The 51845-nt window shown below is 40.6% G+C and carries 50 protein-coding genes, 2 tRNA genes and 2 pseudogenes; 45 read left to right on the forward strand and 9 right to left on the reverse strand.

What is annotated here, in order from left to right; all coding sequences use genetic code 11:
• Nucleotides 1–322 precede the first annotated feature (322 nt).
• Nucleotides 323–622 (reverse strand): DUF1827 family protein, encoded by a 300-nt coding sequence (locus HT729_RS02535; RefSeq protein ID WP_172931629.1) that lies wholly within the window; start codon nt 620–622, stop codon nt 323–325.
• 67 nt (nt 623–689) lie between these two features.
• Between HT729_RS02535 and HT729_RS11735 the strand changes: the two genes are divergently transcribed.
• On the forward strand, nt 690–836 hold the full coding sequence (locus HT729_RS11735) for a hypothetical protein (RefSeq protein WP_023938216.1): 147 nt from the start codon (nt 690–692) through the stop codon (nt 834–836).
• Here HT729_RS11735 and HT729_RS02545 read toward each other — a convergent pair.
• The 3 genes from HT729_RS02545 to HT729_RS02555 form a co-directional block, all read right to left on the reverse strand.
• Nucleotides 833–1285, reverse strand: a complete 453-nt coding sequence (locus HT729_RS02545) for an NUDIX hydrolase (RefSeq protein ID WP_050971398.1) — start codon at nt 1283–1285, stop codon at nt 833–835. The two genes, HT729_RS11735 and HT729_RS02545, sit on opposite strands and share 4 nt — an antisense overlap.
• A 128-nt stretch (nt 1286–1413) precedes the next feature.
• Nucleotides 1414–3672, reverse strand: a complete 2259-nt coding sequence (locus HT729_RS02550; RefSeq protein WP_138706518.1) for an ATP-dependent Clp protease ATP-binding subunit — start codon at nt 3670–3672, stop codon at nt 1414–1416.
• Nucleotides 3673–3901: 229 nt separating this feature from the next.
• Nucleotides 3902–4132 carry a DUF1797 family protein gene (locus HT729_RS02555; RefSeq protein ID WP_000443574.1) on the reverse strand — a complete coding sequence of 77 codons (231 nt, stop codon included), beginning with the start codon at nt 4130–4132 and terminating at the stop codon, nt 3902–3904.
• A gap of 190 nt (nt 4133–4322) precedes the next feature.
• On the opposite strand from HT729_RS02555, the gene HT729_RS02560 reads away from it, so the two are divergent.
• The 10 genes and pseudogenes from HT729_RS02560 to HT729_RS11895 all read left to right on the forward strand — a co-directional run bounded on the left by HT729_RS02560 (nt 4323) and on the right by HT729_RS11895 (nt 14702).
• A complete protein-coding gene (locus tag HT729_RS02560; RefSeq protein ID WP_172931630.1) occupies nt 4323–5006 on the forward strand; it encodes an amino acid ABC transporter permease in 684 nt (227 codons plus the stop codon).
• Entirely contained in the window at nt 5006–5740 is a 735-nt protein-coding gene (locus HT729_RS02565; protein ID WP_138701228.1) for an amino acid ABC transporter ATP-binding protein, read from the forward strand. The genes HT729_RS02560 and HT729_RS02565 overlap by 1 nt, the downstream gene beginning before the upstream one ends.
• Nucleotides 5741–5893: 153 nt before the next feature.
• On the forward strand, nt 5894–6751 hold the full coding sequence (locus HT729_RS02570; RefSeq protein WP_023932807.1) for a bifunctional methylenetetrahydrofolate dehydrogenase/methenyltetrahydrofolate cyclohydrolase: 858 nt from the start codon (nt 5894–5896) through the stop codon (nt 6749–6751).
• Nucleotides 6752–6891: 140 nt separating this feature from the next.
• Nucleotides 6892–7763: pseudogene (locus tag HT729_RS02575) on the forward strand (NAD(P)H-hydrate dehydratase).
• A 281-nt stretch (nt 7764–8044) separates the two neighbouring features.
• A complete protein-coding gene (gene rpiA, locus HT729_RS02580) occupies nt 8045–8728 on the forward strand; it encodes a ribose-5-phosphate isomerase RpiA (RefSeq protein WP_000429303.1) in 684 nt (227 codons plus the stop codon).
• A gap of 13 nt (nt 8729–8741) precedes the next feature.
• Nucleotides 8742–9953, forward strand: coding sequence for a phosphopentomutase (locus HT729_RS02585; protein WP_172931631.1), 1212 nt, complete (start codon nt 8742–8744; stop codon nt 9951–9953).
• Nucleotide 9954: 1 nt separating this feature from the next.
• Nucleotides 9955–10515 carry a DUF1697 domain-containing protein gene (locus HT729_RS02590; protein ID WP_172931632.1) on the forward strand — a complete coding sequence of 187 codons (561 nt, stop codon included), beginning with the start codon at nt 9955–9957 and terminating at the stop codon, nt 10513–10515.
• Entirely contained in the window at nt 10512–11321 is an 810-nt protein-coding gene (locus tag HT729_RS02595; RefSeq protein ID WP_172931633.1) for a purine-nucleoside phosphorylase, read from the forward strand. Before HT729_RS02590 ends, HT729_RS02595 begins: the two co-directional genes overlap by 4 nt.
• Before the next feature lie 193 nt (nt 11322–11514).
• A complete protein-coding gene (locus tag HT729_RS12345) occupies nt 11515–14250 on the forward strand; it encodes a thiol-activated cytolysin C-terminal domain-containing protein (RefSeq protein WP_172931634.1) in 2736 nt (911 codons plus the stop codon).
• Nucleotides 14251–14357: 107 nt separating this feature from the next.
• A complete protein-coding gene (locus HT729_RS11895) occupies nt 14358–14702 on the forward strand; it encodes a hypothetical protein (RefSeq protein WP_240164413.1) in 345 nt (114 codons plus the stop codon).
• Between the two features lie 218 nt (nt 14703–14920).
• Here the strand turns inward: HT729_RS11895 and HT729_RS02610 are convergent, their stop codons facing one another.
• On the reverse strand, nt 14921–15166 hold the full coding sequence (locus HT729_RS02610; RefSeq protein ID WP_023932813.1) for a hypothetical protein: 246 nt from the start codon (nt 15164–15166) through the stop codon (nt 14921–14923).
• A 271-nt stretch (nt 15167–15437) separates the two neighbouring features.
• Between HT729_RS02610 and deoD the strand changes: the two genes are divergently transcribed.
• The gene (gene deoD / locus HT729_RS02615; protein ID WP_031243322.1) at nt 15438–16148 is read left to right on the forward strand and encodes a purine-nucleoside phosphorylase; all 711 of its coding nucleotides are present in this window, start codon (nt 15438–15440) and stop codon (nt 16146–16148) included.
• Between the two features lie 94 nt (nt 16149–16242).
• Here the strand turns inward: deoD and HT729_RS02620 are convergent, their stop codons facing one another.
• From HT729_RS02620 to coaA, 3 genes are all read right to left on the reverse strand, one after another.
• The gene (locus HT729_RS02620; RefSeq protein ID WP_023932817.1) at nt 16243–16755 is read right to left on the reverse strand and encodes a DNA topology modulation protein; all 513 of its coding nucleotides are present in this window, start codon (nt 16753–16755) and stop codon (nt 16243–16245) included.
• A 52-nt stretch (nt 16756–16807) separates the two neighbouring features.
• Nucleotides 16808–17044 (reverse strand): 30S ribosomal protein S20, encoded by a 237-nt coding sequence (gene rpsT, locus HT729_RS02625; protein ID WP_001274000.1) that lies wholly within the window; start codon nt 17042–17044, stop codon nt 16808–16810.
• Between the two features lie 67 nt (nt 17045–17111).
• Nucleotides 17112–18032, reverse strand: coding sequence for a type I pantothenate kinase (gene coaA, locus HT729_RS02630; RefSeq protein WP_050089593.1), 921 nt, complete (start codon nt 18030–18032; stop codon nt 17112–17114).
• A gap of 199 nt (nt 18033–18231) precedes the next feature.
• Between coaA and HT729_RS02635 the strand changes: the two genes are divergently transcribed.
• The 9 genes from HT729_RS02635 (at nt 18232) to HT729_RS02675 (ending at nt 26601) form a co-directional block, all read left to right on the forward strand.
• Entirely contained in the window at nt 18232–18636 is a 405-nt protein-coding gene (locus HT729_RS02635) for a hypothetical protein (protein ID WP_023932819.1), read from the forward strand.
• A 208-nt stretch (nt 18637–18844) separates the two neighbouring features.
• Entirely contained in the window at nt 18845–19435 is a 591-nt protein-coding gene (locus HT729_RS02640; protein WP_078137998.1) for a class I SAM-dependent methyltransferase, read from the forward strand.
• Nucleotides 19432–20709 (forward strand): pyrimidine-nucleoside phosphorylase, encoded by a 1278-nt coding sequence (locus HT729_RS02645; RefSeq protein ID WP_172931635.1) that lies wholly within the window; start codon nt 19432–19434, stop codon nt 20707–20709. The genes HT729_RS02640 and HT729_RS02645 overlap by 4 nt, the downstream gene beginning before the upstream one ends.
• Nucleotides 20710–20728: 19 nt before the next feature.
• The gene (gene deoC / locus HT729_RS02650) at nt 20729–21391 is read left to right on the forward strand and encodes a deoxyribose-phosphate aldolase (protein ID WP_050089587.1); all 663 of its coding nucleotides are present in this window, start codon (nt 20729–20731) and stop codon (nt 21389–21391) included.
• The gene (locus HT729_RS02655) at nt 21378–21767 is read left to right on the forward strand and encodes a cytidine deaminase (protein WP_000246089.1); all 390 of its coding nucleotides are present in this window, start codon (nt 21378–21380) and stop codon (nt 21765–21767) included. Before deoC ends, HT729_RS02655 begins: the two co-directional genes overlap by 14 nt.
• An 89-nt stretch (nt 21768–21856) precedes the next feature.
• On the forward strand, nt 21857–22912 hold the full coding sequence (locus HT729_RS02660) for a BMP family protein (RefSeq protein WP_023932825.1): 1056 nt from the start codon (nt 21857–21859) through the stop codon (nt 22910–22912).
• Nucleotides 22913–23055: 143 nt separating this feature from the next.
• On the forward strand, nt 23056–24591 hold the full coding sequence (locus tag HT729_RS02665; protein ID WP_000929841.1) for an ABC transporter ATP-binding protein: 1536 nt from the start codon (nt 23056–23058) through the stop codon (nt 24589–24591).
• A complete protein-coding gene (locus HT729_RS02670; RefSeq protein ID WP_172931636.1) occupies nt 24584–25642 on the forward strand; it encodes an ABC transporter permease in 1059 nt (352 codons plus the stop codon). The genes HT729_RS02665 and HT729_RS02670 overlap by 8 nt, the downstream gene beginning before the upstream one ends.
• 2 nt (nt 25643–25644) lie before the next feature.
• Nucleotides 25645–26601, forward strand: coding sequence for an ABC transporter permease (locus HT729_RS02675; protein ID WP_023940960.1), 957 nt, complete (start codon nt 25645–25647; stop codon nt 26599–26601).
• A gap of 33 nt (nt 26602–26634) precedes the next feature.
• Here the strand turns inward: HT729_RS02675 and plsY are convergent, their stop codons facing one another.
• Complete coding sequence (gene plsY, locus HT729_RS02680; RefSeq protein ID WP_023940961.1) at nt 26635–27276, reverse strand: glycerol-3-phosphate 1-O-acyltransferase PlsY; 642 nt, start codon at nt 27274–27276, stop codon at nt 26635–26637.
• A 135-nt stretch (nt 27277–27411) separates the two neighbouring features.
• Here plsY and parE point away from each other — a divergent pair, with 135 nt between their 5' ends.
• The 24 genes and pseudogenes from parE to sufB all read left to right on the forward strand — a co-directional run bounded on the left by parE (nt 27412) and on the right by sufB (nt 51635).
• Entirely contained in the window at nt 27412–29355 is a 1944-nt protein-coding gene (parE, locus tag HT729_RS02685; protein ID WP_172926269.1) for a DNA topoisomerase IV subunit B, read from the forward strand.
• Nucleotides 29356–29378: 23 nt separating this feature from the next.
• Nucleotides 29379–30380 carry a DNA cytosine methyltransferase gene (locus HT729_RS02690; RefSeq protein WP_050207868.1) on the forward strand — a complete coding sequence of 334 codons (1002 nt, stop codon included), beginning with the start codon at nt 29379–29381 and terminating at the stop codon, nt 30378–30380.
• The gene (locus HT729_RS02695; protein ID WP_112443538.1) at nt 30377–31195 is read left to right on the forward strand and encodes an Eco47II family restriction endonuclease; all 819 of its coding nucleotides are present in this window, start codon (nt 30377–30379) and stop codon (nt 31193–31195) included. Before HT729_RS02690 ends, HT729_RS02695 begins: the two co-directional genes overlap by 4 nt.
• A gap of 34 nt (nt 31196–31229) precedes the next feature.
• On the forward strand, nt 31230–31832 hold the full coding sequence (locus HT729_RS02700; RefSeq protein ID WP_172926268.1) for a Fic family protein: 603 nt from the start codon (nt 31230–31232) through the stop codon (nt 31830–31832).
• Nucleotides 31833–31895: 63 nt separating this feature from the next.
• Nucleotides 31896–32723, forward strand: a pseudogene (locus tag HT729_RS02705) (aminoglycoside 6-adenylyltransferase).
• A gap of 29 nt (nt 32724–32752) precedes the next feature.
• Nucleotides 32753–33313, forward strand: coding sequence for a GTP pyrophosphokinase (locus HT729_RS02710; protein ID WP_138702957.1), 561 nt, complete (start codon nt 32753–32755; stop codon nt 33311–33313).
• Nucleotides 33314–33791: 478 nt separating this feature from the next.
• Nucleotides 33792–36263 carry a DNA topoisomerase IV subunit A gene (gene parC, locus HT729_RS02715; protein ID WP_172926267.1) on the forward strand — a complete coding sequence of 824 codons (2472 nt, stop codon included), beginning with the start codon at nt 33792–33794 and terminating at the stop codon, nt 36261–36263.
• A 134-nt stretch (nt 36264–36397) separates the two neighbouring features.
• On the forward strand, nt 36398–37420 hold the full coding sequence (locus tag HT729_RS02720) for a branched-chain amino acid aminotransferase (protein ID WP_172931637.1): 1023 nt from the start codon (nt 36398–36400) through the stop codon (nt 37418–37420).
• A gap of 40 nt (nt 37421–37460) precedes the next feature.
• On the forward strand, nt 37461–39410 hold the full coding sequence (locus HT729_RS02725; protein ID WP_345890460.1) for a peptide ABC transporter substrate-binding protein: 1950 nt from the start codon (nt 37461–37463) through the stop codon (nt 39408–39410).
• Nucleotides 39411–39474: 64 nt separating this feature from the next.
• Nucleotides 39475–40164 (forward strand): DUF969 domain-containing protein, encoded by a 690-nt coding sequence (locus HT729_RS02730; RefSeq protein WP_050207862.1) that lies wholly within the window; start codon nt 39475–39477, stop codon nt 40162–40164.
• On the forward strand, nt 40161–41084 hold the full coding sequence (locus tag HT729_RS02735; protein WP_023936687.1) for a DUF979 domain-containing protein: 924 nt from the start codon (nt 40161–40163) through the stop codon (nt 41082–41084). The genes HT729_RS02730 and HT729_RS02735 overlap by 4 nt, the downstream gene beginning before the upstream one ends.
• A 14-nt stretch (nt 41085–41098) precedes the next feature.
• Nucleotides 41099–41743: a pyroglutamyl-peptidase I gene (pcp, locus tag HT729_RS02740; RefSeq protein ID WP_000699369.1), complete on the forward strand. Its 645-nt coding sequence runs from the start codon at nt 41099–41101 to the stop codon at nt 41741–41743.
• A 167-nt stretch (nt 41744–41910) separates the two neighbouring features.
• Nucleotides 41911–42141 carry a DUF2969 domain-containing protein gene (locus tag HT729_RS02745; RefSeq protein WP_000037111.1) on the forward strand — a complete coding sequence of 77 codons (231 nt, stop codon included), beginning with the start codon at nt 41911–41913 and terminating at the stop codon, nt 42139–42141.
• 49 nt (nt 42142–42190) lie between these two features.
• Nucleotides 42191–42271, forward strand: a tRNA-Tyr gene (locus HT729_RS02750).
• 9 nt (nt 42272–42280) lie between these two features.
• Nucleotides 42281–42352, forward strand: a tRNA-Gln gene (locus HT729_RS02755).
• 161 nt (nt 42353–42513) lie between these two features.
• Nucleotides 42514–43716: a 30S ribosomal protein S1 gene (gene rpsA / locus HT729_RS02760; protein WP_001001629.1), complete on the forward strand. Its 1203-nt coding sequence runs from the start codon at nt 42514–42516 to the stop codon at nt 43714–43716.
• Nucleotides 43717–43801: 85 nt separating this feature from the next.
• On the forward strand, nt 43802–44299 hold the full coding sequence (locus tag HT729_RS02765) for a GAF domain-containing protein (protein WP_050207860.1): 498 nt from the start codon (nt 43802–43804) through the stop codon (nt 44297–44299).
• Nucleotides 44299–45954: a DNA polymerase III subunit gamma/tau gene (dnaX, locus tag HT729_RS02770; RefSeq protein WP_050207859.1), complete on the forward strand. Its 1656-nt coding sequence runs from the start codon at nt 44299–44301 to the stop codon at nt 45952–45954. Before HT729_RS02765 ends, dnaX begins: the two co-directional genes overlap by 1 nt.
• A 27-nt stretch (nt 45955–45981) precedes the next feature.
• A complete protein-coding gene (locus HT729_RS02775; RefSeq protein ID WP_001041547.1) occupies nt 45982–46176 on the forward strand; it encodes a DUF3272 domain-containing protein in 195 nt (64 codons plus the stop codon).
• Between the two features lie 264 nt (nt 46177–46440).
• Nucleotides 46441–47211 (forward strand): Fe-S cluster assembly ATPase SufC, encoded by a 771-nt coding sequence (sufC, locus tag HT729_RS02780; RefSeq protein WP_000114489.1) that lies wholly within the window; start codon nt 46441–46443, stop codon nt 47209–47211.
• A 27-nt stretch (nt 47212–47238) separates the two neighbouring features.
• A complete protein-coding gene (gene sufD, locus HT729_RS02785) occupies nt 47239–48501 on the forward strand; it encodes a Fe-S cluster assembly protein SufD (RefSeq protein WP_050219083.1) in 1263 nt (420 codons plus the stop codon).
• A 10-nt stretch (nt 48502–48511) separates the two neighbouring features.
• Entirely contained in the window at nt 48512–49738 is a 1227-nt protein-coding gene (locus HT729_RS02790) for a cysteine desulfurase (protein ID WP_119943157.1), read from the forward strand.
• Nucleotides 49725–50165, forward strand: a complete 441-nt coding sequence (gene sufU / locus HT729_RS02795; RefSeq protein WP_119943159.1) for a Fe-S cluster assembly sulfur transfer protein SufU — start codon at nt 49725–49727, stop codon at nt 50163–50165. The genes HT729_RS02790 and sufU overlap by 14 nt, the downstream gene beginning before the upstream one ends.
• 57 nt (nt 50166–50222) lie before the next feature.
• Entirely contained in the window at nt 50223–51635 is a 1413-nt protein-coding gene (gene sufB, locus HT729_RS02800; protein ID WP_000797052.1) for a Fe-S cluster assembly protein SufB, read from the forward strand.
• Nucleotides 51636–51845: the final 210 nt, after the last annotated feature.

Here is a 51845-nt window from a genome sequence, read left to right on the forward strand (position 1 = left end):
GATTTGAATCCTATTGAGTAAGCTTGGGCTATCTTGAAAAAGAAAGGAACAGATTTATTAAGGGAAGTCCCAACTATTTTTGAATGTTTGGAATGCTTTTTAAAACTAAATGACTATAAAATGAAATAAGAATAGGACAAATCGATCAGGACAGTCAAATCGATTTCTAACAATGTTTTAGAAGTAGAGGTGTACTATTATAGTTTCAATCTACTATATAAAAACGCATAATAGCGAGTGTACAGTGTACCTCAATACTATGCGTTTTATTGTGGGAAGACTTATTGGACTTTCGCTCAAGTAGAGTTTTTACTCAATTTCCTCACTGGATTGGGATTGAAATTCCAATCAATTTCTCTGAGTAGAGTGTCTTGATATTGGCTTCATCAATAGAGTCCTTATCAATTTTACGTTTCAAGAAAAATTCTTGAATGGTTTCGATTTCAGGCTCACGAATAGCACGGTGTTTGTTTGAGATGAGGATTTCATAGTGAAGCGGCGCTTGGGTAAAAATAACATCTGTATTCCCTGCAGAATAAACCTCAACAAGGGTTGCATCGGTACTTTCTAGCTGATTTTTTACAAGTTGCGAGTGTGAGTTTGTCGTATTGATAAGCTTCATAATATTTCCTCCGATTTTCTAATTCTATTATAGCACTTTTTGAATAAAGTCGCTTGATTTATACTCAATGAAAATCAAAGAGCGAACTAGGAAGCTAGCCGCAGGTTGCTCAAAACACAGTTTTGAGGTTGTAGATAAGACTGACGAAGTCAGTGACCATATCTACGGTCAGGCGACGCTGACGTGGTTTGAAGAGATTTTCGAAGAGTATTAGTCAATCTTATGCTGTTTTTTCCAAGATTGGATGGCCCATTTATGGCTACCACGTTTAAGATTTTGGATAGCCTCGTCAATAGGGAACCAGGCAATATGATTAAAGTCTTCTAGTGGATTTTGCACTTCTTTGAAAGAAGTCGCTTCATAGAGGTGGGCAGGATTGTAGTAGTAGGTATCACGATGACGAGAGTAGAAGTATTCATCAGCCTGTCCATAATAGGTACCAATTTCAGCTGTGAAACCAAGCTCTTCAATCAATTCACGCTTTAGGGCTTCCTGATGATTTTCACCTGCTTCAATTTCGCCACCTGGTAGGAACCAAGCGCCATTAGGTGCTTGAACAAGAACAATTTGTTTTTGTTTAGCGTCAGGGATAACTGCATACACTCCATAGCGTGCAACATAGTCTGTATTTGCTTTTTTTTCTCCGAAAGTTGGGTTTGCCATTGCATTTTCCTCATTATCTAGTATCTTTATTATTATCATAATGGACAAAGGCAGAGCTGTCAAGAACTTATAGTTATTTTAGTAAAAAGAGCAGAAAATTTTCATTTTCTACTCCTTTTCTATAGGATTTATACTTCTTTTTCATAAGTTTTTACTTCAACTTTTTTGGCAGACTTAATTTGAATGTTTCCCTTGCTAGTCAGAACTGCTTTGAGGTCTTTTTCGCTTGGATTTTCAAGGTAGTAGTCAGTGATTGCGTCCTCAATATAGTCTTGAATAGTCCGACGAAGTGGGCGTGCTCCCATTTTTGGATCATAACCTAGGTCAACCAGCTTTTCCTTGACCTTGTCAGTTACATCCAAATGAATGTTGTTGCTAGAGAGGCGCTTGTTAACATCTGCTAGCATGAGCTCGACAATCTGAAGGAGATTATCCTTGCTGAGAGCCTTAAATTCGATAATGCCATCAAAACGGTTCATAAACTCTGGGCTAAAGAAGTTGCCGAGTTCACCGAGAACAGAGTTGGTACGTCCTTCTCTAGTAGCCCCAAATCCAACGTTGGCTTCAGACTTACCTGTACCTGCATTTGAGGTCATGATAATGATGGCATCCTTGAAGCTAACGGTCCGTCCTTGCCCATCTGTCAAACGACCATCGTCCAAGACTTGTAGAAACATGTGCATAACATCTGGGTGAGCTTTTTCCACTTCATCGAGAAGGATGAGAGAATATGGATTGCGGCGAACTTTTTCAGTTAATTGACCAGCCTCATCATAGCCAACATAACCTGGAGGAGCGCCGACCAACTTAGCCACACTGTGTTTTTCCATGTATTCACTCATATCAAAGCGAATCATACTATCAGCAGAACCAAAGAGTTCGATAGCTAATTGTTTGGAAAGTTCTGTCTTACCGACCCCAGTTGGTCCGACAAAGAGGAAGCTTCCAATTGGACGGTTAGGCGTACCAAGACCGACACGATTACGGCGAATAGCCTTAGCAATCTTATCGACTGCATCATCTTGGCCAATAATATGAGACTTGAGATCTTCGGCTAGATGGATGAGTTGAGATTGTTCTTTCTCTTTTAAATCACCAACAGGGATGTTGGTTTTCTGCTCAATAATATGCTCAATGGTTTTTTCACTGATGATTGGAGTATCCTGGTCTGTGACCTTTTTCTTTTGCATTTCCTTATATTTGGCAATCTGGTCACGGAAGTAGGCGGCTTTTTCAAAATCTTCTTCTCGTGTAGCTTGAGACTTGAGATTTTCAGCCTCAATCAAGCGCTGATCAATGACTTTAGGGTCTACAAAATTCAAGGTCAAATTCATCTTAGAACCAGCTTCATCTAGGAGGTCAATGGCCTTGTCAGGTAAGAAGCGATCTTGGATGTAACGATTGGAAAGAGTTGCAGCTGCTTCAATTGCAGCATCGGTATATTGAACGTGGTGGTAGTCTTCGTATTTCTTTTGAATCCCTTTGAGGATAGTGATTGTTTCTTCCACCGTTGGTTCATCAACCTTGACAGGCTGCATACGACGCTCGAGGGCAGCATCCTTTTCAATGATACGGTATTCATTGAGGGTAGTAGCGCCGACCAGTTGCAGTTCCCCACGAGCAAGGGCTGGCTTGAGGATATTTCCTGCGTCCATATTACCATCACTCGCAGAACCAGCACCGACAATTTCATGGATTTCATCGATAAAGAGGATGATGTCCTCACGTTTGCGAATTTCTTCCATGAGTTTTTGCATGCGTTCTTCAAATTGTCCACGGATCCCCGTTCCTTGCACCAAGCTAACCACATCCAGACGGATGACTTGTTTACCTTGGAGTTTATGTGGAACATCGCCATCAACGATTTTCTGAGCTAGACCTTCGACAACGGCCGTTTTTCCGACACCCGGTTCACCGATAAGAACAGGATTATTCTTGGTTCTACGATTGAGAATCTCGATGACACGGATAATCTCATTGTCGCGCCCAATAACGGGGTCAATGTCTCCACGACGGGCAATCTCAGTTACGTTGATACCAAATTCTTCCAGCAGGCCTTTTTCTTGGCTTGCTGGTGGAGTTTGAGCAGAACCACGATTTTGGGAACCATAACCGCCGTTTCCACCGTAACCTCCACCTGATTGGGTTGGGGGAATAGGAGGAGTATTGCTAGAAGGTCTGAAATTGTTTAGGTCATTGAAAAAATCACCAAAGGGATCGAAGTCACGATTGTTCAGATCCGTCATACCTTTGAAGAGGCTATTGTTAGGATCTGTTTTGATAATCTTGTAGCAGTTTTGACAGAGGTCAATTTGTTTTTGTTTTCCATTGAGATTGGTGTAAAGATGAATTGTTGAGTCGTTGATTTTACAGTTTTGACAAAGCATACATCTACCTCATTTCTTTCTTTATCCTGATCTGTTTAAAGGTCAAAAATAGTCAAATTCCTATACTCTCATTATAACAGGATTGGGGTGTAAAGCAAGTAAAAAGATTGCAGCTTTGAAAAGTTGTTACAATGAAAATTTTTGTGAATTTGGACTATAAAAAAATCCTATTTGTGAGACAAAAAGGATTTTGGTTAGACATGCAGGGACAATCCCAGCTTGTTTTAGATTAGTAGAGAAGTTCGTAAATCTCCATTGCAATTAAGTCAATGCTATCAAACGTATACGTTTCGCGAGCTTCTACGTCACGAAGGGTAAAGATTGAGCCGTTTTCTTCGTCGTGGCTGTACGCAACTTCTGCAACAACAACTCCTTCACGTTCAAAATTACGTTTTAAATTTCCGCCATCGTTTGCCATTGCTTCAAGGCGGTTGATGATTCTAACCAAATGTGATTCCATTTTGATTCTCCTTCATTTCTTATCGTTACTATTTTACCATAAAGGAGGCCAACTTGACTAGAAAAAAACTAAGATTTCTCGCTAATTCTGCTAGTTTAAAGATTTTTAAATAAATTGGATAAAAGATTTGAATTTTAATTCAATATACGTTATAATCATACAGTATTCTATTTTAGAAAGCAGTGTGACTATGAATTTTTCTTTTTTACCTAAGTATTTACCTTATTTTAACTATGGGGCTGTTGTGACGGTTCTTATTTCTATCTGTGTTGTCATTTTGGGAACCATTTTGGGGGTTGTCTTGGCTTTTGGGCAACGTTCAAAGTTTAAACCGCTTGTTTGGCTGGCCAACTTGTACGTTTGGATTTTCCGTGGGACACCGATGATGGTTCAGATTATGATTACCTTTGCTCTTATGCACATCAATGCTCCGACTATTCAGGTTGGGATTTTGGGTGTTGATCTTTCTCGTCTGATTCCAGGGATTTTGATTATTTCTATGAACAGTGGTGCTTATGTTTCTGAGACTGTTCGTGCTGGGATTAATGCGGTTCCTAAGGGGCAGTTAGAGGCGGCCTATTCTTTAGGGATTCGTCCTAAAAATGCGATGCGTTATGTGATTTTGCCACAAGCAGTCAAAAATATCTTGCCAGCATTGGGGAACGAATTTATCACCATTATCAAGGACAGCTCCCTCTTATCAGCTATTGGGGTCATGGAGTTGTGGAATGGGGCTACAACAGTTTCTACAACAACCTATCTACCTTTAACACCACTTTTATTTGCAGCATTTTACTACTTGATTATGACCTCTATTCTGACAGTAGCCTTGAAAGCTTTTGAAAAACATATGGGACAAGGAGATAAGAAATAATGACAGAAATCTTGATAAAAATTGAAAATTTACATAAATCTTTTGGAAAGAATGAAGTATTGAAGGGCATCAACCTCGAGATTAAAAGAGGAGAAGTTGTCGTTATCATCGGTCCTTCGGGGAGCGGGAAATCTACCTTGCTTCGCTCTATGAATTTGTTGGAGGAAGCAACCAAGGGGAAGGTTATCTTTGAGGGAGTCGATATTACGGACAAGAAGAATGACCTCTTTGCCATGCGTGAGAAGATGGGCATGGTTTTCCAACAATTTAATCTCTTTCCTAATATGACTGTGATGGAAAATATTACCTTGTCACCTATCAAGACCAAAGGTGAAAGCAAGGCAGTTGCTGAGAAGAGAGCTCAAGAGCTGTTGGAAAAAGTTGGTTTGCCGGATAAGGCAGACGCTTATCCACAGAGTTTGTCAGGTGGGCAGCAGCAACGGATTGCTATCGCGCGTGGGTTGGCTATGGAACCAGATGTTTTACTCTTTGACGAGCCAACTTCAGCCTTGGATCCTGAAATGGTGGGTGAGGTATTGGCTGTTATGCAAGATCTAGCCAAGTCAGGAATGACCATGGTTATCGTAACACATGAGATGGGATTTGCCCGTGAGGTGGCAGATCATGTCATCTTTATGGCAGACGGTGTGGTTGTTGAAGACGGAATACCTGAACAGATTTTTGAACAAACCCAAGAACAACGGACTAAAGACTTCTTGAGTAAGGTTTTATAATCTATTTTAAAATTTCAAGACAAGATTAGTGAAAAGCTCAACCAGAGCTTTTTCTTATAGTTTGAAACTATAGGATAGCCTAGGAAATAAGTGTTAGGGGGTGCAGGCAGTTTTTGCTATAATGGAAGATATTTGAAAGAAAAGAGAAGTGATATGACACAGATCATTGATGGGAAAGCTTTAGCGGTCAAATTGCAGGGGCAATTGGCTGAAAAGACTGCAAAATTAAAGGAAGAAACAGGTCTAGTACCTGGTTTGGTAGTGATTTTGGTTGGGGATAATCCAGCCAGCCAAGTCTACGTTCGCAACAAGGAGAGGTCAGCTCTTGCGGCTGGTTTCCGTAGCGAAGTAGTGCGAGTTCCAGAGACCATTACTCAAGAGGAATTGTTAGACCTGATTGCTAAATACAATCAGGATCCAGCTTGGCATGGGATTTTGGTTCAGTTGCCATTACCAAAACATATCGATGAAGAGGCGGTTCTATTGTCTATTGATCCAGAAAAGGATGTGGATGGGTTCCATCCCTTAAACATGGGGCGTCTCTGGTCTGGTCATCCAGTCATGATTCCATCAACACCTGCAGGGATTATGGAAATGTTCCATGAATATGGGATTGATTTGGAAGGTAAAAATGCGGTCGTCATCGGTCGTTCAAACATTGTTGGAAAACCCATGGCCCAGCTTCTTTTGTCCAAGAATGCAACAGTAACCTTGACCCATTCACGCACCCATAATCTTGCCAAGGTGGCTGCTAAAGCAGATATTCTGGTGGTCGCAATCGGTCGTGCTAAGTTTGTGACTGCTGACTTTGTCAAACCAGGTGCGGTTGTCATTGATGTCGGTATGAACCGCGATGAAAATGGGAAGCTCTGTGGAGATGTTGACTATGAGGCAGTTGCCCCACTTGCTAGCCACATCACACCAGTTCCTGGAGGTGTAGGCCCTATGACCATTACCATGCTAATGGAGCAAACTTATCAGGCAGCACTTCGGACATTGGATAGAAAATAAGAGAAAAATCGCTGAAGAGAGTGTATTTTCTATAGCTATATCTGAAATGGCAGAAATGAGTATTAAATTTTAGATATAAGATTACAAAAGGAGGTCTGCGCCTCCTTTTTGTTGTATAATAAAAGCGAGAGGAAAAAAGGATGAAAGTGATTGATCAAACTTTACTAGAAAAAGTTATTATTGAACGTTCTCGTACAAGTCATAAAGGAGACTACGGTCGTCTACTGCTGCTTGGTGGTACTTATCCTTATGGAGGTGCCATCATCATGGCTGCTTTGGCAGCTGTAAAAAGCGGTGCAGGATTGGTGACCGTTGGAACAGATAGAGAAAATATTCCAGCTCTGCATAGCCATTTACCTGAGGCTATGGCCTTTTCTCTTCAAGACAAGCAATTGTTAAAAGAGCAGTTGGAGAAGGCAGAAGTTGTCTTGCTGGGGCCTGGTTTAGGAGACGATGCTTTTGGAGAAGATCTAGTCAAACAGGTCTTTGCTAGCTTAAAACAGAATCAGATTTTGATTGTAGATGGTGGTGCCCTGACCATTCTTGCTAGGACAAGTTTGTCGTTTCCGTCTAACCAGCTTATCCTAACTCCCCACCAAAAAGAATGGGAAAAGCTGTCTGGTATTGCTATTGAAAAGCAAAAGGAAGATGCAACAGCTAGTGCCCTGACTTCATTTCCTCAAGGAACAATTTTGGTGGAGAAAGGTCCGGCTACTCGTATTTGGCAAGCTAGCCAATCTGATTATTACCAGTTACAGGTTGGTGGTCCCTATCAGGCGACTGGGGAATGGGAGATACTATCGCTGGAATGATTGCAGGATTTGCAGGCCAATTCCGACAGGCCAGTCTCTACGAATGTGTGACGGTAGCGACCCATCTTCATTCAGCTATTGCCCAAGAACTAGCTCAAGAACAGTATGTGGTTTTGCCAACGGAGATTAGTAATTGTATTCCTAAAGTAATGAAAATTATTTGTCAACAAGAGAGGGTAAGCAAAGATAAACTTGTTTAAAATAGATAGATAAACCCACTTCCTTCTCTTAATTTATGATTCTTGAAATGCGCCTGCTTTAATGCTAAACTAGACGTATCAAAGTTAAGGTCTTGTTTTTGGAACTGGAAAGAGATGAACAAAGCAAATACATAAAAGATAAATTCATTTTTATTCGTTTTATAAAAATAAAATGCATGTTTTCAAAGAAAGAATGATAAAAAATGTAAATTTGATCTTTTTACTTGAATAAAAAGCGATTTCATAGTAGAATAAGAACTGAGAATGATGGAGGTAAATCGGTGGAAAATCTGAAGAAAATGGCAGGTATCAAGGCTGCTGAGTTCGTGAGCGATGGAATGGTCGTTGGACTTGGAACAGGCTCGACTGCCTATTATTTTGTAGAAGAAATCGGTCGTCGTATCAAGGAAGAAGGATTGCAGATTACAGCTGTAACAACTTCTAGTGTGACCACTAAACAGGCAGAAGGCCTTAATATCCCGCTCAAGTCTATTGACCAAGTAGACTTTGTCGATGTGACGGTTGATGGCGCGGATGAAGTGGATAGTCAGTTTAACGGAATCAAAGGCGGTGGTGGTGCCCTTCTCATGGAAAAGGTGGTCGCAACACCATCAAAAGAATACATTTGGGTGGTGGATGAAAGCAAGCTGGTCGAAAAACTAGGTGCTTTTAAATTGCCAGTAGAAGTGGTTCAGTATGGCGCAGAACAGGTCTTTCGTCGTTTTGAGCGAGCTGGCTACAAACCAAGTTTCCGTGAAAAAGACGGCCAACGTTTTGTGACGGATATGCAGAATTTTATCATTGACCTCGCCTTGGATGTCATTGAAAATCCAATTGCTTTTGGACAAGAATTGGACCATGTCGTTGGTGTTGTGGAGCATGGTTTATTCAACCAAATGGTGGATAAGGTAATCGTTGCTGGACGAGATGGAGTTCAGATTTCAACTTCAAAAAAAGGAAAATAGAAGGGGGCATAAGATGTCTAAATTTAATCGTATTCATTTGGTGGTACTGGATTCTGTAGGAATCGGTGCAGCACCAGATGCTAATAACTTTGTCAATGCAGGGGTTCCAGATGGAGCTTCTGACACACTGGGACACATTTCAAAAACAGTTGGTTTGAATGTCCCAAACATGGCTAAAATAGGTCTTGGAAATATTCCTCGTGAAACTCCTCTTAAGACTGTACCGGCGGAAAGCAATCCAACAGGTTATGCAACAAAATTGGAAGAAGTATCTCTTGGTAAGGATACCATGACTGGACACTGGGAAATCATGGGCCTTAACATTACAGAACCTTTCGATACTTTCTGGAATGGATTCCCAGAAGAAATCTTGACAAAAATCGAAGAATTCTCAGGACGCAAGGTCATTCGTGAAGCCAACAAACCTTACTCAGGTACAGCTGTTATCGATGATTTTGGACCACGTCAGATGGAAACTGGAGAGTTGATTATCTATACTTCAGCTGACCCTGTTTTGCAAATTGCTGCCCACGAAGACATTATTCCTTTGGACGAATTGTGTCGTATCTGTGAATACGCTCGTTCGATCACCCTTGAGCGCCCTGCCCTTCTAGGTCGTATCATTGCTCGCCCTTATGTAGGTGAACCAGGTAACTTCACTCGTACAGCCAACCGTCGTGACTTAGCCGTTTCTCCATTTGCACCAACTGTTTTGGATAAATTGAATGAAGCAGGTATCGATACTTACGCTGTTGGTAAAATCAACGATATCTTTAACGGTGCTGGTATCAACCATGACATGGGCCACAACAAGTCAAACAGCCATGGAATTGATACACTATTGAAGACCATGGGCCTTGCTGAGTTTGAAAAAGGATTCTCCTTCACAAACTTAGTTGACTTTGATGCTCTTTACGGCCACCGTCGTAATGCTCACGGTTATCGTGATTGCTTGCACGAGTTTGATGAACGCTTGCCTGAAATTATCGCAGCCATGAGGGAGAACGACCTTCTCTTGATTACTGCTGACCATGGAAATGACCCAACTTATGCAGGAACAGACCATACTCGTGAATATATTCCACTTTTAGCTTACAGCCCTAGCTTTAAGGGAAATGGTGTCATTCCAGTTGGACATTTTGCAGATATCTCAGCGACTATTGCCGATAACTTTGGTGTTGAAACTGCCATGATTGGGGAAAGTTTCTTAGATAAATTGGTGTAAGATGACGCGCTATGCTTTACTGGTTAGGGGCATTAATGTCGGTGGGAAGAATAAGGTTGTCATGGCGCAACTTCGTCAAGAACTGACAGAGTTGGGACTGGGAAAGGTTGAAACCTACATCAACAGTGGCAATATTTTCTTTACTTCGACAGATCCCAAAGCCCAATTGGTTGAAAAGTTAGAGTCTTTCTTTGAAATCCATTATCCATTTATTCAGAGCTTTTCCTTGCTGAGTCATGAAGACTATGAAGCGGAACTTGAAAATCTACCTAAATGGTGGAGTAAAGATTTGGCACGAAAGGATGTCCTCTTTTACACGGAGGGCTTGGATGTGGCTCAAGTCATCAAGAAAGTGAACAGTTTGGAACTGGAAGATGAAGTCGTTCATTTTGGAAAACTTGGTATTTTCTGGGGGAAATTCTCAGAGGAATCCTACTATGCAACTGCCTATCATAAGTACTTGCTCAAGATGCCTTTCTACCGCCACATTACTATTCGTAATGCTAAAACCTTTGACAAAATTGGTCAAATGTTAAAAAATAATAAAGGAGACACACAATGACATTTTTAAACAAAATCCATGAAACTGCTACTTTCCTGAAAGAAAAGGGAATTTCAGCCCCTGAGTTCGGTCTAATCCTTGGGTCAGGACTTGGAGAATTGGCAGAAGAAATCGAAAATCCAGTTGTAGTAGACTATGCTGAGATTCCAAACTGGGGCCGTTCAACAGTAGTTGGTCACGCTGGTAAATTAGTATATGGGGAACTTGCAGGTCGTAAGGTTTTGGCTCTTCAAGGACGTTTCCATTTCTACGAAGGAAACCCTCTGGAAGTCGTGACTTTCCCAGTACGTGTCATGAAAGTTCTTGGATGTGAAGGTGTTATTGTAACCAATGCTGCTGGTGGTATTGGATATGGGCCTGGTACTTTGATGGCTATCTCAGACCATATCAACATGACAGGTCAAAACCCATTGATGGGTGAAAACTTGGATGACTTTGGTCCTCGTTTCCCAGATATGTCTAAGGCCTACACACCAGAATACCGTGCTACTGCACATGAAGTGGCTAAAAAACTTGGTATCAAGCTTGATGAAGGTGTCTATATCGGCGTTACTGGTCCGACTTATGAAACCCCAGCAGAAATTCGTGCCTATAAGACATTGGGAGCAGATGCAGTTGGTATGTCGACTGTTCCTGAAGTTATTGTTGCAGCCCACTCAGGCTTGAAAGTTCTAGGAATTTCATGTATTACTAACCATGCTGCTGGCTTCCAGGAAGAACTCAACCACGAAGAAGTTGTGGAAGTAACAGAACGTGTTAAAGGTGACTTCAAAGGCTTGCTGAAAGCAATTCTTGCTGAATTGTAAAAAAATTGGTGATGGCATTAGATTAGAAATGAAAGTTTCAGTTCTCATCACATTTAGTAGAGAAGATTAGGTTTGTTGTGATTAAAAAATGAACAAAAATCCAATCAACTACTATATCTTTAGTAAAAATTTATCACATGCTTATTTATCAATTATTGGTAAATAGGGGAAAATAAAAGAAAGTTAGAAAAGAATGAAAATCGGTCAACGAATGATGCGTTTTGGCATAAAAAAATTAAGTATCGGAGTTGTATCTGTTGCAGTTGGCTTTGTTTTTTTAGCACCGACAGGAATTTCTGCCAATGAAGGAAGTCCAGTTGTGAAAAATGAAAGTCCTCTAGTAGTAAATGCAACGGATAGTCCGACAAAACTAGAAAATACTGATAAAAAACAGGAAACGCCTCTCATAGAGGAAAGAGTGGCAGTTATCCAACCAGCTCCGGAAACAAAAGAAGTCCTTAAAAATCAGAAGGAAGAAGAAAAGCTGGAATCCCATAAAACAGAGCCTGCTCTAGTTTCTGAAGAAGTGAATAAAGAGGAAAATGTAAAGGATGAGTCTACAACTTCTCGTCCTGTGACAGCAGAAGATCTTTTGAAAATCTCAAAAGGAGAACTGCACTCAGAAAATGATTTGCTTGACAATTCTCTTTATGGTGAAAAAGTCCTTGATTTAGAAGGTGATGACGATCAGGATGGTATCAAAAATAAGGATGAACTTTATGTTTATCGTAAAGATGGTAAGGAATATTTAGGATATAACAGTCATCCATTACTGGCAGATAGTGATGGAGACGGATTAGCAGATAGGGAAGATGATAATAAGAAACAATGGTATGTTACAGATCGAGATGCTCTTCTCTTTATGGAGTTAGCCTATCGAGATGATGATTATATTGAGAAAATTTTAGATCATAAGAATCCTTTCCCGAGTCTCTATCTTGACCGTCAAGAATACAAACTCATGCACAATGAATTGGCTCCTTTCTGGAAGATGAAAAAAGCCTACCATACAGAGAGTGGCTTGGATGCTTTCTTATTTGAGACCAAGAGCGACCTTCCTTATCTCAAAGATGGAACGGTGCACATGTTGGCTATTCGTGGAACAAGACGGAATGACGCGAAAGATTTAAGTGCAGATTTTGTTTTGTTAGGGGGAAATAAACCAGCTCAAGCGGATGATATCCGCAAGGTTGTTGGGGAATTAGCCAAGGATACAAGTATTACCAAGTTGTATATGACAGGTCATTCTCTTGGAGGCTACCTAGCTCAGATTGCAGCGGTTGAAGCTTACCAAAAATATCCTGATTTTTATAACCATGTATTACGGAAAGTGACGACTTTCAGTGCTCCTAAAGTGATTACTTCCAGAACGGTTTGGAATGCTAAGAATGGTTTCTGGGATGTTGGTTTGGAAAGCCGTAAACTAGCTGTTAGTGGAAAAATTAAGCATTATGTGGTTGATAATGATAATGTTGTGACTCCCTTGATTCATAATGATCGTGATATTGTTACATTTACAGGTAATTCACGCTTTAAACACCGTTCTCGTGGCTATTTTGAAAGTCGAATGAATGATATTCCTAACTTTAATATTGGTAAACGAGCTACCTTGGATAAACATGGTTATCGTGATCCGAAATTGGATAAAGTGCGCTTCTTTAAGAAACAGGCTCTGCCTCAATCTGCTAGTCAACCAAGCGCTGAACCAATGGAAAATATTGACTTAGGGAAACAGGTTACTCAAAGTTCGACAGCTTTCGGAGGAGATGCTAGAAGAGCTGTGGATGGCAAAGTTGATGGTAACTATGGTCACAATTCTGTCACTCATACCAGCTTCCAATCTAAACCTTGGTGGCAAGTAGATTTGGCTAAAGAAGAAACCATTCGCCAAATCAATATTTACAACCGCACAGACACTGCCCAGGATAGATTGGCAAACTTTGATGTCATTCTTTTAGACAGTTCTGGTAAAGAAATTGAGAGAAAACGCATAACATCTCTTAAAGATGTGTCAGCACAAATTGCGATTAACCATAAAAAAGCGCGCTATGTTCGAATTGAGCTAGAAGGCTATAATGCCCTCAGTCTTGCAGAAGTCCAAGTATATCGTGCTGAGAATATCGCTTGGAAAAAACAAGCCAAGCAAAGTTCTACTGATTTTGGTGGAGATGCTAGTCGTGCCTTGGATGGCAATACCAATAGTAGTTATAGCCAGCAATCAATTACCCATACAAAATTTGAAAACCAGCCTTGGTGGGAAGTTGATTTAGGTCGTACGGAACAGGTTGGGCTTGTTCGCCTTCATAACCGTGGGGATGGAGAGCTTTCTAAACGTCTGTCAGACTTTGATGTGATTTTATATGATGAAAAAGGAACAGAAGTTGCTAGACAGTATGTTTCTAAACTTGACGGAACGAGCTTGGATGTTCAATTAAATGGGAAATTGGGACGCCGTGTTCGTGTGCAACTACGTAAGAACAATCAAGCCCTCAGTCTTGCAGAAGTAGAAGTTTTCCGCTTTATCGCTACGAATGGTGAGACAGCGACACAAATTTCTAAGCCAGTTCAACCAATCAGTCAGACTCCTGCCAAAGATAAAACATTGACAATTCAACATAGTGGAGCTTACATTGCTCGCTACTCTATAACTTGGGAAGAAGTTACAGTAGATAAAGATGGAAACCAAGTTGTTCGTAGTCGTTCTTGGGAAGGAAACGGTCGCAACCAGACTGCAGGATTTGTCCTCAACCTCCCAATCAAAGAAAATATGAGAAATCTGCGAATTAAGATTGAGAAAAAGACAGGTCTACTATGGAATAGATGGCAAACAATCTATGAAAACAGACCAATTTTAGCTCAACCCCACCGTAAAATTACCCATTGGGGGACAACATTAAATTCTAAGATTTCTGATGACGATGTCTTGTAAAAAATCCTACTATTCAAGAATGAGATGATTTAGTTTATAAGAGAAGTACTACCTGAGCTCGAATAGGACTCAGGTAGCTATCTGTGAGAGAACAAAATTAATACTCAATGAAAATCAAAGAGCAAACTAGGAAACTAGCCACAGGCTGCTCAAAGCACTGCTTTGAGGTTGTAAATAGAACTGACGAAGTCAGCTCAAAACACTGTTTTGAGGTTGTGGATAAAACTGACGAAGTCAGCTCAAAACACTGTTTTGAGGTTGTGGATAGAACTGACGAAGTCAGCTCAAAACACTGTTTTGAGGTTGTGGATAGAACTGACGAAGTCAGCTCAAAACACTGTTTTGAGGTTGTGGATAGAACTGACGAAGTCAGCTCAAAACACTGTTTTGAGGTTGTGGATAGAACTGACGAAGTCAGTAACCATACCTACGGCAAGGCGACGTTGACGTGATTTGAAGAGATTTTCAAAGAGTATAAACAGAAAGGTAGAGCGCGTGTTCTAATTTGAACATGAGCGGAAAAACTTAGAAAGGAAGGGGAGTTCGGGTTTGAATTGAATCCGATCTACTCTTCTCAATATTATCAAAATTAAGAAAGGAATTGAACCCATCATAAAAGCAGTGGGAAAAGATAGTTGGTCTAGCGAGCATCGCTCACTGCGCCCCACTCCTATTTTCCCTTTGGCTTTTTAACGAGTTTGGTATCTTTCTCAATATAAAATATAAAAAAGAAAGGTAGAGCATGTGTTTTGATTTGAACACGAGCGGAAAACTTTTCTAAAAAATCAGAAGAGAAAGGGAGTTCGGGTTTGAATTGAAGCCGTTCTAATCTTCTCAATATCATCAAAATTAAGAAAGAAAGGAATTGAACCCACCCTAAAAGCAGTGGGAAAAAGATAGTTGGTCTAGCGAGCATCGCTCACTGCACCTAACTCCTATTTTCCCTTTGCTTTTTGACGGGTTTGGTATCTTTCTCAATATAAAATAAAGAAAGGTAGAGCGTGTGTTCTGATTTGAACACGAGCGGAAAACTTTTCATAACAATAAAAGAAAGGATGGGTTAACTGTATTCATTGAACTGAATACGGGCGGAGAACTGTGTAAAAAAGATAAACTGTCTAGCATCTGCGATGCGTCGTCAGTTTCCTATTTTTACTTTGTTCTCTGTCGCCCTTTATATCTTAACTATGTCTATCCATATTGCTGCTCAGCAGGGTGAAATTGCTGATAAAATTCTTCTTCCTGGGGATCCTCTTCGTGCTAAGTTTATTGCGGAGAATTTCCTTGAAGATGCTGTTTGTTTTAACGAAGTGCGTAACATGTTTGGTTACACTGGTACTTACAAGGGGCACCGTGTATCTGTCATGGGAACAGGGATGGGAATGCCATCTATTTCGATTTATGCGCGTGAGTTGATTGTTGACTACGGTGTGAAAAAATTGATCCGTGTGGGAACAGCAGGTTCTTTGAATGAAGATGTTCACGTCCGTGAATTGGTTTTGGCTCAGGCAGCTGCAACTAACTCAAACATCGTCCGTAATGACTGGCCACAGTATGATTTCCCACAAATCGCTAGCTTTGATTTGCTTGATAAGGCTTATCATATTGCCAAAAATCTCGGTATGACAACCCACGTTGGGAACGTTTTGTCATCTGATGTCTTTTATTCAAACTACTTTGAAAAGAACATTGAGCTTGGTAAATGGGGGGTCAAGGCTGTGGAAATGGAAGCAGCAGCTCTTTACTATCTGGCTGCTCAGCACCATGTTGATGCGCTTGCTATCATGACCATATCTGATAGTTTGGTCAATCCAGACGAAGACACAACTGCAGAAGAACGCCAAAATACCTTCACAGATATGATGAAGGTTGGTCTAGAAACCTTGATTGCTGAATAAAAGAGAACACAAAAGGAAGACTTTCTGGATGAAAATCTTCCTTTTTTAGTCATTCAGTTCATACTGTGACCTTAATGAAATGTTGCTCTACCGTCTATTTTTTAAGAGATTGCAAAAAACAATCAATCTCTGCTTGAGAATGGAGAATACGCATCTTTTCTGGGTAAGTATTGTTTAAATATTGGTATCTATCCTTAGCATTTTTTGTTCGACCATCCCAGAGAATCCAACGAATAAATTCCCAGTTGAATTGCTCGGGGCATCCCTTAGCCATGCTTTCTCTCACTTTTCCTCTGTATTTTAAATAGCGCTTAAAGGCTCTTAGCAAACAATTCCAAGCAGAGAAGTTTAAAAAGATGATCTGGTCAGCTTCCTGCATTCTTTCCTCATAGAAACACCAAGAATAATTACCATCGATGACCCAAGCTTCATGCTTGGTGAGAAAGTTTTTCATCTCTGTCAACATCCATTCGCGATCACTGTCTTGCCAATCGGGTTGAAATTGGAGTGTGTCCATGTGTAGTTTTGGGATGGAGTAGCAGTGAGACAACTTTTCGGCTAGAGTTGACTTACCAGCACCAGAATATCCGATAATAGCGATTTTCATTTTCTACCTTTTCCTATTTGAGGACAAAAAAACAGCCTCTATGGACTGTTTCTTATTTAGCAAGTTTAGCTGAAAGACGAGCTTTGTCGCGGCTTGCTTTGTTTTTGTGAATCAAACCTTTAGTTTCTGCTTTATCGATAGCTGAGCTAGCAGCACGGAAAAGTTCTTCAGATGGGTTTGCTTCGAAAGCTTTGATAGCAGTACGCATAGCTGATTTTTGAGCTGAGTTCTTTTCGTTTTGTTTAACGTTCAATTCAGCGCGTTTGATAGCTGATTTAATGTTTGCCAATGTTCTTACCTCCATATTTACTAACTATACCATTATATCTGAAAACTTACGTTTTGACAAGGGAAAATTACTTTTTTAAGTAAATTTCATCGATTTCATGGTTCTTGCTTTTATGAAGAATCACTTCCGCACGATTTCTGGTTGGTTCAATATAATTTTGTAGATTTGTGAGATTGATACTGGTCCAGACCTGATGGGCAAAGGACTCCACTTCCCCAATCGGCATCTGAGTAAAACGATAATAGTAGCTATCAGGGTCGTTTTGGGCTAGGCTCAGCATCTTCAAGAAACGGTCCAGATACCAACTCTCGATGTCATCGACTGCAGCATCAACATAGATGGAAAAGTCAAAGAAGTCAGTAATGTAGAGACGCTCGTTTTGTGGATTTTGAAAGACATTTATTCCCTCAACAATGACAAAATCAGCAGCTTTGACGCTTTGCTTTTCCTCAGGTACGATGTCGTAGACTTCATGAGAATAGACAGGAATATCCACATCTTGTCCATTTTTGATGCAGTCTAAGAAGTTGAGAAGAGCTTCCATATCATAGCTTTCAGGAAATCCCTTACGATTTAGAATCCCTTGTTCAATCAAGGTCTGGTTGGGATAGAGAAAGCCGTCAGTTGTTACCAACTCAACCGTAGCATCTGTAAGTGTACGGGACAGTAGGATTTGAAGTAGGCGACTGGTTGTGGATTTTCCAACGGCAACACTCCCAGAAACCCCAATGATAAAAGGCTGGGATTTGCTTTCACGTTGAAGGAAAATCCCTTTTGAAAAGGCCAAATCATCCTTGGTACGCTTGTAAATCTGGATGAGATGGGCTAGGGGGAGATAGACATCGGTAACATCCTGCAAGCTAATCTGGTCATTAAAACTCTTGATGGATTCTAATTCCTCTTCTGTCAAAGGAGGTGTCGTCTTTCGATGTAAAGATTGCCAAGTCTGGCGACTGATTTTTTCAAAATGTAAAAATTCGTTGGTCATTTGTTTTCCCCTAGATATTTTGTCTATCATACCATAAAAAGTTAAAAAAATAAAGCGGTTTCTTGAATGTGGTAAGTCAATAGTATATAATATAAGTAGATAGAGGATGAACAATTTATTGATGAAGTAGGAGCTGCTTTCTACTGACTTATCAGCTATAAAGGGGGCTTTGGGGTTTATAACTTATAGGAGGTGTACTATGAAAATCTTGAAACGTTACCTATTGGAACTCTGTTTTATTTTAAGTTTTGCCTTACCTTTTATAAAAGGAGTCAATGCGGATAATGGTAGACGCTTTGTGGAAATCTATTACGGTTTTACTTTTTTGATGGAACATGCCATTGTAACAGCTGTCTTTATCTGTTCGCTTTTGATTGCTTTCTTCCTAAAAAAACGGTGGACGAAATGGCTTGCTGCTGGTAGTTATTTCTTTTTAGTTCTATGGATTGCGACAGAGGGTTATTTCTTCCGCATGTCACTAGAAGATTTGATACGACTTTGGACAAGTTTGGAAATCCTGACACAAACGTATCAATTGGGCTTTTATCTAAATATTTTGTTGGGAATTTTGTTGATAATTAAGTATCTGAAGGTTAAGCAATAGTAATAAAAATGCGCTTGATTATAGACAATAAATTTGTTGTTTTATCATGACAATGATAGCTGTAGTCCTAGATGAAATACAAGTTGCTTATAAAAGTTGAAAGAGATTGAAGGGGAGCTATTGTAACGCACCTTCCTTCAATCTTTTTGTTTTATTCTGGATATGTAAACGATTTACAATTCGATCCAAAATATGATAGAATAGGGTTATGAATAAAATGTACTATGCAGAAAATCCTGACGCTGCTCACGACATTCATGAGTTGAGAGTGGACTTGTTGGGAGAAAAAATGACCTTTTTAACGGATGCGGGTGTTTTTAGCAAGAAAATGATTGACTTTGGAAGTCAACTCTTGCTCAAGTGTCTGGAGGTCAACCAAGGAGAGACAGTCCTTGATGTTGGCTGTGGTTATGGACCTTTGGGTTTGTCCTTAGTCAAGGTTTACGGCGTTCAGGCGACCATGGTCGATATCAATAATCGTGCCTTGGGTTTGGCGCGACAAAATGCTGAACGAAATAAAGTAGAAGCGACGATTTTCCAGTCCAACATCTATGAACAAGTTGAAGGGAAATTTGAACATGTCATTTCCAATCCCCCTATTCGTGCTGGAAAAAAAGTCGTTCATGAAATTATCGAGAAAAGTAAAGATTTCTTGGAAATTGGTGGAGATTTGACCATCGTCATCCAGAAAAAACAAGGGGCTCCAAGTGCCAAGTCTAAGATGGAAGATGTGTTTGGCAATTGTGAAATCCTTAAAAAAGATAAGGGATACTATATCCTTAGAAGTGTGAAAGAATGAGAGCAGTTGATTTAATCCAAAAAAAACGAGACGGTCAAGAACTGACTTCAAGTGAAATTGAATGGCTGATAGAAGGCTATGTATCAGGAACTGTTCCTGATTATCAGATGTCTGCCTTTGCTATGGCTGTTTATTTTAAAGGAATGACGACTCGAGAAATATCTGATTTGACCATGAAGATGGTCAAGACAGGGCAAGAGTTTGACCTGTCTGCCATTGATGGTGTGAAAGTTGACAAGCATTCTACTGGTGGTGTCGGCGATAAGGTAACCTTGATTTTAGCTCCTCTTGTTGCTAGCTTTGGTGTGCCTGTGGCAAAAATGAGTGGTCGTGGCCTTGGTCATACTGGTGGGACAATTGATAAATTGGAGTCCATTAAAGGCTATCAAGTCGAGCGCAGTCAAGAGGATTTTATTCGTCAGGTTCAGGATATTGGTGTATCTGTCATTGGGCAATCAGACCAGCTGGTTAAAGCAGATAAACTTCTCTACGCCCTCCGTGATGTGACCGCAACTGTCGACACGATTCCTTTGATTGCGAGTTCGGTGATGAGCAAGAAAATCGCGGCAGGAGCGGATGCTATTTTGCTAGACGTAACTGTCGGTGAGGGCGCCTTCATGAAGACGGTTGATGAGGCGCGTGAGTTGGCTCAAACCATGGTGGAACTTGGTAAGGCTGTTGGCCGGAAGACAGTAGCGGTGATTACGGATATGAGCCAGCCCTTGGGACGAGCGATTGGAAATCGTCTGGAAATCCTTGAAGCATTGGAGATTTTACAAGGTCAAGGACGTCAGGATATTACCCACTTTATCTGTGAATTGGCTCAAATTATGCTTGGTTTGGCAAATATAAATAAAACAGTTGAAGAAGTTCTACAACATCTTGAAAATGGCCAAGCGCTGGCTAAGTTTGAGGAGATGGTTCAAGCCCAAGGTGGGGACTTGGAAGACCTCTACCGTCCTGTCAATGTTGCCCATGTGGTGGAAATTCCTGCTCAGGAAACGGGTGTCATTTCAGCTCTTCCAGCTATGGAATTTGGGCTTTATGCTATGAGACTGGGGGCAGGCCGTGCAGTCAAGACTGATGATTTGGACTATGAAACAGGAATTGTTTTTGAAAAGAAAGTTGGAGATTCCGTTCAAAAGGGAGAAATTGTTGCAAAAGTATACACAAATGGAAAAATTTCTCCTCAGCTAGTTACAGATTTTCAAAAATATGTTAAAATAAATGATAGGGTGCAAAGTTTACGAGAAATCATAGAAATTATCTCATAAACCGCAGGAGAATCCGAATATGAAATTAAATAAATATATCGATCATACGCTTTTAAAACAAGATGCAACAGAAAATCAAATTGATTGTTTGTTGTCTGAGGCTAGAGAGTATGATTTTGCCAGTGTTTGCGTCAATCCGACCTGGGTTAAATATGCTAAAAAAGGGCTTGAAGGCACAGATGTCAAGGTCTGTACAGTAGTAGGTTTCCCTTTGGGAGCAACCACTTCAGCTGTGAAAGCATTTGAAACAAAAGAAGCTATCCAAAATGGGGCTGACGAGATTGACATGGTAATCAATGTTGGAGCTCTCAAGTCAGATAATTTAGCCTTGGTAGAGTCAGATATTCGTGCAGTAGTGGAAGCAAGTGGTGACAAGTTAGTGAAAGTCATTATTGAAGCGTGCTTGTTGACTGACGATGAAAAGGTTGTGGCTTGCCAATTATCCCAAAAAGCTGGAGCTGACTTCGTAAAAACTTCAACTGGCTTTTCAACTGGTGGCGCTACGATAGCAGATGTTCAATTGATGCGTGAAACAGTTGGACCTGATATGGGTGTCAAGGCTGCTGGTGGAGCTCGTTCTTATGAGGATGCTCTTGCCTTTGTTGAAGCAGGGGCGACTCGTATTGGAACGTCAGCTGGAGTAGCCATTTTAAAAGGAGAATTGGCAGATGGCGACTACTGAGTTGATTGAACTGGCAATTGAAACCAGCAAACATGCCTATGTCCCCTATTCTCACTTTCCTATCGGAGCAGTTTTAGTAGCCAAAGACGGAAGTGTTTACACGGGAGTGAATATCGAAAATGCTAGCTATCCTTTGACCAATTGCGGTGAGAGAACAGCCATTTTTAAGGCTGTATCTGAAGGACAAAGAGAATTTTCAGAGCTGATTGTTTATGGTCAAACTGAAAAACCAATCTCACCATGTGGTGCTTGTCGCCAAGTAATGGTCGAATTTTTTGAACAAGATCTAAAAGTGACCTTAGTCGCAAAAGATAAATCGACGGTCGAGATGACGGTCGGGGAATTACTTCCATATTCTTTTACAGACTTAAATTAGTCTGAGTCGCTCTTTGAGTGGCACGGTCCTTGTGGCCAACCAATCCATACTTGCAACATCGTTGCACATCTTATTTAGGAGGTTCAGTAATGAACAAGAAACAATGGCTAGGTCTTGGCCTAGTAGCAGTGGCAGCAGTTGGACTTGCTGCATGTGGTAATCGCTCTTCTCGTAAGGCAGATTCATCTTCTGATGTGAAGACAAAAGCAGCAATCGTCACTGATACTGGTGGTGTTGATGACAAATCATTCAACCAATCAGCTTGGGAAGGTTTGCAGGCTTGGGGTAAAGAACACAATCTTTCAAAAGATAACGGTTTCACTTACTTCCAATCAACAAGTGAAGCTGACTACGCTAACAACTTGCAACAAGCGGCTGGAAGCTATAACCTAATCTTTGGTGTTGGTTTTGCCCTTCACAATGCAGTTGAAGAAGCAGCAAAAGAGCACTCTGACTTGAACTATGTCTTGATTGATGATGTGATTAAAGACCAAAAGAATAATGTTGTGAGCGTAACATTTGCTGATAATGAATCTGCTTACCTTGCAGGTGTTGCAGCAGCTAAAACAACTAAGACAAAACAAGTTGGTTTTGTAGGTGGCATTGAGTCAGAAGTTATCTCTCGTTTTGAAGCTGGTTTCAAGGCAGGTGTTGCCTCAGTAGATTCATCTATCAAAGTACAAGTTGACTATGCTGGTTCATTTGGTGATAATGCCAAAGGTAAAACAATTGCAGCAGCACAATACGCAGCTGGTGCAGACGTTGTTTACCAAGTAGCTGGTGGTACAGGTGCAGGTGTCTTTGCAGAAGCAAAATCACTTAACGAAAGTCGTCCTGAAAATGAAAAAGTTTGGGTTATCGGTGTTGACCGTGACCAAGAAGCAGAAGGAAAATACACTTCTAAAGATGGTAAAGAATCAAACTTTGTTCTTGTATCTACTTTGAAACAAGTTGGTACAACTGTAAAAGATATTTCTAACAAGGCAGAAAAAGGTGAATTCCCTGGCGGTCAAGTGATCGTTTACTCATTGAAAGATAAAGGGGTTGACTTGGCAGTAACAAACCTTTCAGAAGAAGGTAAAAAAGCTGTCGAAGATGCTAAAGCTAAAATCCTTGATGGAAGCGTAAAAGTTCCTGCAAAATAATGGATGGAAGTCATTTCTTAGGAAGCGGCCCTCGGCCGCTTTTTTAAGAGTTGAGACAAAGTCATTTTGTCTCAGTAAAGCTTGCTACTAGATAAAATAGCAAGTTTTATTGAAATAAAATAAGACTCTGAAAGGAAGAGCACATGGCACACGAAAATGTCATTGAGATGCGTGATATTACCAAGGTGTTTGGTGAATTTGTTGCCAACGACAACATCAACCTGCACCTACGAAAAGGTGAAATTCATGCACTTTTAGGAGAAAATGGGGCTGGAAAGTCCACGCTCATGAACATGTTAGCAGGACTTCTTGAACCAACTAGTGGTGAAATCGCGGTCAACGGTCAAGTTGTCAATCTCGATTCACCATCTAAAGCAGCTGGCTTGGGAATCGGAATGGTTCACCAGCACTTTATGTTGGTAGAAGCTTTCACGGTGGCTGAAAACATCATTTTAGGAAGTGAATTGACTAAAAATGGTGTACTAGATATTGCTGGAGCTAGCAAAGAAATCAAGGCTCTTTCTGAACGTTATGGCTTAGCTGTTGACCCTTCTGCCAAGGTAGCAGACATCTCAGTCGGAGCCCAACAACGTGTAGAAATTTTAAAAACCCTTTATCGGGGGGCTGATATCCTTATCTTTGACGAACCAACGGCTGTTTTGACTCCATCAGAAATTGATGAGTTGATGGCTATTATGAAAAATCTTGTCAAAGAAGGAAAATCAATTATCTTGATCACCCACAAGTTGGACGAGATTCGCGCAGTTTCTGACCGCGTTACAGTTATCCGTCGTGGGAAATCAATTGAAACCGTCGAAATTGCAGGGGCTACCAATGCTGATTTGGCAGAAATGATGGTGGGACGTTCTGTTTCCTTTAAAACGGAGAAACAAGCCTCTCAACCAAAAGAAGTGGTCTTGTCTATTACAGACTTGGTGGTCAATGAAAACCGCGGTGTCCCAGCTGTGAAAAATCTGTCCTTGGATGTTCGTGCTGGAGAGATTGTTGGAATTGCGGGGATTGATGGAAATGGTCAGTCTGAACTGATTCAAGCCATCACAGGTCTTCGCAAGGTTGAATCTGGTAGCATTGAGCTAAAAGGAGATTCAATTGTAGGCTTGCATCCACGACAAATTACAGAGCTAAGTGTTGGGCACGTTCCAGAAGACCGTCACCGTGATGGTTTGATTTTAGAGATGATGATTTCTGAAAATATTGCCCTTCAAACCTACTACAAAGAACCACATAGTAAAAATGGAATTTTGAACTATTCAAATATTACTTCTTATGCTAAAAAGCTAATGGAAGAATTTGATGTTCGTGCTGCCAGTGAATTTGTTCCTGCAGCTGCACTTTCAGGAGGAAATCAACAAAAAGCAATTATTGCTCGTGAAATTGATCGTGATCCTGATCTCCTTATCGTCAGCCAGCCAACTCGTGGGTTGGATGTCGGTGCCATTGAATATATCCACAAGCGCTTGATTGAAGAGCGTGATAATGGTAAGGCTGTTCTAGTTGTCAGCTTTGAATTGGATGAGATTTTAAACGTCTCAGACCGTATTGCCGTTATTCATGATGGTAAGATTCAAGGTATTGTGTCACCAGAAACAACCAATAAACAAGAACTTGGTGTCTTGATGGCTGGTGGAAACTTGGGAAAGGAGAAGAGTGATGTCTAAAAAATTACAACAAATTTCGGTTCCCTTGATCTCTGTCTTCCTTGGAATTTTACTTGGAGCCATTGTCATGTGGATCTTCGGCTATGATGCTATTTGGGGCTACGAAGAATTGTTCTATACAGCCTTTGGTAGCCTGCGTGGGATTGGAGAAATCTTCCGTGCAATGGGGCCTTTGGTCTTGATTGGTCTTGGATTTGCTGTTGCCAGTCGTGCAGGTTTCTTTAACGTTGGGCTTCCTGGTCAGGCTTTGGCAGGTTGGATTTTAAGTGGTTGGTTTGCCCTGTCGCATCCAGCTATGCCCCGTCCCTTGATGATTCTAGCAACCATCGTGATTGCCTTGATTGCTGGTGGGATTGTCGGAGCGATTCCGGGTATTCTTAGAGCTTATCTAGGGACGTCAGAGGTTATCGTCACCATCATGATGAACTACATTGTCTTGTATGTAGGGAATGCCTTTATTCATGCCTTCCCTAAAGAATTCATGCAAAGTACAGATTCGACCATTCGTGTCGGGGCTAATGCAACCTATCAGACACCTTGGTTATCTGAATTGACTGGTAACTCACGGATGAATATTGGTATTTTCTTTGCTCTCATTGCCGTTGCAGTCATTTGGTTTATGCTCAAGAAAACAACCCTTGGTTTTGAAATTCGTGCGGTTGGTCTTAATCCACATGCTTCAGAATATGCTGGTATTTCTGCAAAAAGAACGATTATCCTCTCAATGATTATTTCAGGTGCCTTGGCTGGTCTTGGTGGAGCTGTTGAAGGACTTGGAACCTTCCAGAATGTCTATGTTCAGGGGGCGTCATTGGCTGTTGGATTTAACGGGATAGCGGTTAGTCTGCTTGCGGCCAACTCACCAATTGGTATTCTCTTTGCAGCCTTTCTGTTTGGTGTTCTCCAAGTTGGAGCTCCTGGTATGAATGCGGCGCAGGTACCATCTGAGCTTGTCAGCATTGTAACAGCTTCTATTATCTTCTTTGTCAGTGTTCATTATCTTATCGAACGCTTTGTCAAACCGAAAAAACAAGTTAAAGGAGGTAAGTAAAGATGTCGATTACAACCTTGCTCACCCTCTTGGTGTCTTCTATGCTGATTTACTCAGCACCCCTCATCTTTACAAGTATCGGTGGTGTTTTCTCTGAACGTGGAGGTGTGGTAAACGTCGGCCTTGAAGGAATTATGGTTATGGGTGCCTTTTCTGGAGTTGTCTTTAACCTTGAATTTGCGGAACAATTTGGAGCAGCAACTCCATGGCTATCCTTGCTTGTAGCAGGATTGGTAGGGGGAATCTTTTCTATCATTCACGCAGCTGCGACGGTGCATTTCCGTGCAGACCATGTTGTCAGCGGTACGGTATTGAACTTGATGGCGCCTGCCTTGGCTGTTTTCTTGGTTAAAGTTCTTTATAACAAAGGACAAACCGACAACCTAAGTCAGACTTTTGGACGCTTTGATTTCCCAGTCTTGGCAAATATCCCAGTTATCGGTGATATTTTCTTCAAGTCAACTAGTCTACTTGGTTATTTGGCCATTGCCTTCTCATTCCTTGCTTGGTTTATCCTCTTCAAGACCCGCTTTGGTCTTCGTCTTCGCTCTGTCGGTGAGCATCCTCAAGCAGCGGATACTTTGGGAATCAATGTCTACAAGATGAGATATTTAGGGGTTATTATTTCAGGTTTCCTAGGTGGAATTGGTGGAGCGATTTATGCTCAATCAATCTCAGTTAACTTCTCAGTAACAACTATTGTTGGACCTGGATTTATCGCCCTTGCTGCGATGATCTTTGGAAAATGGAATCCAATCGGAGCCATGCTATCTAGTCTCTTCTTTGGGCTTTCACAAAGTTTGGCTGTTATCGGTTCTCAATTGCCATTCCTGCAAGGAGTTCCTGCGGTTTATCTTCAAATTGCACCTTATGTTTTGACAATTCTTGTCTTGGCAGCCTTCTTTGGAAAAGCAGTTGCACCAAAAGCAGATGGTATCAATTATATCAAATCAAAATAAGCATACAAAAAACGTCAGTATAGAACTGGCGTTTTATTTTTTAGGATCTTGATGGGTTAGGTTTAATCCCCAAGGGACCAAATTTTCAGTTTTATTTTTGATGCGTGTGATATTGTCCTTATGACGAATGATAATCAAACTAGCAAGAGCTAGGATAATAGCGATGAGGAGAGGGTCATAATTGCTCAGGATAAAACCAAAAAGTGGAAAGAGCAGAACCCCGATAACAGCCGCGATAGATGCTGTGACACTAGATAGTGAAATCATACTACCAAGATAGAGGGTTCCAAAGAAAACAACTGCAAGGTAGAGACAGAAGACAGGTGCAAATCCGAAAATCACTCCCGCACTGGTTGCGACAGCCTTGCCACCCTTAAATCCTGCAAAGATAGGAAAGGTATGGCCAATAACAGCCAAAAGTCCAAAGATGAGAGGCGAAACCCCTTGTAGATGAAACATAATCGGAAGAAGTGTTGCTAGTGTTCCTTTGAAAAAGTCAATGACAAAGGTCGCCATACCAGCTTTCTTACCTAAAATGCGGAAAGTATTGGTCGTTCCAGTGTTACCAGAACCATGCTCGCGCAGATTGATTTGAAAGAATACTTGTCCAATCCAGAGACCAGACGGAATCGAACCCAGCAGATAGGCTAGGATTAATAAAACTATTGTAATCATACTCCTATTATATCATGAAATGAAGAAGAAAGGCAGAGAATCTCTTCTGAAATTGTTACATCGGAGAAAGAAAAATTTTGCAAAATCCTTGGAAAACCTGTAGAATAGTAAAGATGAACGAATAGGAGGTTCCTTGTGTCAAAAAAGGAAATCAATATTAACAATTATAATGATGATGCCATTCAGGTGCTAGAAGGGTTGGATGCGGTCCGTAAACGTCCAGGGATGTATATCGGATCGACCGATGGCGCTGGGCTCCACCACCTAGTTTGGGAAATCGTCGATAATGCTGTCGATGAAGCCTTGTCTGGATTTGGTGACCGTATTGATGTGACCATCAATAAAGATGGCAGTTTAACGGTTCAAGACCATGGTCGTGGGATGCCGACGGGTATGCACGCTATGGGGATTCCAACAGTTGAGGTTATCTTTACCATTCTTCATGCCGGAGGAAAATTCGGTCAGGGTGGCTACAAGACATCTGGTGGTCTCCACGGGGTGGGTTCTTCCGTTGTTAACGCTCTTTCAAGTTGGCTGGAAGTTGAAATTACCCGTGACGGGGCAATCTATAAGCAACGTTTTGAAAATGGGGGAAAACCTGTCACGACCTTGAAGAAAATCGGTACAGCACCTAAGTCTAAAACAGGTACCAAGGTTACATTTATGCCTGATGCGACGATCTTTTCTACGACAGACTTCAAGTACAATACCATTTCAGAACGTCTCAATGAGTCAGCCTTTCTCTTGAAAAATGTGACCTTGTCTTTGACAGACGAGCGAACAGATGAAGCAATTGAATTTCACTATGAGAATGGGGTGCAGGACTTTGTTTCTTATCTAAACGAAGACAAGGAAACCTTGACGCCAGTCCTTTACTTTGAAGGTGAAGACAATGGTTTTCAAGTGGAAGTTGCCCTCCAGTACAATGATGGTTTTTCAGATAACATCTTGTCCTTTGTCAATAACGTTCGCACCAAGGACGGTGGAACACATGAGACAGGACTCAAGTCTGCCATTACCAAGGTTATGAATGACTATGCGCGTAAGACGGGGCTTCTCAAGGAAAAAGATAAAAACCTTGAAGGGTCAGACTATCGTGAGGGGCTAGCAGCTGTTCTTTCTATCTTGGTTCCTGAAGAACATTTGCAGTTTGAAGGTCAGACCAAGGACAAACTAGGCAGTCCACTAGCTCGTCCGGTTGTGGATGGAATTGTGGCGGATAAGTTGACTTTCTTCCTAATGGAAAATGGAGAACTAGCTTCCAATCTCATTCGCAAGGCTATCAAGGCCCGTGATGCTCGTGAAGCGGCACGTAAGGCGCGTGATGAGAGCCGAAATGGGAAGAAAAATAAGAAAGATAAGGGCTTGTTGTCTGGGAAATTGACCCCAGCTCAGTCTAAAAATCCTGCTAAGAACGAACTCTATCTAGTCGAGGGAGATTCTGCCGGTGGATCGGCTAAACAAGGTCGTGACCGCAAGTTCCAGGCTATCTTGCCCCTTCGAGGTAAAGTTATCAATACAGCCAAGGCCAAGATGGCGGATATCCTTAAAAATGAAGAAATCAATACCATGATTTATACCATCGGTGCAGGTGTTGGAGCAGATTTCTCTATTGAAGATGCCAACTATGACAAGATTATTATCATGACCGATGCGGATACTGACGGTGCCCACATTCAAACACTTCTCTTAACCTTCTTTTACCGCTATATGCGTCCTCTTGTCGAGGCAGGTCATGTCTATATCGCCCTTCCGCCTCTTTACAAGATGTCAAAAGGTAAAGGCAAGAAGGAAGAAGTAGCTTACGCATGGACGGACGGGGAACTAGAAGAACTCCGCAAGCAGTTCGGTAAAGGAGCAACACTCCAACGCTACAAGGGGCTTGGAGAGATGAATGCCGACCAGCTCTGGGAAACAACCATGAACCCAGAAACTCGTACCCTCATCCGTGTCACAATCGAAGACCTAGCCCGCGCCGAACGCCGCGTCAATGTCCTCATGGGCGATAAGGTCGAACCACGCCGTAAGTGGATTGAGGATAATGTCAAGTTTACGTTGGAAGAAGCGACAGTGTTTTAAGTTAGTTTAAAGAGGAAATAAGAGTGAGAGTTATTGAATTATTTGCAGGTGCAGGTGGTTTGGCACTTGGAATAGAAAAAGCTGGATTCGAAGCCATTGGTTTGATTGAGTTTGATAAAGCAGCAGCGGCAACATTGAAACACAACAGACCTAGTTGGAATGTCATTCATGATGATATTGCAAATATTTCATCTCTTGATTTGGAGGAATATTTTAATATAAAAAAGGGAGAACTAGAACTGTTGAGCGGAGGTGCTCCCTGCCAAGCTTTTTCTTATGCTGGGAAACGTTTAGGTTTAGAGGATGCTCGAGGTACATTATTCTACCACTATGCAATATTTCTAAATAAACTTCAACCGAAAATGTTTGTTTTTGAAAATGTACGTGGCCTAGTTTCTCATGATCATGGAAAAACATTTCGAACTATTATGGATATTTTTTCGGATGAAGGTTACACGGTTAAATGGAAGGTTTTAAATGCCTGGGATTATGGAGTGGCTCAGAAACGTGAACGTATGATTATGGTTGGGGTTAGAAATGACTTAGCTGATATTATTTCGTTTGATTATCCAGAACCACATGAATATAAGCCAGTATTGAGAGATATATTATTAGATAGTCCGCCTAGTGTTGGTGCACAATATTCTGATTACAAGAGAAAAATTTTTGAATTAGTTCCCCCAGGTGGCTATTGGCGTGATATTCCAGAAGATATTGCAAAAGAGTATATGAAGTCAACTTGGGATATGACTGGGGGCAGGACAGGTATTTTGAGAAGAATGAGTTTAGATGAGCCATCTTTAACAGTTTTAACATCTCCTACCCAAAAACAAACAGAACGTTGCCATCCATTGGAGGCTCGTCCTTTTACAGTTCGTGAAAATGCTCGCATTCAAAGTTTTCCAGATGATTGGATATTCCAAGGGAGCATAGGAAATCAATATAAGCAAGTGGGGAATGCTGTTCCAGTTAACTTGGCTTATGAAGTGGGTATAAAAATAAAAGAAAGTTTGGAGCAACTATGACTTGGGATTTAGATTTTATTAGTGAAGAAGATTTTTTAAAACATGTTCAAGATACTATTTCGAAGTATGGTGAAAAATTGAAATCTTTTGATTTGAAACGATTTAATAAGAATATTGTAGATCCTGTAAAACTAATTTTTGATAAGTCGGTTTATCGTAGTTCTTGGGATGAAATTATTAGTAATGAAATTTTTCGCCAAAGAGATAAGTCAAATAATAATGATATTGGCTATTTCCATCAAACTATTTTCAGATATATGAGGAATTGTCGTGTCCCAGATAATGGAAAAGAAGGTGGCTGGGATGTTATATACGAGAATCCAGGAGGAATTTCTTTACCTGATGGTTCGCGTGTAAGTAGAATTTATGTTGAAATGAAAAATAAGCACAATACTATGAATTCTGCATCATCAGGGAAGACTTTTATCAAGATGCAAAATCAGTTATTGAAGGATGACGATTGTGCCTGTTTCTTGGTCGAAGCGATTTCAAAGCAATCTCAAAATATTAAATGGGAACCTAAAGTTGACGGGGAAAAAGTTGGTCACAAATTTATTCGTAGAGTTAGCCTGGATCAATTTTATTTCATGGTAACGGGTGAAAAAGATGCTTTTTATAAGATGTGTATGAATTTACCGTCAGTAGCTGAGAAGGCAGTAGAAAAAATGGGAACAGAGATCGTGCCAAATGATACTGTTTTTGAAGAAATCATTATGAAAGCAGAAGGAAATATTGAAGATGATAGTGAATTGGCAGTTGCAAGAGTGATCTATCTTCTAGGATTTTCAACTTATTTAGGTTTTGATAGAACATGATTTCATAACAAAATGGCGTTAATAAGGGGAAGATATGGTATTGGAAAATAAACTAGGCATTACAAACTCAGCCCAGCTGGCAGATGCAGAAGAAAAACTGACAAAAAAACAAGCCGCCCTGCTTTTTCAGACAGGAGACTTGTTCAAGATGGAAGTTGGGACATTTGCAGGGCTGTCCGCTATTCACTACTATCTTTTTTCTGGTATCTATGATTTCGCCGGAAAAATCCGTGATGTTAATATTGCAAAGGATAACTTTCAATTTGCCCCCCGTATTTTTTTGGAGCAATCCTTACAGTATATTGACAAACTTCCTCATGACAATTTTGATCAAGTGGTTGATAAGTATGCGGATATGAATATTGCCCATCCTTTCCGTGAGGGGAATGGACGCGCCATGCGGATTTGGTTAGATTGTATGCTTCGTCAGAAGCTGGGTAAGGTGGTAGATTGGAACGCTATTGATAAGGATGAATACCTGAATGCCATGAAGCGTAGTGCAGTATCGACTGGAGAACTCAAGTATTTACTTCTCAATAACTTGACGGATGACCTCAGTCAGACCAGTTTCTTTAAGGGAGTGGATGCTTCATACCACTACGAAGGATATAGTCTTTACCAGACAGGAGAATTATAGTATAAAACTATCCAGTAAGAAGAAGCAGACACCTAGTAATCTATAGAATGAGAAGGTACTGACATGAGAACTGAAACAGAAATGCTAGATCTGATTTTACAGACTGCCAAAACTTTACAAGTCAAAGCTGTCGCCATGTCTGGTTCACGTACAAACCAAAAGGTTCAAACAGATGAATTTCAAGACTACGATGTGGTCTATGTCGTGGACGATTTAGATAATCTGACGAGTGACCTTTCTTGACTAGACCAGTTTGGGAAACGCATTATCGAGCAAGAAGTTGGTCTTGACCATCGTCGTCTATTTCTCATGCTCTTTGAAGATGGTAACCGCATTGATTTAACTCTCTGCCCCAAAGAGAACATCAAGGAGTGGGTAGATAGCGAGTCGAAATTCATAGTTTTGGAAGATGAGAAGGACTTATTTGAGTCCTATTCTCCCAGTCCAAAGCGTCACTGGATAACCCCAGCTACTGAAACGGATTTTAAAAATTCCTGTAATGAATTTTGGTGGGTGTCAGCCTACGTTGTCAAAGGGATTTGTCGCAAGCAGGTATTCTATGCTACTGACCATCTCTATGGTATTTGCCAACAAGAACTCTTGAAAATCTTGGCTTGGCAGGTCGCAAGTGATAAGGGAACAGTAGACGTCGGCAAGAATTATAAGTATCTTTTTAACTATTTACCCACTGATAAAGAAAAGGAATTCTCAGATTTGCTTGATTTTTCAAGTATAGATAAAATTACTCAGTCTTTATTGGCTACGATGCAACTTTTCCACCAAGAAGCTCAATTTCTTGCTCAAAAAATGGGCTTTGACTACGATAAAGAAGTGGCTGAGAAGATGATTGAGTATGCTGAGGAAAGAGTGAAGAAGTTTGGGAATAACTAGAAAAATGAAAAAGCGAGAGGAGAAGACTCATGATTGAAAAAGTGGAACGCCTCATTACAGAGATTAATCGTATTCATCGAGAATATTCTAAAGATTATTTTGAAACGGGTAAGGTAGAAAAAATCAATCTCAAGCATACCTTTTCAAAAGTTCCGGCTAAAGCGATTTTGGCCTACCGTCTGAATTTACATGAGTCAATTAATGATTATCTGATGAAAGCAGATGTCCAAGATATTGCCTATGTTTATCGTGTCAAAACTTCTGAGTCTATTTTAGATAAAATTACACGTTTTTCAGAGCGTCAAGAGGGATATCCTGTGAATTCTATTCTTAATGATATTTTTGGTGCTCGTATGATTTTAAGTTCCAAAGAGATAGCTCAAGTCATGGAGAAATTAGATGATTGGCAAGAGATTTATGGACTAAAAAACTGGTATTTACGTGATAAAGATGGCTATGTTGGTATTCATATCTATTTTAAAAATAAAAGTAATTTTTATTACCCATGGGAACTCCAACTTTGGGATAAGAAAGATGTAGATAGTAATATCGCCAGCCATATCAAGTATAAACGAGGATTTGTGGAGTAGACATTTCAAGTGGAAATGACGATACAGGAATTGGATGAAACTCACTTACTCTATATTTTTTCTTTTTCCATAGTATTTACTCTACATTTTTCGAAAGGAGTTGAACATGCCTTAAATACTGTGTGAAATTTCTTATTAACTGAAGCAACACATTTTAAACACATTAAACTACAGAAGGATAGTTTGGTTACTGAGTGTAACTGAACATTGGACTAATTTTATTCGGAAAAAAGTCAAATCGTCTTGACTTCATAGAACCTTACATCGATTTCCTATTTTTCTACAGAAATTTTCGGCAAGCCAAATCGTCCCTTTATATCTTAACTGAACACCTTTTCTGTAAAAACCTACTCTATATTCTTTGAAAGGAGTTGAACACGCCCTAAATGCTGTGTGAAAAAGATAAATTCTCTGGTGAGCTTGCTTACTTCAAGAATTTTCTATTTTCACTTGGTATTTTACGGGCTCTGTATCCTATATGTCTAACATTCAAAACATGTCCCTAGAGGACATCATGGGAGAGCGCTTTGGTCGCTACTCCAAGTACATTATTCAAGACCGGGCTTTGCCAGATATTCGTGATGGCTTGAAGCCGGTTCAGCGTCGTATTCTTTATTCGATGAATAAAGATGGAAATACTTTTGACAAGAGCTATCGTAAGTCGGCCAAGTCTGTCGGGAATATCATGGGGAATTTCCACCCACACGGTGACAGTTCCATCTATGATGCCATGGTTCGTATGTCACAGGACTGGAAAAATCGTGAGATTTTGGTCGAAATGCACGGTAACAACGGTTCTATGGACGGAGATCCGCCTGCGGCTATGCGTTATACTGAGGCGCGTTTGTCTGAAATTGCTGGCTACCTTCTTCAAGACATCGAGAAAAAGACCGTTCCTTTTGCTTGGAACTTTGACGATACCGAAAAAGAACCAACTGTTTTACCCGCAGCCTTTCCAAACCTCTTGGTCAATGGTTCGACTGGGATTTCGGCTGGTTATGCCACAGACATTCCTCCCCATAATTTAGCTGAGGTCATAGATGCTGCAGTTTACATGATTGACCACCCAACTGCAAAGATTGATAAACTCATGGAATTCTTGCCTGGACCAGACTTCCCTACAGGGGCTATTATTCAGGGTCGTGATGAAATCAAGAAAGCTTATGAGACTGGGAAAGGGCGCGTGGTTGTTCGTTCCAAGACTGAAATTGAAAAGCTAAAAGGTGGTAAGGAACAAATCGTTATTACTGAGATTCCTTATGAAATCAACAAGGCCAATCTAGTCAAGAAAATCGATGATGTTCGTGTCAATAACAAGGTGGCAGGCATTGCTGAGGTTCGTGATGAGTCTGACCGTGATGGTCTTCGTATTGCGATTGAGCTCAAAAAAGACGCTAATACGGAGCTCGTTCTCAACTATCTCTTCAAATACACAGACCTGCAAATCAACTACAACTTTAATATGGTGGCGATTGACAATTTCACGCCTCGTCAGGTTGGGATAGTTCCAATCTTGTCTAGCTACATCGCCCACCGTCGTGAAGTGATTTTGGCTCGTTCCCGCTTTGACAAGGAGAAGGCTGAGAAGCGTCTCCATATTGTCGAAGGTTTGATTCGTGTGATTTCGATTTTGGACGAAGTCATTGCTCTTATCCGCGCTTCTGAGAATAAGGCTGACTCCAAGGAAAACCTCAAAGTTAGCTATGATTTTACGGAAGAACAGGCTGAGGCTATCGTAACCTTGCAACTGTACCGTTTGACCAATACCGATGTGGTTGTCTTGCAGGAAGAAGAAGCAGAGCTTCGTGAAAAGATTGCCATGCTTGCTGCTATTATCGGGGATGAACGGACCATGTACAATCTCATGAAGAAAGAGCTTCGTGAGGTCAAGAAGAAATTTGCGACTCCACGTTTGAGTACTTTAGAAGACACAGCAAAAGTAATTGAGATTGATACAGCTAGTCTTGTCGCTGAGGAAGATACCTATGTCAGCGTGACCAAGGCAGGTTACATCAAGCGTACCAGCCCACGTTCCTTTGCCGCTTCAACGCTGGAAGAAATTGGCAAGCGTGATGATGACCGTTTGATTTTTGTTCAATCTGCCAAGACAACCCAGCACCTCTTGATGTTCACAAGTCTTGGAAATGTCATCTATCGACCAATCCATGAATTGGCAGATATTCGTTGGAAGGACATCGGAGAGCATCTGAGCCAAACCATTACAAACTTCGAAACGAATGAAGAAATCCTTTATGCAGAAGTGGTAGATCAGTTTGATGATGCGACAACCTACTTTTTAGCGACTCGTCTCGGTCAAATCAAGCGTGTAGAACGCAAAGAATTCACTCCATGGCGGACCTACAAGTCTAAGTCTGTCAAGTATGCTAAGCTCAAAGACGAGACAGACCAGATTGTAGCAGTGGTTCCGATTGAACTAGATGATGTTGTCTTGATTAGTCAAAACGGTTATGCCCTGCGTTTCAATATCGAAGAGGTTCCGGTTGTCGGTGCCAAGGCTGCAGGTGTCAAAGCTATAAACCTGAAAGCAGATGATGCGCTTCAAGCTGCCTTTATCTGCAATATGTCTTCTTTCTACCTTTTGACCCAGCGTGGAAGTTTGAAACGTGTTTCTATTGACGAAATTCCGGCAACCAGCCGTGCCAAACGAGGACTACAAGTCTTGCGTGAGTTGAAAAACAAACCGCACCGTGTCTTCTTGGCTGGTGCAGTTGCAGAACAAGGCTTCGTTGGTGACCTCTTCAGTACAGAAGCGGACAGGAATGGCCAAACTCTGCTTGTTCAATCTAACAAAGGAACAATCTATCAAAGTCGATTACAAGACTTGAACTTGTCAGAACGCACTAGCAATGGAAGCTTCATTTCTGACACGATTTCAGATGAAGAAGTTTTTGACGCTTATCTTAAAGAAGTATTTACTGAAGCTAAATAAGTGAAATGAAGAATCAGTTCTAAGAGCTGGTTCTTTTTATTGAAGAAATTTTCTGAAAATTACAAAATATACTTGCTATTTTAGAAAAATAGTGTAGAATATAAGAAATAGGTTTTTAGAATAAGGAGTGGAATATGACAGTAACGATTGATTGGGAAAACCTTGGTTTCTCCTATATGAAATTACCTTATCGCTATATTGCTCATTTTAAAAATGGACAATGGAATCAAGGAGAGCTTACAGAGGATGCAACTTTGCATATTTCAGAGTCTTCTCCAAGTCTCCACTATGGACAACAAGCATTTGAAGGTTTGAAGGCTTATCGTACTAAGGATGGCAGTGTTCAACTGTTCCGTCCTGATGAAAATGCTAAACGCCTGCAACGGACATGTGACCGTCTCTTGATGCCACAAGTTCCGACAGAAATGTTTGTAGAAGCTTGTAAAGCAGTTGTCCGTGCGAATGAAGAATACGTACCCCCATACGGAACAGGTGGAACCCTTTATCTTCGCCCTCTTTTGATTGGTGTCGGAGATATTATCGGGGTAAAACCAGCAGAGGAGTATATTTTTACTATCTTTGCTATGCCAGTTGGAAATTACTTTAAGGGTGGTTTGGTCCCAACCAACTTCTTGATTCAGGATGAATACGACCGTGCCGCTCCAAATGGTACAGGTGCGGCAAAGGTTGGTGGGAATTATGCTGCCAGTCTCTTACCAGGGAAATTGGCTAAATCACGTCATTTCTCAGATGTTATTTACCTAGACCCTTCAACTCATACAAAGATTGAAGAAGTCGGATCAGCTAACTTCTTTGGAATTACAGCTGATAATGAATTTGTAACACCATTGAGTCCATCTATCTTGCCATCTATTACCAAGTATTCCTTACTTTATTTGGCAGAACATCGCTTGTGCTTAACTCCTATTGAAGGAGATGTTCCAATTGATAACCTTGACCGTTTTGTAGAGGCAGGTGCCTGTGGTACAGCAGCGGTTATTTCTCCAATTGGAGGTATTCAACACGGTGATGATTTCCATGTATTCTATAGCGAAACAGAAGTAGGTCCTGTGACGCGTAAACTCTATGATGAACTGACAGGAATTCAGTTTGGTGATATTCCAGCGCCAGAAGGTTGGATTGTGAAAGTAGATTAAAAATATATTAAAGGAGATTTTTATGAAATCAAAAAAGTGAATTTTAACAACAGGACTTGTCCTAAGCACAACAGCTCTTTTAGCAGCCTGTGGAAAAGCTGATAAAGAAGCAGATGCTCCGACAACATTTTCTTATGTTTATGCAGTGGATCCAGCATCCTTGGATTACAGCATAGCAACGCGTACATCCACAACAGATATTATCGGGAATGTCGTTGATGGTTTGATGGAAAATGATAAATATGGTAATGTTATTCCTTCCTTGGCTGAGGATTGGTCTGTCTCAAAAGATGGATTGACTTATACCTATAAACTTCGTAAGGGAGTGAAATGGTACACATCAGAAGGCGAAGAATACGCAGAAGTAACAGCCCATGACTTTGTGACAGGACTAAAACACGTCGCTGATGGTAAGTCAGACGGTGTCTCTCTCATCCAAAATTCAATCAAAGGCTTGGACGCCTATATGACTGGTGAAACCAATGATTTCTCTACAGTTGGTGTTAAAGCTTTGGATGACTACACAGTTGAGTACACATTGAATGCGCCAGAAAGTTTCTGGAATTCAAAAGTGACTACAGCGACGATGTTACCTGTAAATGAAGAGTTTTTAAAGGCATCTGGAAAGAATTACGGAGAGGTTAGCCCAGCAGGTATTCTCTACAATGGCCCTTATTTCTTAAAAACATTGACTTCTAAATCGTTGATTGAATATGAAAAAAATCCAAATTACTGGGATAAAGAAAATGTTAAAATTGAGAAGATTAAGTTGACCTACTACGATGGTTCAGATCAGGAGTCTTTGATTCGTAGCTTCTCCTCTGGTGCTTATACGACAGCCCGTCTCTTCCCAAGCAGCTCAAACTTTGCTTCAACTTTGGAACAATACGGAGATAAAATCACTTATAGCCCGCAAGATTCAAGTAGTTATTACTTTACTTTTAACGTAAATCGTCAGTCATACAATAAAACTGCGAAAACAAGTGAGGAGCAAAAGACTTCTACAAAAGAAGCGATGCTCAATAAGGACTTCCGTCAGGCTATCAACTTTGCCTTCAACCGTCATTCGTATGCTGCCCAGCTAAACGGTGAAGATGGTGCGGACAAGATTATTCGTAACAGCCTTGTTCCAGATAACTTCGTACAAGCAGGTGGTAAGAACTTTGGTCAAATCGCTCAAGCAGAGTTGGTGAACTATGGTGACCAATGGAAAGGTGTTGAGCTAGTTGACGGTAAGGATTCTATCTACAACCCTGACAAGGCTAAAGCTGCTTTCGAAAAAGCTAAGAAAGACTTGGAATCTAAAGGGGTAACCTTCCCAATTCACTTGGATGTCCCGGTTGAACAAACAGATACTATCGCCGTTCAACAAAGCAACTCTTTCAAACAGTCTATTGAATCAACTCTTGGTGCTGAAAATGTTGTCATTGATGTTCTTCAAATGACAGATAATGAAAAGGAAACAATCACTTCTCAAGCACGTGTTCCTTCTCAAAAAGACTATGATTTGAACAGTACAGGATGGGCTCCAAGCTATCAAGATCCAGCGTCTTACTTGAATATTATGGATCCAAAATCTGGTTCTGCCATGAAACACCTTGGTATTACAAAAGGAAAAGATAAGGATGTTGTCGCTAAACTTGGTTTGGATCAATATAAGAAATTGTTAGAAGATGCTGTTTCTGAGACCACTGACTTAGAGAAGAGATATGAAAAATATGCCAAAGCTCAAGCTTGGTTGACAGATAGTTCATTATTGATGCCAACAGCTTCATCTGGCGGTTCTCCAGTTGTAAGTAACGTAGTACCATTCTCAAAACCATACTCACAAGTTGGTATTAAGGGGGATCCATATATCTTTAAAGGAATGAGATTGCAAAAAGATATTGTTACAACAAAAGAATATGACGAAGCTCTTAAAAAATGGCAAAAAGACAAATTGGAATCTAATAGCAAGTACCAAAAAGAACTAGAAAAACACATTAAATAAGGAATGGTATTGCTCTTGATAAAATTTTAAAAATACTGTCATTTTAGATATAAAGGAGTTTGATATGGAGTGGATTAGATTAATAGGAATAGCAATCATTGTTGTGGGTTTTATTTTAAAGTTTGATACAATTGCAACAGTAGTCTTAGCTGGTTTGGTTACAGCTTTAGTTTCAGGTGTTTCTCTTGTTGAATTTTTGGAGATTTTGGGAAAAGAATTTAGCAATCAGCGAGTGCTCACGATTTTTATGGTTACCTTGCCTCTTGTGGGGCTGTCAGAAACCTTTGGACTCAAGCAACGATCAATTGATTTGATTCGAAAGATTAAAGGTCTGACAGTTGGAAACTTCTATACAGTTTATTTCTTTATTCGAGAGTTAGCTGGTTTCTTTTCAATTCGTCTAGGAGGACACCCTCAGTTTGTCAGACCTTTGGTTCAACCTATGGGAGAAGCAGCAGCAGAGTCTCAATTAGGTAGAAAGTTAACAGAGGTTGAAGATGAGGCAATAAAAGCGCGTGCGGCTGCAAATGAAAATTTTGGAAATTTCTTTGCTCAAAATACGTTTGTAGGTGCTGGGGGAGTCCTCTTGATAGGGGGAACATTAGATCAGTTAGGCTATGAAAGCAATTATGCAGGGATTGCTTCTGCATCTATTATTGTTGCTGTTATAACACTTATTGTAGTGGGGATTTACAATTATTTATTTGATAAAAAATTGACATCAGAAAAGACTAGGGGAGGAGAACAAAAATGACAGAGTTGGCAAAGCAACTATTAGAGTTGACCTATATTGTGATTGGTTGTCAATTTCTCCACACAGCCTATTGTAGTTATAAAGATAAAACAAACCCAGTTCGATTTGGAACATCTGCATTTTGGATTTTATTGTCTATTACGTTTATAGGTGGTTCCTATATGCCAAATATGAGTATTGGTATTATTGTAATCCTATTATCGCTGTTAACATTGTTTAAGCAAGTCCGTATCGGAACCTTGCCATCCTTAGATGAAATGAAAGCCAATATTGAATCTAACAGATTGAAAAATAAAATTTTTATTCCAGTTATGCTGATGGCAATACTTGCGTTGGTCTTAGCGCAAATGATTCCAGAATTTAGCAAGATTTCGATTAGCCTTGCCGCCTTGTTTGCTACAATTTCTGTTCTTGTGATTACCAATAGTCACCCTAAGAGTTTGTTATCAGAAAATAATCGAATGACTCAGCAAGTTTCAACAAGTGGGATTGTTCCCCAATTATTAGGGGCTTTGGGGGCTATTTTTACTGTAGCAGGTGTTGGTGATGTTATCTCTCATCTGATTAGCGGTATTGTTCCTTCAGATAGTCGCTTTATAGGAGTTTTGGCCTATGTTCTTGGAATGGTTCTATTCACAATGATTATGGGAAATGCTTTTGCAGCATTCACCGTTATTACAGCAGGTGTTGGAGTTCCCTTTGTATTTGCTCTGGGAGCTAATCCAATTGTGGCTGGTGCTCTTGCCATGACAGCAGGTTATTGTGGGACCTTATTGACCCCAATGGCTGCTAATTTTAACGCTCTACCAGCAGCACTGATGGATATGAAAGATCAGAATGGTGTTATAAAGGCTCAAGCAGGTGTTGCTCTAGTAATGATTGTTATTCACATATTCTTAATGTACTTTCTCGCATTTTAGTAAAGGAAAATAAAATGAAAATATTGGTTACAGGTTTTAATCCTTTTGGAGGTGAAAAGATTAATCCAGCTTTGGAGGCTGTAAAATTATTACCATCTGAGATTAATGGGGCCGAAGTTCGCTGGGTAGAAATTCCAACGGTTTTTTATAAGTCGTCAGAAGTTTTAGAGGCAGAAATATTACGATATCAACCAGATGCTGTACTTTGTATTGGACAAGCAGGCGGCAGGACAGGTTTAACACCTGAACGAGTGGCTATTAATCAAGATGATGCTCGCATACCTGATAACGAAGGCAATCAACCAATTGATACACCGATTCGTATTGATGGAGCATCGGCCTATTTTAGTAGTTTACCTATCAAAGCGATGGTACAAGCTATTAAAAAACAGGGACTTCCAGCAGTTGTATCCAATAGTGCAGGAACCTTTGTTTGCAATCATTTGATGTACCAAGCTCTTTATTTAGTGGATAAAAAATTCCCTAATATGAGAGCAGGTTTCATGCATATTCCATATATGATGGAACAAGTAGTAAATAAGCCGAATACTGCAGGAATGAGTCTATGTGATATTGTAAGAGGCATAGAGGTAGCTATTGAAGCTATTGTAGACTACAAAGATAAGGATTTGCAGTTAGTAGGTGGTGAGACTCACTGATAATCTAAAAAGGATAGTCACTTATGCTTGTTTACTAACTATTAGCTATGCTAAATCGATTAAGGTTGTTTACATAAAACTCTATATCAGACAAGCCTGATATAGAGTTTTTTCTTGCTAGTTTTAGGATTTTCTTGTACAATAGAAAAAGTGAAGAGAGGTATGAAATGAGTAAGAAAGATAAAAAAATCGAAATTCAAGTAGCAGATGCCAAAGTTAATGTAGGAAAAGACAGTTTTGAAGGCTATACCTTGATCATTGGTAAAAAAGTTATCGGAGAAATTGCCGAATTAGAGGGACAATTTGCCATCATAAAGAATGGGAATGTCGATAGTTTTTATAAAAAATTGGAAAAAGCTGTGGAAATTTTGATTGAAAATTATAATTTAGCAAAATAAGTCTTGTTTTTTTGAAATTTTCATGATATAATAGTCCATGTTGATTGTAGGAGAGATAGCGAAGAGGCTAAACGCGGCGGACTGTAAATCCGCTCCTTCGGGTTCGGGGGTTCGAATCCCTCTCTCTCCATTTCATCAATGGGGTATAGCCAAGCGGTAAGGCAAGGGACTTTGACTCCCTCATGCGTTGGTTCGAATCCAGCTACCCCAGTTCTTAGGTAATAATCAAGATAAAAAGCAAAATATCTTAGGGTATTTTATTTTTATAATTGAAAGACGTGAATGATATGAACATGTCCTTGCGGGTGCTTAGGAAAAAAATTATAAGTATGTCAAGTTTAAGAAAAACTTGATTGTTGGAGGATTTTTTAGATGAACGAATTTGAAGATTTGCTAAATAGCGTTAGCCAAGTTGAGACTGGTGATGTTGTTAGTGCTGAAGTATTGACAGTTGATGCGACTCAAGCTAACGTTGCAATCTCTGGAACTGGTGTTGAAGGTGTCTTGACTCTTCGCGAATTGACAAACGATCGCGATGCAGATATCAATGACTTTGTTAAAGTAGGAGAAGTATTGGATGTTCTTGTACTTCGTCAAGTAGTTGGTAAAGATACTGATACAGTTACATACCTTGTATCTAAAAAACGCCTTGAAGCTCGCAAAGCATGGGACAAACTTGTTGGTCGCGAAGAAGAAGTTGTTACTGTTAAAGGAACTCGTGCCGTTAAAGGTGGACTTTCAGTAGAATTTGAAGGTGTTCGTGGATTTATCCCAGCTTCAATGTTGGATACTCGTTTCGTACGTAACACTGAGCGTTTTGTAGGTCAAGAATTTGACGCTAAAATCAAAGAAGTTGATGCTAAAGAAAACCGCTTCATCCTTTCACGTCGTGAAGTTGTTGAAGCAGCTACAGCAGCAGCTCGCGCTGAAGTATTTGGTAAATTTGCTGTTGGTGATGTTGTAACTGGTAAAGTTGCTCGTATCACAAGTTTCGGTGCTTTCATCGACCTTGGTGGTGTTGACGGATTGGTTCACTTGACTGAATTGTCACATGAACGTAACGTTTCACCAAAATCAGTTGTAACTGTTGGTGAAGAAATTGAAGTGAAAATCCTTGATCTTAACGAAGAAGAAGGACGTGTATCACTTTCACTTAAAGCAACAGTACCAGGACCATGGGATGGTGTTGAGCAAAAATTGGCTAAAGGTGATGTAGTAGAAGGAACAGTTAAACGTTTGACTGACTTCGGTGCATTTGTTGAAGTATTGCCAGGTATCGATGGACTTGTTCACGTATCACAAATTTCACACAAACGTATTGAAAATCCAAAAGAAGCTCTTAAAGTTGGTCAAGAAGTTCAAGTTAAAGTTCTTGAAGTTAACGCAGATGCAGAGCGTGTATCACTTTCTATTAAAGCTCTTGAAGAACGTCCAGCTCAAGAAGAAGGACAAAAAGAAGAAAAACGTGCTGCTCGTCCACGTCGTCCAAGACGTCAAGAGAAGCGTGATTTCGAACTTCCAGAAACACAAACAGGATTTTCAATGGCTGATTTGTTTGGTGATATCGAACTTTAATCAAATTGAAAATTCACAAAATCCTTTGTTTACTAAACAAGGGATTTTTCTTTTGTCTCTGCTCCTTTTTTGATATAATAGTTCTATGTTAAAATCAGAAAAACAATCACGTTATCAAATGTTAAATGAAGAATTGTTCTTCCTATTGGAAGGCGAAACCAATGTTTTGGCTAATCTTTCCAACGCCAGTGCTCTCATAAAATCACGTTTTCCTAATACCGTATTTGCAGGCTTTTATTTGTTCGATGGAAAGGAATTGGTTTTAGGCCCCTTCCAAGGAGGTGTTTCCTGCATCCGTATTGCGCTAGGCAAGGGTGTTTGTGGTGAGGCAGCTCACTTTCAGGAAACTGTTCTGGTTGGAGATGTGACGACCTATCCTAACTATATTTCTTGTGATAGTCTAGCTAAAAGTGAAATTGTGGTGCCGATGATGAAGAATGGTCAGTTACTTGGAGTTCTGGATCTGGATTCTTCAGAGATTGAGGATTACGATGCAACGGATCGAGATTATTTGGAACAATTTGTCGCTATTTTGCTTGAAAAGACAGAATGGGACTTTACAATGTTTGGGGAAAAATCTTAATGTATCAAGCACTTTATCGAAAATATAGAAGTCAAAATTTCTCCCAGTTGGTTGGTCAAGAAGTTGTGGCTAAGACTCTTAAACAAGCAGTGGAGCAAGAGAAAATAAGTCATGCTTATCTTTTTTCTGGTCCACGGGGAACGGGAAAAACCAGTGTAGCCAAGATCTTTGCCAAGGCTATGAACTGCCCAAATCAAGTGGGTGGTGAACCTTGTAATAACTGCTATATTTGTCAGGCAGTGACGGACGGTAGTTTAGAAGATGTCATTGAAATGGATGCGGCCTCTAATAATGGGGTTGATGAAATCCGTGAAATTCGTGATAAATCTACCTACGCCCCTAGTCTTGCTCGTTATAAGGTTTATATCATAGATGAGGTTCACATGCTGTCTACAGGGGCCTTTAATGCCCTCTTAAAGACGCTGGAAGAGCCAACACAGAATGTGGTCTTTATTTTGGCTACTACTGAATTGCACAAGATTCCTGCCACTATTCTATCCCGTGTGCAACGTTTTGAATTTAAATCGATTAAGACACAGGATATTAAGGAACATATCCGCTATATTTTAGAAAAAGAAAATATCAGTTCTGAACCAGAGGCTGTGGAAATCATTGCCAGACGTGCTGAAGGTGGAATGCGAGATGCCTTGTCTATTTTGGATCAAGCCCTGAGTTTGACACAGGGAAACGAGTTGACGACTGCCATCTCTGAAGAAATTACTGGCACCATTAGCCTATCAGCCTTGGATGATTATGTTGCTGCCTTGTCTCAACAGGATGTTCCCAAGGCCTTGTCTTGCTTGAATCTTCTTTTTGACAATGGTAAGAGCATGACTCGTTTTGTGACCGACCTTTTGCACTATTTAAGAGACTTGTTAATTGTTCAAACAGGGGGAGAAAATACTCATCATAGTCCAGTCTTTGTAGAAAATTTGGCACTTCCTCAAGAAAATCTGTTTGAAATGATTCGCTTAGCGACAGTGAGTTTAGCAGATATTAAGTCTAGTTTGCAGCCCAAGATTTATGCTGAAATGATGACCATTCGTTTAGCGGAGATTAAGCCTGAGCTATCTCTTTCAGGAGCGGTTGAACATGAAATTTCTGCACTGAGACAGGAAGTGACACGTCTCAAACAAGAACTCGCAAATGTGGGAACTGTATCCAAGCCAACAAGTCCAGCTCCTAGTCGACCAGCTACGGGCAAAACAGTCTATCGTGTTGATCGCAATAAAGTTCAATCTATCTTACAAGAGGCCGTTGAAAATCCTGATTTAGCACGTCAAAATCTGATTCGCTTGCAGAACGCCTGGGGAGAGGTAATTGAAAGTCTAGGTGGCCCTGATAAGGCTCTGCTAGTTGGATCTCAACCGGTTGCGGCCAATGAACACCATGCTATTCTTGCTTTTGAGTCTAACTTTAATGCTGGTCAAACCATGAAACGGGATAATCTCAACACTATGTTTGGTAACATCCTCAGTCAGGCGGCAGGTTTTTCACCCGAGATTTTAGCTATTTCCATGGAGGAATGGAAAGAAGTTCGCGCAGCCTTTTCAGCCAAAGCCAAATCTTCTCAAACTGAAAAAGAAGCAGAAGAAAGCCTGATTCCAGAAGGATTTGAATTTTTGGTTGATAAAGTGAAGGTAGAGGAAGACTAAAGAAAGATTTCATGATACAATAAGTTTATGAATAAACAACAATTTATTATTATGGCGCTGTTTACAGCTGCTGAGACCTATTTTTTCAATGAAGCCTGGATGACTGGTCGCTATATTATGGCAGCCTTTTGGGCAATTTTACTCTTCAGAAATTTTCGTGTCAGTTATGTGATGGGCAAAATCGTTGATGTCATCGATCAGCATTTTAATAGGAAAGACTAGCCCTCAGCTTCCAGACAAAATCAAAGCCTTTTAGGCTTTTTTTTGTTATACTATAAAAGTATATTTATTGACCTTTTATACTCTTCGAAAATCTCTTCAAACCACGTCAGCTTTATCTGCAACCTCAAAGCGGTGCTTTGAGCAACCTGCGGCTAGCTTCCTAGTTTGCTCTTTGATTTTCATTGAGTATTACCGTATTTTCTAGGGAAATCAAGTATGTTTCTAGTAAGTACTGTAAAGGTCTTGAAAAAGAAAGGAACTATCATGTCAGTATTAGAGATCAAAGATCTTCACGTTGAGATTGAAGGAAAAGAAATTTTAAAAGGGGTTAACTTGACCCTGAAAACAGGAGAAATTGCCGCTATCATGGGACCAAATGGTACAGGTAAATCGACTCTTTCTGCCGCTATCATGGGAAATCCAAACTATGAAGTAACCAAAGGTGAAGTTTTGTTTGATGGTGTAAACATCCTTGAGTTGGAAGTGGATGAGCGTGCGCGTATGGGACTTTTCCTTGCTATGCAATACCCATCAGAAATCCCTGGAATTACCAACGCTGAGTTTCTTCGTGCCGCTATGAATGCTGGTAAAGAAGATGATGAGAAGATTTCAGTTCGTGAGTTTATTACTAAGCTAGATGAAAAAATGGAATTGCTCAACATGAAAGAAGAAATGGCAGAGCGTTACCTCAACGAAGGTTTCTCTGGTGGTGAGAAAAAACGTAATGAAATTCTTCAACTCTTGATGTTGGAACCAACTTTTGCTCTTTTGGATGAGATTGACTCAGGTCTTGATATTGATGCCCTTAAAGTTGTTTCTAAAGGTGTGAATGCTATGCGTGGTGAAGGCTTTGGTGCTATGATCATCACTCACTACCAACGTCTTTTGAACTACATCACACCTGATGTGGTACACGTGATGATGGAAGGGCGTGTTGTCCTTTCAGGTGGTCCAGAATTGGCTGCACGTTTGGAACGTGAAGGATACGCAAAACTAGCTGAAGAACTTGGCTACGACTACAAGGAAGAATTGTAATTCCCTCGTATCTTTTAGGAGAAGTAAATGACTAAAGAAAATATTAAACTTTTTTCAGAAATGCACGCTGAACCAAGCTGGTTGGCTGACCTCCGTCAAAAAGCTTTTGATAAGATTGAGAGTTTAGAATTACCAGTTATTGAGCGTGTCAAATTCCACCGTTGGAATCTGGGGGATGGGACGATTACAGAAAGCGAGCCATCAGCAAATGTTCCAGATTTCACTGCACTAGATAACCACTTGAAGTTGGTGCAAGTAGGAACGCAAACTGTTTTTGAGCAAATTCCAGTTGAGTTGGCTGAACAGGGTATCATCTTTACAGACTTCCACTCAGCTTTAGAAGAAATTCCAGAGCTTGTTGAGGAATTCTTCATGTCATCTGTCAAGTATGACGATGATAAGTTGGCAGCCTACCATACAGCTTATTTCAATAGTGGTGCTGTTCTCTATATTCCTGATAACGTGGAAATTGCTGAACCAATCGAAGGGATTTTCTATCAAGACAGCGATAGCGATGTGCCGTTTAACAAGCATATTATGATTATCGCTGGTAAAAATTCTAAGATTAGTTATCTGGAGCGTTTAGAGTCACGCGGTGAAGGAAGTGCCAAAGCAACTGCTAATATCACAGTAGAAGTAATTGCACGTTCTGGTGCTCAAGTCAAGTTTGCGGCTATCGACCGTCTAGGTGAAAACGTTACTGCCTATATTAGCCGTCGTGGTAAATTAGGCAACGATGCAAGTATTGACTGGGCAATCGGTGTCATGAACGAAGGAAACGTCGTTGCTGACTTTGATAGTGACTTGCTTGGTAACGGTAGCCATGCTGACCTGAAAGTTGTAGCTCTTTCAAGTGGCCGTCAGGTGCAAGGAATTGACACTCGCGTAACAAACTATGGCTGCAACTCAATCGGAAATATCCTCCAACATGGGGTTATCCTTGAAAAAGCAACTTTGACTTTCAATGGTATCGGCCACATCATTAAGGGTGCTAAGGGAGCAGATGCCCAACAAGAGAGCCGTGTGCTCATGCTTTCAGACCAAGCGCGTTCAGATGCCAATCCAATTCTTTTGATTGATGAAAATGACGTAACTGCAGGACACGCAGCCTCTATTGGTCAGGTAGATCCAGAAGACATGTACTACCTCATGAGCCGAGGCTTGGACAAGGCAACTGCAGAACGCTTGGTTGTCCGTGGTTTCCTTGGATCTGTTATCGTGGAGATTCCAGTCAAGGAAGTTCGTGATGAAATGATTGCGACTATCGAAGAAAAATTGTCAAAACGCTAAGGGGTAGCCTATGTTAGATGTAGAAGCGATTCGCAAGGATTTTCCAATTTTAGACCAGATTGTCAACGATGAACCGTTGGTCTATCTGGACAATGCTGCGACGACACAAAAACCACTAGCAGTACTGGAAACAATCAACCGCTACTATGAGAGCGACAATGCCAATGTTCACCGTGGTGTTCATACCTTGGCAGAAAGGGCGACAGCTTCTTATGAGGCGGCTCGTGAAACCATTCGTAAGTTTATCAATGCAGACTCTACAAAGGAAGTTCTCTTTACCAGAGGAACGACAACCAGTCTGAACTGGGTAGCGCGTTATGCTGAGGAAGTCTTGACTGAGGGAGACCAGGTCTTGATTTCAGTAATGGAACACCATTCTAATATCATTCCATGGCAGGAAGCTTGTCGAAAGACTGGAGCAGAGCTTGTCTATGTCTATCTTAAAGATGGTGCCTTGGATATGGAGGATTTGCGAGCTAAATTGACTGATAAGGTTAAATTTGTTTCCCTAGCTCATGCCTCCAATGTTCTTGGTGTGGTCAATCCGATCAAGGAAATCACTCAATTAGCCCACCAAGTTGGGGCAATCATGGTAGTGGATGGTGCTCAATCTACACCTCATATGAAGATTGATGTCCATGACTTGGATGTGGACTTCTTCGCCTTTTCGGGTCACAAGATAGCTGGTCCGACTGGTATCGGTGTCCTTTACGGCAAAGAAAAGTATCTTGAGCAAATGTCTCCAATAGAATTTGGCGGCGAGATGATTGATTTCGTCTACGAACAATCGGCTAGTTGGAAGGAATTGCCTTGGAAATTCGAGGCTGGAACTCCTAACATGGCAGGTGCTATCGGACTGGCAGCAGCAGTGGATTATCTGGAAAAGATTGGTATGGATGCCATTGAAGCCCATGAACAGGAACTGATTGCATATGTCTATCCAAAACTGCAGGCGATTGAAGGATTGACCATTTACGGTTCGCAGGACTTGGCTCAACGTTCAGGTGTCATTGCCTTTAACCTAGGCGACCTTCATCCGCACGACATCGCGACGGCTCTGGATTATGAAGGAGTTGCTGTTCGAGCAGGTCACCATTGTGCGCAACCCTTGCTCCAGTATTTGGAAGTTTCAGCAACAGCTCGTGCAAGTTTTTATATCTACAATACCAAGGCAGATTGCGACAAGCTAGTCGATGCCTTACAAAAGACAAAGGAGTTTTTCAATGGCACTTTCTAAACTAGATAGCCTTTATATGGCAGTGGTAGCGGACCATTCGAAAAATCCACATCACCAAGGGAAGTTGGAAGATGCTGAGCAAATCAGTCTCAACAATCCAACCTGTGGGGATGTTATCAATCTCTCTGTCAAGTTTGATGCAGAGGACCGTTTGGAAGATATCGCTTTTCTAAACTCAGGTTGTACCATCTCAACTGCCTCTGCCAGCATGATGACAGATGCAGTTTTAGGAAAAACCAAACAAGAAATTTTAGAACTTGCGACCATTTTTTCTGAAATGGTTCAAGGGCAAAAAGATGACAGACAAGATAGTCTTGGAGACGCAGCCTTCTTGTCAGGTGTTGCCAAATTCCCGCAACGAATTAAGTGTGCAACCCTAGCTTGGAATGCCCTTAAGAAAACAATTGAAAATCAAGAAAACAAATAAGGCAAGTTTCTTTTGTCTTATGAATCAGTAGAAATGAAGAATGAAAGAAAGGATATTATGGCTGAAGAAAGAGTAGAACCAAAACCAATTGATCTTGGTGAATATAAATTTGGTTTCCATGATGATGTAGAGCCTGTCCTATCGACAGGAAAAGGATTGAATGAGGATGTCATTCGTGAACTATCAGCTGCCAAGGGAGAACCTGAGTGGATGTTAGAATTCCGTTTGAAGTCTTATGAAACCTTCAAAAAAATGCCCATGCAAACTTGGGGAGCAGACTTGTCAGAGATTGATTTTGATGACTTAATCTACTACCAAAAACCATCTGATAAACCAGCTCGTTCCTGGGATGAGGTTCCTGAAAAAATTAAAGAAACCTTTGAACGTATTGGGATTCCAGAAGCTGAACGTGCTTATCTTGCTGGAGCTTCTGCCCAGTATGAGTCCGAAGTAGTTTACCATAACATGAAGGAAGAATTTGAGAAGTTAGGTATTATCTTTACAGATACGGATTCTGCTCTCAAGGAATACCCAGATTTGTTTAAACAATACTTTGCTAAGTTGGTACCACCAACAGATAATAAGTTGGCTGCCCTCAATTCGGCAGTATGGTCAGGTGGAACCTTTATCTATGTACCAAAAGGGGTCAAAGTGGATATTCCACTTCAAACTTACTTCCGTATCAACAACGAAAATACAGGTCAGTTTGAACGTACCTTGATTATCGTTGATGAGGGAGCAAGTGTCCACTACGTTGAAGGTTGTACAGCGCCAACATATTCAAGTAACAGCTTGCATGCTGCCATTGTAGAAATCTTTTCCTTAAAAGGAGCTTATATGCGTTATACAACCATTCAAAACTGGTCTGACAACGTCTATAACTTGGTAACGAAACGTGCCAAAGCCTTGAAAGATGCGACTGTTGAGTGGATTGATGGAAACTTGGGTGCCAAAACAACCATGAAATACCCATCTGTTTGCCTAGATGGAGAAGGGGCGCGTGGTACTATGCTTTCTATTGCCTTTGCTAATGCAGGGCAACACCAGGACACTGGTGCCAAGATGATTCACAATGCTCCACATACCAGTTCGTCTATCGTGTCTAAATCCATCGCTAAAGGCGGAGGAAAGGTTGACTACCGTGGTCAAGTAACCTTTAACAAGAACTCTAAGAAATCTGTTTCTCACATTGAATGTGATACCATTATCATGGATGACTTGTCGGCATCAGATACTATTCCATTTAATGAAATCCACAACTCGCAAGTTGCTTTGGAACACGAAGCTAAGGTTTCTAAGATTTCAGAAGAACAATTGTATTACCTCATGAGTCGTGGATTGTCAGAATCAGAAGCGACAGAAATGATTGTTATGGGATTTGTGGAGCCCTTCACAAAAGAGCTTCCAATGGAGTATGCTGTTGAGCTGAACCGCTTGATTAGCTATGAGATGGAAGGGTCAGTTGGGTAAAATTTGATTTTAGATATACTCAAAATCAAGGACTTTGATACTATTCGAAAATCAAAGTGTAAACCACGTCAGCTTTATCTACAACCTCAAAGCGGTGCTTTGAGCAACCTACGGCTAGCTTCCTAGTTTACTCTTTGATTTTCATTGAGCATTAGATCTACTCAAAATCAAGAACTTTGAAGATGAATTTGTAGTCATAACCACCCGTGA

The sequence above is a fragment of the Streptococcus sp. 79 genome (assembly GCF_013277425.1).
In the GTDB taxonomy this organism is placed as follows: Bacteria; Bacillota; Bacilli; order Lactobacillales; family Streptococcaceae; genus Streptococcus; species Streptococcus pseudopneumoniae.

What these genes read in the sequence shown, in the direction of transcription:
- sufD (WP_050219083.1), top strand. Translation starts at nt 47,239, where the DNA reads ATGACTAAAGAAAATATTAAACTTTTTTCAGAAATGCACGCTGAACCA.
- HT729_RS12345 (WP_172931634.1), top strand. Translation starts at nt 11,515, where the DNA reads ATGAAAATCGGTCAACGAATGATGCGTTTTGGCATAAAAAAATTAAGT.
- HT729_RS02590 (WP_172931632.1), top strand. Translation starts at nt 9,955, where the DNA reads ATGACGCGCTATGCTTTACTGGTTAGGGGCATTAATGTCGGTGGGAAG.
- HT729_RS11735 (WP_023938216.1), top strand. Translation starts at nt 690, where the DNA reads ATGAAAATCAAAGAGCGAACTAGGAAGCTAGCCGCAGGTTGCTCAAAA.
- HT729_RS02765 (WP_050207860.1), top strand. Translation starts at nt 43,802, where the DNA reads ATGTTAAAATCAGAAAAACAATCACGTTATCAAATGTTAAATGAAGAA.
- HT729_RS02555 (WP_000443574.1), bottom strand. Translation starts at nt 4,132, where the DNA reads ATGGAATCACATTTGGTTAGAATCATCAACCGCCTTGAAGCAATGGCA.
- HT729_RS02695 (WP_112443538.1), top strand. Translation starts at nt 30,377, where the DNA reads ATGACTTGGGATTTAGATTTTATTAGTGAAGAAGATTTTTTAAAACAT.
- HT729_RS02775 (WP_001041547.1), top strand. Translation starts at nt 45,982, where the DNA reads ATGAATAAACAACAATTTATTATTATGGCGCTGTTTACAGCTGCTGAG.
- HT729_RS02570 (WP_023932807.1), top strand. Translation starts at nt 5,894, where the DNA reads ATGACACAGATCATTGATGGGAAAGCTTTAGCGGTCAAATTGCAGGGG.
- HT729_RS02670 (WP_172931636.1), top strand. Translation starts at nt 24,584, where the DNA reads ATGTCTAAAAAATTACAACAAATTTCGGTTCCCTTGATCTCTGTCTTC.
- dnaX (WP_050207859.1), top strand. Translation starts at nt 44,299, where the DNA reads ATGTATCAAGCACTTTATCGAAAATATAGAAGTCAAAATTTCTCCCAG.
- HT729_RS02700 (WP_172926268.1), top strand. Translation starts at nt 31,230, where the DNA reads ATGGTATTGGAAAATAAACTAGGCATTACAAACTCAGCCCAGCTGGCA.
- deoC (WP_050089587.1), top strand. Translation starts at nt 20,729, where the DNA reads ATGAAATTAAATAAATATATCGATCATACGCTTTTAAAACAAGATGCA.
- HT729_RS02655 (WP_000246089.1), top strand. Translation starts at nt 21,378, where the DNA reads ATGGCGACTACTGAGTTGATTGAACTGGCAATTGAAACCAGCAAACAT.
- HT729_RS02585 (WP_172931631.1), top strand. Translation starts at nt 8,742, where the DNA reads ATGTCTAAATTTAATCGTATTCATTTGGTGGTACTGGATTCTGTAGGA.
- HT729_RS02565 (WP_138701228.1), top strand. Translation starts at nt 5,006, where the DNA reads ATGACAGAAATCTTGATAAAAATTGAAAATTTACATAAATCTTTTGGA.
- sufU (WP_119943159.1), top strand. Translation starts at nt 49,725, where the DNA reads ATGGCACTTTCTAAACTAGATAGCCTTTATATGGCAGTGGTAGCGGAC.
- HT729_RS02640 (WP_078137998.1), top strand. Translation starts at nt 18,845, where the DNA reads ATGAATAAAATGTACTATGCAGAAAATCCTGACGCTGCTCACGACATT.
- HT729_RS11895 (WP_240164413.1), top strand. Translation starts at nt 14,358, where the DNA reads ATGAAAATCAAAGAGCAAACTAGGAAACTAGCCACAGGCTGCTCAAAG.
- HT729_RS02645 (WP_172931635.1), top strand. Translation starts at nt 19,432, where the DNA reads ATGAGAGCAGTTGATTTAATCCAAAAAAAACGAGACGGTCAAGAACTG.
- HT729_RS02535 (WP_172931629.1), bottom strand. Translation starts at nt 622, where the DNA reads ATGAAGCTTATCAATACGACAAACTCACACTCGCAACTTGTAAAAAAT.
- parC (WP_172926267.1), top strand. Translation starts at nt 33,792, where the DNA reads ATGTCTAACATTCAAAACATGTCCCTAGAGGACATCATGGGAGAGCGC.
- HT729_RS02660 (WP_023932825.1), top strand. Translation starts at nt 21,857, where the DNA reads ATGAACAAGAAACAATGGCTAGGTCTTGGCCTAGTAGCAGTGGCAGCA.
- HT729_RS02560 (WP_172931630.1), top strand. Translation starts at nt 4,323, where the DNA reads ATGAATTTTTCTTTTTTACCTAAGTATTTACCTTATTTTAACTATGGG.
- HT729_RS02595 (WP_172931633.1), top strand. Translation starts at nt 10,512, where the DNA reads ATGACATTTTTAAACAAAATCCATGAAACTGCTACTTTCCTGAAAGAA.
- HT729_RS02790 (WP_119943157.1), top strand. Translation starts at nt 48,512, where the DNA reads ATGTTAGATGTAGAAGCGATTCGCAAGGATTTTCCAATTTTAGACCAG.
- HT729_RS02620 (WP_023932817.1), bottom strand. Translation starts at nt 16,755, where the DNA reads ATGAAAATCGCTATTATCGGATATTCTGGTGCTGGTAAGTCAACTCTA.
- HT729_RS02665 (WP_000929841.1), top strand. Translation starts at nt 23,056, where the DNA reads ATGGCACACGAAAATGTCATTGAGATGCGTGATATTACCAAGGTGTTT.
- plsY (WP_023940961.1), bottom strand. Translation starts at nt 27,276, where the DNA reads ATGATTACAATAGTTTTATTAATCCTAGCCTATCTGCTGGGTTCGATT.
- sufB (WP_000797052.1), top strand. Translation starts at nt 50,223, where the DNA reads ATGGCTGAAGAAAGAGTAGAACCAAAACCAATTGATCTTGGTGAATAT.
- sufC (WP_000114489.1), top strand. Translation starts at nt 46,441, where the DNA reads ATGTCAGTATTAGAGATCAAAGATCTTCACGTTGAGATTGAAGGAAAA.
- HT729_RS02675 (WP_023940960.1), top strand. Translation starts at nt 25,645, where the DNA reads ATGTCGATTACAACCTTGCTCACCCTCTTGGTGTCTTCTATGCTGATT.
- rpsA (WP_001001629.1), top strand. Translation starts at nt 42,514, where the DNA reads ATGAACGAATTTGAAGATTTGCTAAATAGCGTTAGCCAAGTTGAGACT.
- HT729_RS02545 (WP_050971398.1), bottom strand. Translation starts at nt 1,285, where the DNA reads ATGGCAAACCCAACTTTCGGAGAAAAAAAAGCAAATACAGACTATGTT.
- HT729_RS02610 (WP_023932813.1), bottom strand. Translation starts at nt 15,166, where the DNA reads ATGCTCGCTAGACCAACTATCTTTTTCCCACTGCTTTTAGGGTGGGTT.
- HT729_RS02720 (WP_172931637.1), top strand. Translation starts at nt 36,398, where the DNA reads ATGACAGTAACGATTGATTGGGAAAACCTTGGTTTCTCCTATATGAAA.
- HT729_RS02635 (WP_023932819.1), top strand. Translation starts at nt 18,232, where the DNA reads ATGAAAATCTTGAAACGTTACCTATTGGAACTCTGTTTTATTTTAAGT.
- HT729_RS02745 (WP_000037111.1), top strand. Translation starts at nt 41,911, where the DNA reads ATGAGTAAGAAAGATAAAAAAATCGAAATTCAAGTAGCAGATGCCAAA.
- HT729_RS02710 (WP_138702957.1), top strand. Translation starts at nt 32,753, where the DNA reads ATGATTGAAAAAGTGGAACGCCTCATTACAGAGATTAATCGTATTCAT.
- HT729_RS02735 (WP_023936687.1), top strand. Translation starts at nt 40,161, where the DNA reads ATGACAGAGTTGGCAAAGCAACTATTAGAGTTGACCTATATTGTGATT.
- HT729_RS02730 (WP_050207862.1), top strand. Translation starts at nt 39,475, where the DNA reads ATGGAGTGGATTAGATTAATAGGAATAGCAATCATTGTTGTGGGTTTT.
- pcp (WP_000699369.1), top strand. Translation starts at nt 41,099, where the DNA reads ATGAAAATATTGGTTACAGGTTTTAATCCTTTTGGAGGTGAAAAGATT.
- HT729_RS02550 (WP_138706518.1), bottom strand. Translation starts at nt 3,672, where the DNA reads ATGCTTTGTCAAAACTGTAAAATCAACGACTCAACAATTCATCTTTAC.
- deoD (WP_031243322.1), top strand. Translation starts at nt 15,438, where the DNA reads ATGTCTATCCATATTGCTGCTCAGCAGGGTGAAATTGCTGATAAAATT.
- coaA (WP_050089593.1), bottom strand. Translation starts at nt 18,032, where the DNA reads ATGACCAACGAATTTTTACATTTTGAAAAAATCAGTCGCCAGACTTGG.